Source organism: Kineococcus halophytocola, from assembly GCF_041276425.1.
In the GTDB taxonomy this organism is placed as follows: Bacteria; Actinomycetota; Actinomycetes; order Actinomycetales; family Kineococcaceae; genus Kineococcus; species Kineococcus halophytocola.
Window position 1 is genome coordinate 1 of record NZ_JBGFTU010000019.1, and the last position, 57,359, is coordinate 57,359.

At 74.2% G+C, this 57,359-nt stretch carries 52 protein-coding genes and 3 riboswitches (1 of these 55 running past the window's edge); of the genes, 31 read left to right on the top strand and 21 right to left on the bottom strand.

Translation table 11 applies throughout. The annotated features are described in order from the left end of the window. Positions 1 to 184: 184 nt before the first annotated feature. Genes AB2L27_RS15570 through AB2L27_RS15580 form a run of 3 tightly spaced genes read right to left on the bottom strand, consistent with a single transcriptional unit; the run spans position 185 to position 2,827 of the window. Complete coding sequence (locus AB2L27_RS15570; RefSeq protein ID WP_370442404.1) at positions 185 to 1,093, bottom strand: MetQ/NlpA family ABC transporter substrate-binding protein; 909 nt, start codon at positions 1,091 to 1,093, stop codon at positions 185 to 187. Beyond that, positions 1,083 to 1,826, bottom strand: a complete 744-nt coding sequence (locus tag AB2L27_RS15575) for a methionine ABC transporter permease (RefSeq protein ID WP_370442405.1) — start codon at positions 1,824 to 1,826, stop codon at positions 1,083 to 1,085. Before AB2L27_RS15575 ends, AB2L27_RS15570 begins: the two co-directional genes overlap by 11 nt. Continuing rightward, positions 1,823 to 2,827 (bottom strand): methionine ABC transporter ATP-binding protein, encoded by a 1,005-nt coding sequence (locus AB2L27_RS15580; RefSeq protein WP_370442406.1) that lies wholly within the window; start codon positions 2,825 to 2,827, stop codon positions 1,823 to 1,825. Before AB2L27_RS15580 ends, AB2L27_RS15575 begins: the two co-directional genes overlap by 4 nt. A 139-nt stretch (positions 2,828 to 2,966) precedes the next feature. Next, a riboswitch (SAM riboswitch) is annotated at positions 2,967 to 3,076 on the bottom strand. A gap of 178 nt (positions 3,077 to 3,254) precedes the next feature. Next, positions 3,255 to 3,336, top strand: a riboswitch (SAM riboswitch). Positions 3,337 to 3,346: 10 nt separating this feature from the next. On the opposite strand from AB2L27_RS15580, the gene sfnG reads away from it, so the two are divergent. Both sfnG and idi read left to right on the top strand, forming a co-directional pair. Continuing rightward, positions 3,347 to 4,492 carry a dimethylsulfone monooxygenase SfnG gene (gene sfnG, locus AB2L27_RS15585; RefSeq protein WP_370442407.1) on the top strand — a complete coding sequence of 382 codons (1,146 nt, stop codon included), beginning with the start codon at positions 3,347 to 3,349 and terminating at the stop codon, positions 4,490 to 4,492. A gap of 114 nt (positions 4,493 to 4,606) precedes the next feature. Beyond that, positions 4,607 to 5,137, top strand: a complete 531-nt coding sequence (gene idi / locus AB2L27_RS15590; RefSeq protein WP_370442408.1) for an isopentenyl-diphosphate Delta-isomerase — start codon at positions 4,607 to 4,609, stop codon at positions 5,135 to 5,137. 25 nt (positions 5,138 to 5,162) lie between these two features. Here idi and AB2L27_RS15595 read toward each other — a convergent pair whose 3' ends face one another. The 4 genes from AB2L27_RS15595 to AB2L27_RS15610 form a co-directional block, all read right to left on the bottom strand. Further along, entirely contained in the window at positions 5,163 to 8,882 is a 3,720-nt protein-coding gene (locus tag AB2L27_RS15595; RefSeq protein ID WP_370442409.1) for an AAA family ATPase, read from the bottom strand. An 11-nt stretch (positions 8,883 to 8,893) separates the two neighbouring features. Further along, positions 8,894 to 10,159 carry a metallophosphoesterase family protein gene (locus tag AB2L27_RS15600; RefSeq protein WP_370442410.1) on the bottom strand — a complete coding sequence of 422 codons (1,266 nt, stop codon included), beginning with the start codon at positions 10,157 to 10,159 and terminating at the stop codon, positions 8,894 to 8,896. 83 nt (positions 10,160 to 10,242) lie between these two features. Further along, positions 10,243 to 10,488, bottom strand: coding sequence for an acyl-CoA carboxylase subunit epsilon (locus AB2L27_RS15605; RefSeq protein ID WP_370442411.1), 246 nt, complete (start codon positions 10,486 to 10,488; stop codon positions 10,243 to 10,245). After that, a complete protein-coding gene (locus AB2L27_RS15610) occupies positions 10,485 to 12,107 on the bottom strand; it encodes an acyl-CoA carboxylase subunit beta (RefSeq protein WP_370442412.1) in 1,623 nt (540 codons plus the stop codon). The genes AB2L27_RS15605 and AB2L27_RS15610 overlap by 4 nt, the downstream gene beginning before the upstream one ends. A 108-nt stretch (positions 12,108 to 12,215) precedes the next feature. Here AB2L27_RS15610 and AB2L27_RS15615 point away from each other — a divergent pair, with 108 nt between their 5' ends. Further along, complete coding sequence (locus AB2L27_RS15615) at positions 12,216 to 13,430, top strand: NADP-dependent isocitrate dehydrogenase (protein WP_370442413.1); 1,215 nt, start codon at positions 12,216 to 12,218, stop codon at positions 13,428 to 13,430. A 56-nt stretch (positions 13,431 to 13,486) separates the two neighbouring features. Here AB2L27_RS15615 and ypfJ read toward each other — a convergent pair whose 3' ends face one another. Further along, a complete protein-coding gene (gene ypfJ, locus AB2L27_RS15620) occupies positions 13,487 to 14,389 on the bottom strand; it encodes a KPN_02809 family neutral zinc metallopeptidase (protein ID WP_370442414.1) in 903 nt (300 codons plus the stop codon). 104 nt (positions 14,390 to 14,493) lie between these two features. Here ypfJ and corA point away from each other — a divergent pair, with 104 nt between their 5' ends. Together corA and yidD are read left to right on the top strand one after the other, a co-directional pair. Continuing rightward, positions 14,494 to 15,621, top strand: coding sequence for a magnesium/cobalt transporter CorA (gene corA, locus AB2L27_RS15625; protein ID WP_370442415.1), 1,128 nt, complete (start codon positions 14,494 to 14,496; stop codon positions 15,619 to 15,621). 26 nt (positions 15,622 to 15,647) lie between these two features. Beyond that, positions 15,648 to 15,944, top strand: a complete 297-nt coding sequence (gene yidD, locus AB2L27_RS15630) for a membrane protein insertion efficiency factor YidD (RefSeq protein WP_370442416.1) — start codon at positions 15,648 to 15,650, stop codon at positions 15,942 to 15,944. A 122-nt stretch (positions 15,945 to 16,066) separates the two neighbouring features. Here yidD and purU read toward each other — a convergent pair whose 3' ends face one another. Next, positions 16,067 to 16,924, bottom strand: coding sequence for a formyltetrahydrofolate deformylase (gene purU / locus AB2L27_RS15635; RefSeq protein WP_370442417.1), 858 nt, complete (start codon positions 16,922 to 16,924; stop codon positions 16,067 to 16,069). 23 nt (positions 16,925 to 16,947) lie between these two features. Here purU and AB2L27_RS15640 point away from each other — a divergent pair, with 23 nt between their 5' ends. The 4 genes from AB2L27_RS15640 to AB2L27_RS15655 all read left to right on the top strand — a co-directional run bounded on the left by AB2L27_RS15640 (position 16,948) and on the right by AB2L27_RS15655 (position 21,348). After that, complete coding sequence (locus tag AB2L27_RS15640) at positions 16,948 to 18,081, top strand: isochorismate synthase (protein ID WP_370442418.1); 1,134 nt, start codon at positions 16,948 to 16,950, stop codon at positions 18,079 to 18,081. A gap of 56 nt (positions 18,082 to 18,137) precedes the next feature. Then, positions 18,138 to 18,242, top strand: a riboswitch (ZMP/ZTP riboswitch). Positions 18,243 to 18,274: 32 nt separating this feature from the next. Next, positions 18,275 to 19,582: a serine hydroxymethyltransferase gene (gene glyA, locus AB2L27_RS15645; RefSeq protein WP_370442419.1), complete on the top strand. Its 1,308-nt coding sequence runs from the start codon at positions 18,275 to 18,277 to the stop codon at positions 19,580 to 19,582. Beyond that, positions 19,579 to 20,466 carry a bifunctional methylenetetrahydrofolate dehydrogenase/methenyltetrahydrofolate cyclohydrolase gene (locus AB2L27_RS15650; protein WP_370442420.1) on the top strand — a complete coding sequence of 296 codons (888 nt, stop codon included), beginning with the start codon at positions 19,579 to 19,581 and terminating at the stop codon, positions 20,464 to 20,466. Before glyA ends, AB2L27_RS15650 begins: the two co-directional genes overlap by 4 nt. 51 nt (positions 20,467 to 20,517) lie before the next feature. Beyond that, positions 20,518 to 21,348 (top strand): exodeoxyribonuclease III, encoded by an 831-nt coding sequence (locus AB2L27_RS15655; protein ID WP_370442488.1) that lies wholly within the window; start codon positions 20,518 to 20,520, stop codon positions 21,346 to 21,348. 91 nt (positions 21,349 to 21,439) lie between these two features. Here AB2L27_RS15655 and AB2L27_RS15660 read toward each other — a convergent pair whose 3' ends face one another. Next, positions 21,440 to 22,783, bottom strand: coding sequence for a dihydrolipoyl dehydrogenase family protein (locus AB2L27_RS15660; protein ID WP_370442421.1), 1,344 nt, complete (start codon positions 22,781 to 22,783; stop codon positions 21,440 to 21,442). Between the two features lie 82 nt (positions 22,784 to 22,865). On the opposite strand from AB2L27_RS15660, the gene AB2L27_RS15665 reads away from it, so the two are divergent. From AB2L27_RS15665 to AB2L27_RS15690, 6 genes are read left to right on the top strand one after another with little or no spacing between them, the layout of a single operon-like run. After that, a complete protein-coding gene (locus AB2L27_RS15665) occupies positions 22,866 to 23,819 on the top strand; it encodes an ABC transporter ATP-binding protein (protein WP_370442422.1) in 954 nt (317 codons plus the stop codon). Further along, complete coding sequence (locus AB2L27_RS15670) at positions 23,816 to 24,694, top strand: hypothetical protein (RefSeq protein WP_370442423.1); 879 nt, start codon at positions 23,816 to 23,818, stop codon at positions 24,692 to 24,694. The genes AB2L27_RS15665 and AB2L27_RS15670 overlap by 4 nt, the downstream gene beginning before the upstream one ends. After that, positions 24,691 to 25,629: an ABC transporter ATP-binding protein gene (locus AB2L27_RS15675; RefSeq protein ID WP_370442424.1), complete on the top strand. Its 939-nt coding sequence runs from the start codon at positions 24,691 to 24,693 to the stop codon at positions 25,627 to 25,629. Before AB2L27_RS15670 ends, AB2L27_RS15675 begins: the two co-directional genes overlap by 4 nt. Positions 25,630 to 25,637: 8 nt before the next feature. Next, positions 25,638 to 26,366 carry an ABC transporter permease subunit gene (locus AB2L27_RS15680; RefSeq protein WP_370442425.1) on the top strand — a complete coding sequence of 243 codons (729 nt, stop codon included), beginning with the start codon at positions 25,638 to 25,640 and terminating at the stop codon, positions 26,364 to 26,366. A 23-nt stretch (positions 26,367 to 26,389) separates the two neighbouring features. After that, a complete protein-coding gene (locus AB2L27_RS15685; RefSeq protein ID WP_370442426.1) occupies positions 26,390 to 27,544 on the top strand; it encodes a sensor histidine kinase in 1,155 nt (384 codons plus the stop codon). Positions 27,545 to 27,570: 26 nt separating this feature from the next. Continuing rightward, a complete protein-coding gene (locus tag AB2L27_RS15690; protein WP_370442427.1) occupies positions 27,571 to 28,236 on the top strand; it encodes a response regulator in 666 nt (221 codons plus the stop codon). A 276-nt stretch (positions 28,237 to 28,512) separates the two neighbouring features. Here the strand turns inward: AB2L27_RS15690 and galK are convergent, their stop codons facing one another. From galK to AB2L27_RS15705, 3 genes are read right to left on the bottom strand one after another with little or no spacing between them, the layout of a single operon-like run. Further along, positions 28,513 to 29,742, bottom strand: coding sequence for a galactokinase (galK, locus tag AB2L27_RS15695; protein ID WP_370442428.1), 1,230 nt, complete (start codon positions 29,740 to 29,742; stop codon positions 28,513 to 28,515). Continuing rightward, on the bottom strand, positions 29,739 to 30,839 hold the full coding sequence (gene galT, locus AB2L27_RS15700) for a galactose-1-phosphate uridylyltransferase (RefSeq protein WP_370442489.1): 1,101 nt from the start codon (positions 30,837 to 30,839) through the stop codon (positions 29,739 to 29,741). The genes galK and galT overlap by 4 nt, the downstream gene beginning before the upstream one ends. A 41-nt stretch (positions 30,840 to 30,880) precedes the next feature. Further along, positions 30,881 to 31,690 (bottom strand): DeoR/GlpR family DNA-binding transcription regulator, encoded by an 810-nt coding sequence (locus AB2L27_RS15705; RefSeq protein ID WP_370442429.1) that lies wholly within the window; start codon positions 31,688 to 31,690, stop codon positions 30,881 to 30,883. 93 nt (positions 31,691 to 31,783) lie between these two features. Between AB2L27_RS15705 and trpS the strand changes: the two genes are divergently transcribed. The 6 genes from trpS (at position 31,784) to AB2L27_RS15735 (ending at position 37,218) form a co-directional block, all read left to right on the top strand. Continuing rightward, a complete protein-coding gene (gene trpS / locus AB2L27_RS15710; protein ID WP_370442430.1) occupies positions 31,784 to 32,842 on the top strand; it encodes a tryptophan--tRNA ligase in 1,059 nt (352 codons plus the stop codon). Beyond that, the gene (locus tag AB2L27_RS15715; RefSeq protein ID WP_370442431.1) at positions 32,839 to 33,375 is read left to right on the top strand and encodes a 2'-5' RNA ligase family protein; all 537 of its coding nucleotides are present in this window, start codon (positions 32,839 to 32,841) and stop codon (positions 33,373 to 33,375) included. Before trpS ends, AB2L27_RS15715 begins: the two co-directional genes overlap by 4 nt. Before the next feature lie 16 nt (positions 33,376 to 33,391). Continuing rightward, positions 33,392 to 34,477, top strand: coding sequence for a YihY/virulence factor BrkB family protein (locus AB2L27_RS15720; protein WP_370442432.1), 1,086 nt, complete (start codon positions 33,392 to 33,394; stop codon positions 34,475 to 34,477). A 41-nt stretch (positions 34,478 to 34,518) separates the two neighbouring features. Then, positions 34,519 to 34,746 (top strand): SCO4848 family membrane protein, encoded by a 228-nt coding sequence (locus AB2L27_RS15725; RefSeq protein ID WP_370442433.1) that lies wholly within the window; start codon positions 34,519 to 34,521, stop codon positions 34,744 to 34,746. Positions 34,747 to 34,890: 144 nt separating this feature from the next. After that, complete coding sequence (gene fdhA, locus AB2L27_RS15730) at positions 34,891 to 36,126, top strand: formaldehyde dehydrogenase, glutathione-independent (RefSeq protein WP_370442434.1); 1,236 nt, start codon at positions 34,891 to 34,893, stop codon at positions 36,124 to 36,126. A gap of 72 nt (positions 36,127 to 36,198) precedes the next feature. Beyond that, complete coding sequence (locus tag AB2L27_RS15735) at positions 36,199 to 37,218, top strand: TauD/TfdA family dioxygenase (RefSeq protein ID WP_370442435.1); 1,020 nt, start codon at positions 36,199 to 36,201, stop codon at positions 37,216 to 37,218. Between the two features lie 199 nt (positions 37,219 to 37,417). Here AB2L27_RS15735 and AB2L27_RS15740 read toward each other — a convergent pair whose 3' ends face one another. Further along, positions 37,418 to 39,073, bottom strand: coding sequence for an ABC1 kinase family protein (locus AB2L27_RS15740; protein ID WP_370442436.1), 1,656 nt, complete (start codon positions 39,071 to 39,073; stop codon positions 37,418 to 37,420). 57 nt (positions 39,074 to 39,130) lie between these two features. Further along, positions 39,131 to 39,745, bottom strand: coding sequence for a class I SAM-dependent methyltransferase (locus AB2L27_RS15745; RefSeq protein WP_370442437.1), 615 nt, complete (start codon positions 39,743 to 39,745; stop codon positions 39,131 to 39,133). 37 nt (positions 39,746 to 39,782) lie between these two features. Between AB2L27_RS15745 and AB2L27_RS15750 the strand changes: the two genes are divergently transcribed. Then, positions 39,783 to 40,181 carry a Uma2 family endonuclease gene (locus AB2L27_RS15750; RefSeq protein WP_370442438.1) on the top strand — a complete coding sequence of 133 codons (399 nt, stop codon included), beginning with the start codon at positions 39,783 to 39,785 and terminating at the stop codon, positions 40,179 to 40,181. A 68-nt stretch (positions 40,182 to 40,249) separates the two neighbouring features. Here the strand turns inward: AB2L27_RS15750 and AB2L27_RS15755 are convergent, their stop codons facing one another. Genes AB2L27_RS15755 through sdhC form a run of 4 tightly spaced genes read right to left on the bottom strand, consistent with a single transcriptional unit; the run spans position 40,250 to position 43,883 of the window. Further along, positions 40,250 to 41,095 (bottom strand): succinate dehydrogenase iron-sulfur subunit, encoded by an 846-nt coding sequence (locus tag AB2L27_RS15755; protein WP_370442439.1) that lies wholly within the window; start codon positions 41,093 to 41,095, stop codon positions 40,250 to 40,252. Next, entirely contained in the window at positions 41,095 to 42,927 is a 1,833-nt protein-coding gene (locus tag AB2L27_RS15760) for an FAD-binding protein (protein ID WP_370442440.1), read from the bottom strand. The genes AB2L27_RS15755 and AB2L27_RS15760 overlap by 1 nt, the downstream gene beginning before the upstream one ends. Before the next feature lie 28 nt (positions 42,928 to 42,955). Further along, on the bottom strand, positions 42,956 to 43,453 hold the full coding sequence (locus tag AB2L27_RS15765) for a succinate dehydrogenase hydrophobic membrane anchor subunit (protein WP_370442441.1): 498 nt from the start codon (positions 43,451 to 43,453) through the stop codon (positions 42,956 to 42,958). 13 nt (positions 43,454 to 43,466) lie between these two features. Further along, positions 43,467 to 43,883, bottom strand: a complete 417-nt coding sequence (gene sdhC, locus AB2L27_RS15770) for a succinate dehydrogenase, cytochrome b556 subunit (protein ID WP_367638629.1) — start codon at positions 43,881 to 43,883, stop codon at positions 43,467 to 43,469. 344 nt (positions 43,884 to 44,227) lie between these two features. On the opposite strand from sdhC, the gene AB2L27_RS15775 reads away from it, so the two are divergent. The 9 genes from AB2L27_RS15775 to AB2L27_RS15815 all read left to right on the top strand — a co-directional run bounded on the left by AB2L27_RS15775 (position 44,228) and on the right by AB2L27_RS15815 (position 56,331). Further along, entirely contained in the window at positions 44,228 to 45,424 is a 1,197-nt protein-coding gene (locus AB2L27_RS15775; RefSeq protein ID WP_370442442.1) for a mannose-1-phosphate guanylyltransferase, read from the top strand. A gap of 136 nt (positions 45,425 to 45,560) precedes the next feature. Next, complete coding sequence (locus AB2L27_RS15780) at positions 45,561 to 46,808, top strand: amidohydrolase (RefSeq protein ID WP_370442443.1); 1,248 nt, start codon at positions 45,561 to 45,563, stop codon at positions 46,806 to 46,808. A gap of 195 nt (positions 46,809 to 47,003) precedes the next feature. Continuing rightward, a complete protein-coding gene (locus tag AB2L27_RS15785; RefSeq protein ID WP_370442444.1) occupies positions 47,004 to 48,101 on the top strand; it encodes a BMP family lipoprotein in 1,098 nt (365 codons plus the stop codon). Between the two features lie 62 nt (positions 48,102 to 48,163). After that, positions 48,164 to 49,678: an ABC transporter ATP-binding protein gene (locus AB2L27_RS15790; protein WP_370442445.1), complete on the top strand. Its 1,515-nt coding sequence runs from the start codon at positions 48,164 to 48,166 to the stop codon at positions 49,676 to 49,678. Next, a complete protein-coding gene (locus tag AB2L27_RS15795; RefSeq protein ID WP_370442446.1) occupies positions 49,675 to 50,892 on the top strand; it encodes an ABC transporter permease in 1,218 nt (405 codons plus the stop codon). Before AB2L27_RS15790 ends, AB2L27_RS15795 begins: the two co-directional genes overlap by 4 nt. Then, positions 50,889 to 52,193: an ABC transporter permease gene (locus AB2L27_RS15800; RefSeq protein ID WP_370442447.1), complete on the top strand. Its 1,305-nt coding sequence runs from the start codon at positions 50,889 to 50,891 to the stop codon at positions 52,191 to 52,193. Before AB2L27_RS15795 ends, AB2L27_RS15800 begins: the two co-directional genes overlap by 4 nt. After that, positions 52,190 to 52,624, top strand: coding sequence for a cytidine deaminase (locus AB2L27_RS15805; protein ID WP_370442448.1), 435 nt, complete (start codon positions 52,190 to 52,192; stop codon positions 52,622 to 52,624). Before AB2L27_RS15800 ends, AB2L27_RS15805 begins: the two co-directional genes overlap by 4 nt. Continuing rightward, the gene (locus AB2L27_RS15810; RefSeq protein ID WP_370442449.1) at positions 52,621 to 53,904 is read left to right on the top strand and encodes a thymidine phosphorylase; all 1,284 of its coding nucleotides are present in this window, start codon (positions 52,621 to 52,623) and stop codon (positions 53,902 to 53,904) included. Before AB2L27_RS15805 ends, AB2L27_RS15810 begins: the two co-directional genes overlap by 4 nt. A gap of 117 nt (positions 53,905 to 54,021) precedes the next feature. After that, complete coding sequence (locus AB2L27_RS15815) at positions 54,022 to 56,331, top strand: putative bifunctional diguanylate cyclase/phosphodiesterase (protein ID WP_370442450.1); 2,310 nt, start codon at positions 54,022 to 54,024, stop codon at positions 56,329 to 56,331. On the opposite strand, the gene AB2L27_RS15820 is transcribed toward AB2L27_RS15815, so the two are convergent. Further along, positions 56,310 to 56,873: a GNAT family N-acetyltransferase gene (locus AB2L27_RS15820; RefSeq protein WP_370442451.1), complete on the bottom strand. Its 564-nt coding sequence runs from the start codon at positions 56,871 to 56,873 to the stop codon at positions 56,310 to 56,312. The two genes, AB2L27_RS15815 and AB2L27_RS15820, sit on opposite strands and share 22 nt — an antisense overlap. Positions 56,874 to 57,059: 186 nt before the next feature. Next, a protein-coding gene (locus AB2L27_RS15825) for a DMT family transporter (protein ID WP_370442452.1) crosses the window boundary here: on the bottom strand, positions 57,060 to 57,359 show its 3' portion. 21 nt of this gene lie beyond the right edge of the window; 300 of the gene's 321 nt are visible here — the last part of the coding sequence; the start codon falls outside the window, past its right edge; it ends in the stop codon at positions 57,060 to 57,062.

The following is a 57,359-nucleotide window of genomic DNA, read 5'->3' on the forward strand; positions in this document are numbered from 1 at the left end:
TGCTTGGGCAGCAGTGGCTCGATGAGCTCCCACTCCGCATTACTCAAGTCCGACGGGTAAGCCTCACGCTGCACGCCACTCACCCGAGCAGGATCCCACCCTCATACCCACATCTGAAACAGTCTCTGAGGACGGCCGGGCGCCCCCTCCGGGCCGGAGGGGGCGCCCGTGCCTCAGCGCGGGGTCAGCGCGCGTCGAGCGGGAGCAGGACGTCCTGCACCTCGGGGTCGGTGGCCAGGTACTCCTGCACCTTCGGGTCCTGGAACGTCGCCACGAGGGCCCGGATGTTCTCGGTGTCCTTCCAGCGCGAGCCGATCGTGAGCTGGCCGGCGAACTCGTCGGGGGCGGTCGGGGCGAAGATCTGCTGCTCGATCGGGATCTTCGCCGCCAGGTAGTACTCGGTGTAGCCGACGGCCGCGTCGAGGTCGGGCAGCGCGCGGGACTGCGCGCCGAAGTCCAGCAAGGTGAACTGCAGGTCCTTGGGGTTCTGGGCGATGTCGTCGACCGTCGCCGACCCGACGTCCGTGCCCGGCTTCAGGGTGATGAGCCCGGCCTCCTGCAGCACGAACAACCCCTGCGACTCGTTGGCGGGGTCGGAGTACAACGAGACGGTCCCGCCCTGCGGGATCTCCTGCGGAGTCTTCCACTTCGCCGACCACAGGCCGAAACCCCACCGGAACACCGGCGTCGCGGCCTCCTCGCGGAAGTCGGGGTTGGCCTGCAGGACCTGCCCGAGCCACAACCGGTGCTGGTAGATCGTGCCGGCCACCTCGCCGTCGCTCACGGCCCGGTTGATGGTGTTGGAGTCGGCCAGCGCCTTGAACGCGACCGTGATGCCGTGCTCGGGGGCGACCTCCTCCGCGACGTACTCGATGAGGGCCTGCTCCCGGGCGTTGCCCTCCGCGGTCGCGACGTACAGGGTCGCCCCGGCCTGCGTGTTCGCGGTGTCCTCCCCGCCCAGGCGGGGCACGACGATCGCGGCGGCGACGCCGAGCAGGACGACGGCCCCACCCGCCACGAACGGCCAGCGCCGTCGCGTGCGGAGTTCGAAACCGTGGTCGTCGGTGGCGGGTTCGCGGGTCTCAGCGGACACGGCTCGTCTCCTGCGTCGTGGTGGGGGTTCGGGTGGGGGTGGGGGTCGAGGTGGTGCGGGGGCGGCGACGGGTGCGCGGGTCGGCCGCGCGGGCGAGGGCGTCACCGGTGAGCTGGACGAGGGCGACGAGCGCGACGAGGACGACGATCGTGGCGATCATCACGGCGTGGTCGAAGCGCTGGTACCCGTAGGTGACCGCGACGTAGCCGATGCCGCCGGCGCCGATGGTCCCGGCGATCGCGGAGTACTCGATCATCGCGATGGTGTTGATGGTGAACCCGCCGATGATCGAGGGGGTGGCCTCGGCCAGCTGCACGGTCGTGATGACCTGCAGCGGTGAGGCTCCCGAGGCCTGGGCGACCGCCACGAGGTGCGGCGGCACCGACCGCAGGGAGTTCTCCACGATGCGCGCGAAGAACGCGGTGCCGGCCAGGACCATCGGGACCACGGCCGCGCGGATGCCGATGTTCGTGCCCGTGACGAACCGGGTGAACGGCACGAGCGCGGCCATGAGGACGAGGAACGGCAGCGAGCGGCCGGTGCTGACGACCCAGGACAGGACGGTGTGCGCGGGGCGGTTCTCCAGCAGCCCGCCGGGGGCGAGGTTGTGCACGAGGACGCCGATCGGCACCCCGAGCAGGACGACGATCGTCATGACGATGCCGACCATGAGCAGCGTGTCGAGGAGCGCGGGGGCGATGAGCGCGGGGATCTGCGCGAGCGGGGTGTTCACACGAGGTCCAGTTCCCGGGACGGGGCCGGCGCCTGCGCGTGCAGTCCCCGGCGGTCCAGCGCGGCGGTGAGGACGGCGGGGTCGACGCTTCCGGGGACCCCGACGGTGGCGTGCCCGACGGTGCGCCCGGCGACGGTCCCGACCGAGGCCCCGAGCAGGGACAGGTCCCGGCCGAGTTCGCGGGACGTGGCGGCCAGCCAGTCGGCGGGCACGTCGTCGCCGCGGTAGTGCACCTCCCAGACCGCCAGACCGCGCGCGTCCCCCACCCCGCGGCGGGGCAGCAGGGCCGCCCCGACGGGGGAGGCCGGGTCCCGCAGCACGTCCAGGAGCGGGGCCGCCTCGACGATGCGGCCGTGCTCCAGGCGGGCGACGGCGTCGGCCACGTCGACGACGGTGTCCATCTCGTGGGTGATGAACAGGATGGCCAGCCCGAGGTCGTCGCGCAGTTCCCGCAGCAGGCCGGTGATCGAGGCCGTGGCCTGCGGGTCCAGCCCCGAGGTGGCCTCGTCCGAGAGCAGGACGCCGGGGCGCAGGGCCAGGGCGCGGGCGATCCCGACGCGCTGGCGCTGCCCGCCGGACAGTTCGTGCGGGTAGCGGTCGGCGAGCCCGGCCAGCCCGACCCGTTCGAGCAGTTCACCCACCCGCCGCCGCCGGTCGCGCGTCACGACGCCGAGGTAGCGCAGGGGGAGTTCGACGTTCTGCGCGGCGGTGCGCCGCGTCTGCAGGCCGTCGGACTGGAAGATCGTCCCGATGCGGCGCCGCGCCTCGCGCAGCCGGTCCGCGCCCAGGCGGGTGAGGTCCTGGCCGCCCACGAGGACCGATCCCGACGTCGGGCGCGTCAGCAGCGTCACGCACTGCGCGAGCGTGCTCTTGCCCGCACCGCTGGGGCCCACGACGGCGGTGATGCTGCCGGCGGGGACGGTGAGGTCGAGGCGGTCCAGGACCGTCGTGGTGCGCGGGGGTTCCCCGTAGGTCTTGGTGAGGTGGCGCAGTTCGATCACGTCGTCTCCTGGGCGACAGGGCCGGCGGGGGCCGGGCAGGGGAGGTCGCGGGCCCGGCGCGACGCCGGGTCCGGTGGGGAGGGGGGAGCAGGGGTGCGCTCAGCGGGAGCGGCGACAGTCCATCGACACGGGAACTCCTGGTTCGTCCTTGTCCGCAACCCCTGCGGACCTGGTCCTCACCCGGAGCACCCCGTGACGGACCAGGGTTGCCGGCCAGCGAGCCGGGGCTTGACGCTGGCGCTCATGACCTGCAGGGACTCTGACAGCCGCCGGAGATCCCCGTCAAGCGTTTCCGCCACGTCCGCGGCCGGGGAGGGGGTGGGGAGGAGGTGGAAGGGGGTCTCCGACATCCGTTGCGGCACAACGTCGTACTGGTCCCGAAATGAGCCGGGCGCGTTCGCCCGGAGGAGGGGGTACGCTGCGGGGGATCCCATCCAGAGCGGCTGAGAGACCTGGCTCGACGACGCCGCAGCAACCCACGGGGGTGCTACCGCCAGGACCGATGGAGGACGCGCCGCGATGCCCCTGCACGAGCCCCTGAAGTTCGCCTACTGGGTCCCCAACGTCTCCGGCGGTCTCGTCGTCTCGACGATCGAGCAGCGCACGAGCCACGACCCGGCCTACAACGTCGAGGTGGCCCGGGCCGCCGAACGGGTCGGGTTCGAGTACGCGCTGACCCAGGTGCGCTACCTCGCCTCCTACGGCGCCGACGCCCAGCACGAGTCGACCTCGTTCTCCCTGGCCCTGCTGCTGGCCACCGAGCGGCTCAAGGTCATCGCCGCCGTCCACCCCTTCTTCTGGCACCCCGGTGTGCTCGCCAAGTTCGCCGCGACCACGCAGGAACTCACCCAGAACCGCCTCGCGCTGAACATCGTGTCCGGCTGGTTCAAGAACGAGGCGACACAACTCGGGGTCACCTGGCACGAGCACGACGACCGCTACCAGCAGTCCGAGGAGTTCATCGAGCTCCTGCGCGGGGTGTGGAGCCAGGACGGGTACAGCCAGTCCGGGGACTTCTTCAACGCCACCGACATCACCTTCCGCCCCCAGCCCACGGCGGCCCCCGAGCTGTTCCAGGGCGGGAACTCCACCGCCGCGCAGGCGATGGCCGGCCGGGTCAGCGACTGGTACTTCATGAACGGCAAGTCGCTGGCCGACGCCGCCCAGGGCGTGCGCGAGGTCTCCGCCCAGGCCGCCCAGCACGGCCGCACCGTCCGGTTCGGCCTCAACGGCTTCGCCCTCGTGCGCGAGACCCGCGAGGAGGCCGAGGCCGTGCTCGAGGAGATCATCGCCAAGGCCGACCGCACCAAGGTCGAGGGGTTCGGCGCGGCCGTGCAGGAGGCCGGCAACGCCACCGGTGACGGCAAGGGCATGTGGGCCGACAGCGAGTTCCGCGACCTCGTCCAGTACAACGACGGGTTCCGCACCGGCCTCGTCGGCACCCCCGAGGAGGTGGCGCGTCGCGTCCTGGCCTACCGGCTCGTCGGCGTCGACCTGCTGCTCCTCGGTTTCCTGCACGTCAAGGAGGAGGTCGAGGCGTTCGGCGAGCTGGTCATCCCGCGGGTGCGCGAGCTCGAGGCGCGCCTGGCGGCGGGGGAGGACCTCCAGCTCGGCGCCGAGCTCGACGAGGCCGTCGTCGCGGCCACCCAGCCCGTCCCGGCCTGACCCCGGCCCGACCCCGGCCTGACCCCGGCCCCGGTGCCCGCCCGGCCGGGCGGGCACCGGGCGTGTCGGCCTCCCGTGCTCGCCGCGGCTGCGGCGACGGCTTACGGTGCGGGGGTGACCCTCGCCCCGGCCGACCCCACCGTCGAACTGGTCGTCCTCCTCACCGAGGACGGCACGCCCTGCGGCACGGCGCCCAAGGCGGACGTGCACCACACGAGCACACCCCTGCACCTGGCGTTCTCGTGCTGGATCGTCGACGGGGCGGGACGGACGCTGCTGACCCGGCGCGCGGCGGTCAAGCGCACCTGGCCGGGGGTGTGGACGAACTCCTTCTGCGGCCACCCCGGCCCGGGGGAGGACCCCGCCGAGGCCGTGGCCCGGCGCTCGGTGCAGGAGCTGGGCGCCCCCGTGGCCGACGTCACCCCCCTGCTGCCGACGTTCCGCTACCGCGCGGTCATGGCCGACGGGACGGTGGAGAACGAGGTCTGCCCCGTCTTCAGGGCCCGCCTGGACGGCGAGCTGGCCCTGGACCCGGCGGAGGTGGACGCCGCCCGCTGGGTCGACCTGGACGTCCTGCGCGCCGAGGTCGCCGCCGACCCCGGGCCGTTCAGCCCGTGGATGCGCCTGCAGCTGCAGGAGTTCTGAGCGCCGCGCCGCACCCGGACGGACCTCAGCCCGTCTCCTCCAGGTCGTGCGCGGCCCGGTAGGCGCGGACCAGGTCCTCGCTCACCCGCCCGCGGTCGCCGACGGCGTGCCCCTGCTCCCGCGCCCACGCCCGCACGAGCTGCTGGTCGACACCGCCCCGGTCCCGCCGCCCGGAACCCCCGGCGGACCCGGTGGACCCGGTGGGCACCGCCGAGGGGGCCGGCAGCTGCGTGACGCTCACCGCGGCCCCCGCGGCCGCCAGCTCCCGGGCCTGACCGGCCACGTCCGCGTGGTGGGTCAGCAGCACGACCTGCACGTCCCGGGCCAGCTCGGCCAGCGCCTCCAGCGCCGCCCGGGTGCGGGTCTCGTCGAAGGTCATGAGCACGTCGTCCAGCACCACGGGCAACGGTCCCTGCCCCGAGGCCACGAGGGCGCGGTGCTGGTCGGCCACCGCCGCCAGCCGCAGCGCCAGGAAGACCTGGTCGGCCGTCCCCTCGCTCAGACCGGCCGCCCCCTCGAGCAGCTCCCCGTCGGCCCGGCGCACCGCCAGGCGCCGGTCCCCGCCGTCGTCGAGGGCGACCAGACCGGTCCAGCGGCCCCCCGTCAGGAGCGTCAGCACCTCCCCGGCCTCGGCCAGCAGCGGGTTGGCCCGGGTGGCGGAGAACTCCTCGAGCCGGCCGCGCAGGACCGTGCGCTGGACGTCCACCACGACGTAGCGCTCGGTGTCGGCCTGCAACCCGGCCAGCGCCTCCGCGCGCTGGGCGGCCAGCACGTTCGCGTCGACGCCGGAGGTCAGCCGCTCCACCTCCACCTCGGCCCGGGCCAGGTCCTGGTGGGCCCGGGCCCACACCTCGTGGGCCTCCTCGTCGGCCAGCGCCGCCGCCTCCTCGTCGGTGCGCAGGTCGGCGTCGGAGCGGGCGCCGGTCTGCTCCAGCAGCGCCGGCACGTCCTCGGCGCGGCCCACCTCGGCGGCGAGGGCCGCGGTCTCCTCGCGCTCGCGCTCCCGCAGGTCCAGCAGGTCCCGGCTGCGGCGGGCGCGCCCGGCCAGGGCGCCCGGGTCCTCGCCCTCGGCGGCCAGGGCGCCCAGCCGCGCCTGCGCCCGCTCGCAGCGGGCGCGTTCGGCCGCGGCGGCGGCGGCCACCTCCTGCGCCTGCCGGTCCAGCCCGGTCGCGGTCCGTTCGTCGGCGCGGCTGCGGCGCAACCGGTCCTCCAGCGCGGCCAGGGCCACCTCGACCTGGTCGGGGCGGTCGGCCCGGGCGGGGGTCCCCAGCCGGGCGGCGAGGTCGGCGACCTCGTCGGCGTGGGCGGCCACCCGGTCCTCCCGGTCCCGGGCGCGGTCCTGCTCGCGGCGGGCGACCTCGGCGGCCTCGGTCGCGGTCCGCAGGACCCGGGCGCGTTCGGCCCACCCGGCGGGCCCGAGGTCGGCGGGCAGACCGGCGGCCGCGACCGCGCTCCGGAAGGCCTCCTCGGCCCGGGCGGCGTCCCCCCGCAGGTCCTCGCAGCGCTGCGCGGCGAGCTGGGCGGCCCGCTCGTGCTCGGCGTCCAGGGCGCGGCGCACGGCGGCGGCCTCGGCGGTGGCGACGAGGGCGCGGGCGGTCTCCAGCCCCACGTCGAGACCGGCCTGCAGGTCGGCCGCAGGGAGGGCCTGCACGTCGGCGGGGCCGGCACACCGGGCGAGCACGACGGTGAGGGCGTCGAGCTGGGCCCGGACCTCCTCGCCGAGCTCGCGGGCCCGCCGGTCGTGGACCCCGACCGCGGCGCGTTCGGCGTCCAGCCGCTCCAGGGCGGCCAGCACGGGGGCGGGGGCCCCGTCGGGGACCCGCAGGCCGGCCGCGGTGAAGGCCGCGGCGTACGCCGCCTGCGCCGCCTCGGCCGCGCTCGCGGCGGTCCGCGCCTGCCCGGCGGCGGCCGCGGCGGCCGCGGCGGCCCGGTCGGCGGTGCGGCGCAGTTCCCGCAGGCGGGCGGTGGCCTCGGCGTGGTCGAGCAGTGCGTCCGCGGCGGCGTCGGCGGCGGCCACCGCCGCCAGCACCGCGGGACCGTCGACCGGGGTGCCGTCGGCCGGGGAACCGTCGGCCGGGGAACCGTTCCCGCGCAACGGTTCCAGCAGCTCGTCCCGGCGCGCGCGGGCGGTGCGCAGCGCCTCCTCGTCGACGCCGCCGGTGCCTTCCTGGGCCTGGGTGAGCTCGTCCGCCGCCATGCGGGCCGCCGCCGCGCACCGGTCGTGCTCGGCGGCGGCGCGGGCGTGCTCCTGGCGGGCCCGGACCAGGGTCTCGTGGGCGTCCCGGACGGCGGCGGGGTCCAGGGCGGGGGGTGCCTCCAGCGCCGCGTCGGGGTCCAGCGCCCCGGCCGCGACGGCCTCCGCGCGGGCGGCCGCCCACCGCTCGTCGCGCGCGGCCAGCGCGGCGCGCCGTTCCCGGGCCGCCGACCCGTCCCGGCCGGCGGCGGTCACCACCGCCCGCAGGGCCGCGACGTCCTCCTCCGCGATCTCCTGCTGCGGGTCGCGCCCGGCCGTGGCCGCCCGGGCCCGGTCGAGCTCCTGGGCCGCGCGCGCGGCCTCGGCCGCCACCTCGGTGTGCGCCGCGGCCAGCCCGGACAGGTCGGCGGCCCGGTCGGCGGGGACCTGCAGGCGGGCGAGCAGGTCGGGGACGACCTCGGCGACGGGCCCCTCGGGCACCGGTCCCAGGGTGGCCAGCGCCTGCCGGGCGCCGTGCCAAGCCTCCTCGGCGCTCGTGCGCGCGCGCAGCGCCTCGGCGGCGTCCTGCGCGCGGGCCTGGCGGGCCCCGGCGAGGGCGTCGATCTGGGCCCCGGCCGCCAGGACGTCGGCCTCGACCGTGCAGCGCGTGCGCTCGTCCTCCAGGGCCGCGGCGCGGTCGGTGAGCTCCGCCAGGGCGGCCCGGGCCGCGGCCAGGTCGGCGGCCGCCGCGTCGTGGTCGGCCACCTCGGCCGGCCCGAGGGCCCCGCCGAGCCCGGCCAGGTCGGCGGTGGCGGCCGCGACCTGCTCGCGGGTGCGCAGCAGGGCCCGGGCCCGCGGTGTCAGCCGCAGCCGCAGGGTCACCTCCTCGTGCCGGGCGCGCACGTTCCGCAGCCGCTCCTGGGCGCGGTCGGCCTCCTCCCGCGCGGTCCCGGCGGCGGCCCGGGCCGCCTCCACCAGCCCCGCGCGGGTCGCGGTGCCCGCGAGCTGCTCGTCGAGGGACTGGACGAGGGCGACGCCGTCCTTGACCGCCGAGCGCCCCCGCGGGCGCCACAGCCGGTCGGCCTCGGCCTCCAGCGCGGCCAGCAGGTCCTGCGCCCCGCTGCCGTGGTGGGCGCTGAAGACCAGAGCGGCCAGGTCCCCGTCGCCCCGCAGCACCTGCCGCCCGCCGGCGCGCAGCTGCTCGTGGTCCAGGCCCAGCCGGCTCGTCCAGGTCCCCCGGTCCCAGCCGTCCTGGGCCCAGGGGGCGGTGACCGGCTCGTCCCCGCGCAGCAGGCCCCGCGAGGACCGGACCAGCTCGTGCCCGTCGGCGCTGTCGGAACCGTCGGTGCCGTCGGAGCTGTGGGGGCCGGGCTGCCACCGGGCCCCCACCCGCAGGCGGGCCCGGGCGTGGACGAAGGCGTAGCGCGGGCTCCTCTCGAAGCCCCACAGAAGGTCGCCGACGGCGGCCAGCAGGGTCGACTTGCCGGACTCGTTGGGCCCCAGGACGACCGTGAGACCCGCCCCGAGCTCGACCGCCGCGTCCTCGAAGGCGCCGTAGGGCGCGAGGGTCACCGCGCGCAGCATCAGCGGCCCCCCAGCCGGGTCGAGAGGTCGTCGGCGGCCTGGCGCGCGAGCTCGCCCACCACCCGCGGGTCGCCCAGGTCGAGCAGCCCGGCGTCGGACAGCAGCCGCCCGACCTCCCCGCGCACCCCGCGCACCCCGCGCAGCGCCTGGGCCTGCACCGGGTCCCGGGCCAGGGCGTCGGCGGCGGCGCGGACCGCCGCGACCAGCTCCGGGTCGTCCCCGCCCCCGGCGCGGGGGGCCCGGGTCTGCGACCGGACCCTCTCCAGGACGACCCCCGCGGCCTCGGCGGCCTGCTCGGCCTCCTGGCGCAGGCGCTCGGCGTCGGCCAGGTCCGCCGCAGCGGCGGTCGGGCCGGTCAGCACCGCCCGGACCACCAGGGGACGGTCCCCGGCCTCGCGGCGCGTGTGCAGCATCCGCTCCCGCAGCGACCCCATGACCTCGGCGACGTCGGCGGCGCCGGTGACGTCGACCTCCAGGGACTCCCAGCGGGCCACGTCCAGGGCGTGGAAGGTCAGCCGGGCCTGCTCGCCGGGCACCAGGTCGACGACGTAGGCGCCCTTGGCCCCGGTCTCGCGGGGGTGCCGGCCCTGCAGGTTGCCCGAGTAGGCGACCGTGGTCGGGCCGGTGGCCAGGACCTCCCGCGCGTGCACGTGCCCGAGGGCGACGTACTCGTACCCCAGCGCGGTCAGGTCGGCGATCGAGCAGGGTGCGTACCGCTCGTGCTCGCCGCCGCTACGGCTGCCGTCGACGGTGGCGTGCAGCAGACCCACGTTGACCAGGTCCGGCACGCGGCGGGGGTAGCCCGCGGCGAGGTTGGAGGACACCGCCCGGGTCCGGTACCCCTGGCCGTGCACGGCCAGCCCCAGGTGCTCGTCCACCACCGTGCCGGGGGAGTCCACCCCGAACCGGTGCGCGTTGCCCGGCAGGGTGAGGGAGTGGGTGATCTGGCTCTCCGCGTCGTGGTTGCCCGACACGATGAACACCCTGATCCCCGAGTCGGCCAGGCGCTGGACCTGCCGGGTGAAGAACCGCCCCGTGGCGTAGTCGTGCCAGGTGCCGTCGTACAGGTCCCCGGCCAGCAGCAGCGCGTCGGCCCGCTGCGCCTCGCACAGCGCCACCAGGGCCTCCAGCGCCCCCCGGGTGGCGGCGCGCAGGGTGGCGGCGACGGCGTCGTCGCCGAGCCGGCGCAGACCGCGCAACGGGGAGTCCAGGTGCACGTCCGCGGCGTGGACGACGCGGACGGCGTTCGCGGCTCGATCGGTCACCACGGGTGGTCCCAGCCGCACGTCACGTCGCCGAGTCTAGGCAGACCGGGGGGTGCCGGGTGGGTGGCCGGGGGCGCAGCCCGTCAGCGGGGCAGGCCGCTCGCGCGCCAGGACCCCTGGCCGGGGGCGGGGGGCAGGCCGAGCGCGTGCCGCCGGTCGGCCCACCGCGACCGCGGGGCGGGCACGTCGGGCACCTGCGGGGCGCGGCTGCGCAACCGGGAGGTCAGGACGACCGTGAGGGCGGCCAGCTCCTCCGGCGCGGGGTTGCCGCGTTCGATGCGCAGCGCCGCCAGCAGCTCGCCCAGCCCGGCCTCGTCCCCGGTGCTCACAGCGGGATGTTCCCGTGCTTCTTGGCGGGCAGCGAGGCCCGCTTCGTCGCCAGCGCCCGCAGCGCCCGGGCCACCTGCACCCGGGTCTGGCTCGGGGCGATGACCGCGTCGACGAACCCGCGCTCGGCCGCCACGTACGGGTTCGCCAGCTGCAGCTCGTAGTCCTCCACGAGGTCGCGGCGGCGGGCCTCGACGTCCTCGCCGTTCTCGGCGGCGGCCTTCAACGCCCCGCGCTGCAGGATGTTCACCGCACCCTGCGCGCCCATGACGGCGATCTGCGCGCTGGGCCAGGCCAGGCACACGTCCGCGCCCATCTCCTTGCTGCCCATGACGATGTAGGCCCCGCCGTAGGCCTTGCGGGTGATGACCGTGACCAGCGGGACGGTCGCCTCGGCGTAGGCGTACAGCAGCTTGGCCCCGCGGCGGATGATGCCGTTCCACTCCTGGTCGGTGCCGGGCAGGAACCCCGGCACGTCCACGAACGTCAGGACCGGCACGTTGAACGCGTCGCACAGGCGCACGAAGCGCGCCGCCTTCTCCGAGGCGTCGATGTCCAGGGTCCCGGCCAGCTGCTGCGGCTGGTTGGCCACGACCCCCACCGGGCGGCCCTCGACGCGGCCGAAACCGGTCAGGACGTTCGGCGCGAACAGCTCGTGGACCTGCAGGAAGACCTCGTCGTCCAGGACGGCGCCCACGACGGCGGCCATGTCGTACGGCTGGTTCGCCGAGTCCGGGACGATCGTGTCCAGCACCAGGTCGTCCTCGTCGACGACCAGGTCGCGCTCGTCCTCGGCCGGCAGCAGCGGCGCCTCGGACAGGTTGTTCGAGGGCAGGAACGACAGCAGCTCCCGGACGTACTCGATGGCGTCGTCCTCGCTCTCGGCCAGGTGGTGGGCCACCCCGGAGCGGGTGGCGTGGGTGCGCCCGCCGCCGAGCTCCTCGAAGCCGACGTCCTCCCCGGTGACCGTCCGGATGACGTCCGGGCCCGTGACGAACATGTGCGAGGTCTCCTCGACCATGACGGTGATGTCGGTCAGGGCGGGGGAGTAGACCGCCCCGCCGGCCGAGGGCCCCAGGATGAGGGAGATCTGCGGCACGACGCCGGAGGCGTGCACGTTGCGGCGGAAGATGCGCGCGTACTGCACCAGGGAGGCCACCCCCTCCTGGATGCGCGCCCCGCCGCCGTCGTTGATGCCGATGACCGGGCAGCCGGTGGTGGCCGCGAAGTCCTGCAGCTCGGCGATCTTGGCGCCGTGCTCCTCCCCGAGGGACCCGCCGAAGGCCGTGAAGTCCTGGGCGTAGACGCACACCGGGCGCCCGTCGACCGTGGCGTAGCCGGTGACGACGCCGTCGCCGTCGACGTGCTTGGCGGCCATCCCGAAGGCCGTGGCGCGCGAGCGCACCAGACCGCCGCGCTCGACGAAGGAGTCCTCGTCGACCAGGGCCGCGATGCGCTCGCGGGCCGTCTTCTTCCCTCGCGGGTGCTGCTTGGCCCCGGCGCGCTCGTCGGCGGCCGCGACGGCCGTCTCGGTCCGAGCGTGCAGTCCGGCGAGCTGCCCGGCCGTGGTCCGCGGGTCGAGCTGCTCGTCGGTCGGCTGCGGGGTCTCGAGACTGCTCACGGAGCCGCAGCGTACGTGACAACCGGCACCCCGCGGTGAAGGCTGTACCCGACGGGAGCGGTAGCTTGACGTCGAGAGAACGCCCAGTGAGTCGGAGGAGACAGCACAGTGGCCAAGATCAAGGTTCAGGGTCCGGTCGTCGAGCTCGACGGCGACGAGATGACCCGGATCATCTGGCAGTTCATCAAGGACCGCCTGGTCCACCCGTACCTCGACGTCGACCTGGAGTACTACGACCTGGGCGTCGAGCACCGCGACGCCACCGACGACCAGGTGACGATCGACGCGGCGCACGCGATCCAGAAGGCCGGCGTCGGCGTCAAGTGCGCCACCATCACGCCCGACGAGGCCCGGGTGGAGGAGTTCGGCCTGAAGAAGATGTGGCGGTCCCCGAACGGGACGATCCGCAACATCCTCGGCGGCGTGATCTTCCGCGAGCCGATCATCATCAGCAACATCCCGCGCCTGGTGCCGGGCTGGACCAAGCCGATCATCGTCGGCCGCCACGCCTACGGCGACCAGTACCGCGCGACGGACTTCCGGTTCCCCGGCGAGGGGACGCTGACCGTCACCTTCACCCCGAAGGACGGCGGCGAGCCGATCGAGCACGAGGTCTTCCAGGCCCCCGGCGCCGGGGTCTCGCTGTCGATGTACAACCTCGACAGCTCCATCGTCGACTTCGCCCGCGCGTCGCTGAACTACGGCCTGGCGCGCAACTACCCGGTGTACCTGTCCACGAAGAACACGATCCTCAAGGCCTACGACGGCCGGTTCAAGGACATCTTCGAGGAGGTCTACCAGAGCGAGTTCAAGGACAAGTTCGCGCAGGCCGGGATCACCTACGAGCACCGCCTCATCGACGACATGGTCGCCGCGTCCCTGAAGTGGGAGGGCGGCTACGTCTGGGCCTGCAAGAACTACGACGGCGACGTGCAGTCCGACACCGTGGCCCAGGGCTTCGGCTCGCTCGGCCTCATGACGTCCGTGCTGTCCACCCCGGACGGTTCGGTCGTGGAGGCGGAGGCCGCGCACGGCACCGTGACCCGCCACTACCGCCAGCACCAGCAGGGCAAGCCGACCTCGACGAACCCCATCGCGTCGATCTACGCGTGGACCCGGGGTCTGGCCCACCGCGGCAAGCTGGACTCCACCCCCGAGGTCACCGGTTTCGCCGAGACCCTCGAGGACGTCGTCATCAAGACCGTCGAGAGCGGCAAGATGACCAAGGACCTCGCGCTGCTCGTCGGGCCGGACCAGGCCTGGCAGACCACCGAGGAGTTCCTCGGCACGCTCGACGAGAACCTCGCCGCCCGCCTGGGCTGAGGTCTTACGGAGGGGCCGTCGCCGGTGGCGACGGCCCCTCCGTCGTGTGCGGGTGGCTACAGGGACTGCGCCGCGAACGTGTCGCACCGGCGCGGGTCACCCGTGCGCAACCCCTGGGTGAACCACCGCTGCCGCTGCTCCGAGGTCCCGTGGGAGTAGCTGTCCGGGTCGGTGCTGCCGTCCCCGAGGGTCGTCTGGATGAAGTCGTCGCCGATGCGGGCCGCGGCGTCCAGGGCGCGGTCGACGTCGTCCTGGGTGAGTTCGGCGATGAGCGGGGCGCCGGAGTCGTCCGGCACGGTCGTCGCGTGGTTCGCCCACGCGCCGGCGTAGCAGTCGGCCTGCAGCTCCAGCCGCACGCTGCCGCTGGCCGGGCCCGTCTCGCCCGGTCGCACCTGGTCGGTCGTGCCGAGCAGGTGCTGGACGTGGTGGCCGTACTCGTGGGCGACGACGTAGGCGTCGACGAACGTGCCGCCCTCGGCCCCGAACCGCTGCTGCAGCTCGTCGAAGAACGACAGGTCCAGGTAGACCTGCTGGTCGGCGGGGCAGTAGAACGGCCCCGTCCCCGAGGACGCCGCGCCGCACCCGGTCTGCGTGGCCCCGGAGAAGTAGACGGTCCGCGTCGGCACGTACGCGCCGCCCAGGACCCCGTCCCAGTAGTCCTGGATCGACTCGATGTCGGCCACGACGGCGCACTCGCGGCGGGCGTTCGCGTCGGCGCCCGTCCGGCACTCCCGGGCGAGCTGGCCGTCGTCGATCGTCTGGCCCGACCCGAGCTGCTCGAACCCCGACCCCGCCTGTTGCGTGGGGTCGCTGCCGCCGAGGACCTGGAACAGGACGAGGACCAGGACCCCCACGAGCCCGAGCCCCCCGCCGCCGATCGCGACCCCCCGCCCGCCCCCGCCGCGCCGGCGGTCCTCCACGCCGCTCGCGTCCAGACTGGCGTCGTCCCGGTACCTCACGGGGCACAGCCTGGCCGCCGGGACGGGGGAGCGCCAGCGGACGGGCAGACTGGGAGGGCGCACCGAGCGCCGCCCCCACCACCGGAACCCAGGGAGGTCCCCCCGTGCCCCGACGTCGTCTGCCGCTGCCGTCGATGGGACGCCGCGGCATGGTCCCCTCGCGCGACCTGGCCCAGGACGGGGCGATCCCGGCCGCGGCGACGGGCCGCGGCAGCAGCCTCGTCGACAGCGGCGTCTACGAGGACGGGCACCGGGTGCACTCGCCCGGTGACCTCGTCGGCACCGTCGCCTCGCTGCGCGAACGCGCCGGACGGGTGGCCTGGATGGGGCTCTACCGCCCCGCCGAGCAGGAGCTGGGTTCCCTGGCCGCCGAGTTCGACCTGCACCCGCTGGCCGTGGAGGACGCCGTCCTGGCCCACCAGCGGCCCAAGCTGGAACGGTACGGGTCGACGTTGTTCGTCGTGCTGCGCGCGGCCCGCTACGTCGACGAGTCCGAGGAGGTGGAGTTCGGCGAGCTGCACCTGTTCATCGGCGCCGACTTCGTCCTCACGGTCCGGCACGCGGAGTCCCCCGGCCTGGCCGAGGTGCGCAGGCGCATGGAAGCCGACCCCGACCTGCTGCGGCGGGGACCGGAGGCGATCCTCTACGCGGTCCTGGACGCCGTGGTCGACGGGTACGGGCCGGTCCTGAAGGGCCTGGAGGACGACATCGACGAGATCGAGGCGCAGGTCTTCACCGGCGACCCGACCGTCTCGCGGCGCATCTACGAACTGTCCCAGGAGGTCGTCGACTTCCAGCGGGCCGTCACACCGCTCACCGGGATCCTCACCGGGCTCACCGGCGGGTTCCAGAAGTACCGCGTCGACGAGGAGCTGCAACGGCACCTGCGCGACGTCGCCGACCACGTGACGGTGGCCGTGGAGCGCATCGAGAACTACCGCAACCAGTTGCGCGACATCCTCACCGTCAACGCGACCCTCGTCGCGCAGCGGCAGAACGAGGAGATGCAGGCCATGACCGAGGCCAGCTTCGCCCAGAGCGAGGAGGTCAAGAAGATCTCCTCCTGGGCCGCGATCCTCTTCGCGCCCAGCCTCGTCGGCGGCGTGTACGGCATGAACTTCGACCACATGCCGGAACTGGCGTGGGCGTTCGGCTACCCGCTCGCGCTGCTGCTCATGCTCGGGCTCAGCGTGACGCTGTACGTCATCTTCAAGCGCCGCGGGTGGCTGTGAGGTCGGCTCGTGCCTAGCGTGAGGTGATGAGGACTCCCGCCGCCCGTGTCGTCGAGGCCGCCATCGCCGGGTACCAGCGCCGGCTCTCCCCGCGCAAGGGGTGGTCGTGCGCGCACCGCCTCGCCCACGGCGGGGACTCCTGCTCGGGCGTCGTGCGGGGGGAGGTGCACCGGCGCGGCGTCGTCAGGGCCGTCCTGCCGAGTGCGGTGCGGTTCCTGGCCTGCTACCGCGCGGCGGTGCTGCTGTCCCCGTTGCAGGTGCAGGGGTTCTGCTGCCTGGGCGGCATCCCCATCCCGTTCCGCTTCGGCGGACGCCGCCCCTGACGACCACCCCGACACCGGCCCTCCGGGGACGGGTCGTTGACGCGACACGCCGGTAGGTTCGTCGCGATGCGTCAACGACCCTGAAGGGGCCGGGCGGAGCGTGACGTGCGGTGAGCGCCGGGTCAGCGGAAGACGACGGTGCGGTTCCCGTCGAGCAGGACGCGCTGCTCGGCGTGCCAGCGCACGGCGCGGGCCAGGGTGCGCGCCTCCACGTCCTGCCCCAGCCGCACGAGCTCGGCCGCCGTCGCGCGGTGGTCGACGCGCTCGATCTCCTGCTCGATGATCGGCCCCTCGTCGAGGTCGCCCGTCACGTAGTGCGCCGTCGCCCCGATGATCTTCACCCCGCGCGCGTGCGCCTGGTGGTAGGGCTTCGCGCCCTTGAAGCTGGGCAGGAACGAGTGGTGGATGTTGATGGCGCGCCCGGACAGGCTGCGGCACAGGTCGTCCGAGAGCACCTGCATGTACCGGGCCAGCACGACGAGCTCGGCGCCGTGTTCCTCGACGAGCTCCAGCAGCCGCGTCTCGGCCGCGGCCTTGGACGCCGCGTCGCCCGTCGTGACGGGCACGTGGACGAAGGGGATGCCGTAGAAGCCCGCCAGCGGTGCGAGGTCGGTGTGGTTGGACACCACGGCGCGGATGTCGACGGGCAGGTGCCCGGAGCGGTGCCGGAAGAGCAGGTCGTTGAGGCAGTGGCCCTGCTTGGAGCACATGACGAGCGTCGGCAGCCGGTCGTCGGCGGCCGACAGCGTCCAGGACAGGTCGAAGCGGTGGGCCACGACCTCCAGGGTGGCGCGCAGCGCCTCCTCGCTCGCGGCCGCGTCGAAGGCCACCCGCATGGTGAACAGCCCCGTGTCCGGGTCGCCGTACTGCTGGCTCTCGGTGATGTTCGCGTCGAGCGCGACGAGGGCTCCCGTCACGCCGTGCACGATGCCGGGACGGTCGGGGCAGGACAGGGTCAGGACCCTCGGGCGCGTGCTCACACGGGGAAGCCTAGGGTGATCGCGTGGCAGAACCCGAAGCGGTGGCACAGGCGGTGCGTGCGGGGGCCACGGTGTTCTCCGGGGAGAAGTCGACCCTCGTGCAGACCGGCCCGCGCCCCCTCGTCCCCGGCGGCTCCGGCCTGGAGCAGCTGCGCCGCACCACCGCCGCCCTGGAGGACGCCGAGGACGGGGTCATCGCGGCCGGTGCGGTGCCCTTCGACCTGACGGCCCCCGGGGCGCTGCGGCTGGGCCGGGCCGAGACGACCCCCGGCCCCCTGCCGCTGCCCCTGGCCGGGGCCGCCCGCCGCGCCACGGTCGCGCGCAGCCGCCCGGTGCCGGCCCCGGCGGGGTACGCCGAGGCCGTCCGCGCGGCCCTGACCCGCATCCGCGCCGGTGACGTGCAGAAGGTCGTGCTGGCCCGCGCGCTGGAGCTGGAGGCCGTCGAGGACTGGTCCGTGCCGGACCTGCTGGCCGCGCTCGTGGGCCGCAACCCCGCCGCGACCGCGCTGGCCGTCCCCCTGGACGACCCGGACCGGCCCGGGGGCCGGTGGCTGGTGGGGGCGAGCCCGGAGCTGCTGCTGCGCCGCCGCGGGCCCAGCGTCCTGCTGCGGCCGCTGGCCGGGTCCATCCCGCGCTCGCCCGAACCGGACGAGGACATGCGGCGGGCCGACGCCCTCATGGCCTCCGACAAGGACCGCCGCGAGCACCGCTTCGTCGTCGAGGCCGTCGTGGAGGCGCTGTCGCCGTTCTGCCGCAAGGTCAACGCGCCCGAACCGGAGCTGGTGGCCACCCCCGCGGTGTGGCACCTGGCCACGCGCATCACGGCCCTGCTCAACGACACCGAGACCACCTCGGTGGACCTCGTCGCCGCGCTGCACCCGACGCCGGCCGTCGGCGGCTCGCCCCGCCGCGCGGCCCTGGACGTCATCCGCGAGGTCGAGGGCCTGGACCGCGGCTGCTACGCCGGGGCCGTCGGCTGGCAGGACGTCCACGGCGACGGGGAGTGGGTGGTGGCCGTGCGGTGCGCGCAGGTGCAGGGCCGCACCCTGCGCATCTTCGCCGGCGCCGGGATCGTCGAGGGGTCCGACCCCGCCGCCGAGGTGGTCGAGACCGCCGCGAAGATGCGCACCGTCCTGGACGCGGCCATCGCGCGCTGACGGCTCGGGCGCACCGGAGCGCGGGTGTGGCCGCGCGAGGCGTCCCTGGGCTACCGTGGCGGCGCCGCGACTGGCGTCGAGGTGGGTCACCACCGGGGAGCGGCAACGGGCCTGCCCGCTGGGGTCCGCCGTTCACGGGGTCGTCCGCCTGGGCTCCGCGTCGCCACCACCGCCCGCCGCACGAGGAGCGACCGTGACCGACGTCCAGTCCACCCCCAGCACCGGCACGTCCGGTGTGACCGACCGTCCCCTCGCCGAGGTGGACCCCGAGATCGCCGCCGTCCTGGACGCCGAGCTCGGCCGCCAGCGCGACACCCTGGAGATGATCGCGAGCGAGAACTTCGCCCCGCGCTCGGTCCTGGAGGCCCAGGGGTCGGTCCTGACGAACAAGTACGCCGAGGGCTACCCCGGCAAGCGCTACTACGGCGGCTGCGAGCACGTCGACGTGGCCGAGGAGCTGGCCCGCACCCGCGCCACGGAGCTGTTCGGCGCCGAGCACGCCAACGTCCAGCCGCACTCGGGCGCCAGCGCGAACGCGGCGGCCATGCACGCCTTCATCCGCGGCGGCGACGGCATCCTGGGGCTGGAGCTGGCCCACGGCGGCCACCTCACCCACGGCATGAAGATCAACTTCTCCGGGCGCATGTACGACGTGTCGTCCTACGGCGTGGACCCGCAGACCTTCCGCGTCGACATGGACGTCGTGCGCGCCACCGCGCTGCAGGCCCGCCCCAAGCTCATCATCGCCGGCTGGTCGGCCTACCCCCGCCAGCTCGACTTCGCCGCGTTCCGCGAGATCGCCGACGAGGTCGGCGCGCACCTCATGGTCGACATGGCCCACTTCGCCGGGCTCGTCGCCGCCGGTCTGCACCCCTCGCCCGTCCCGCACGCCCACGTCGTCACCTCCACGGTGCACAAGACGCTCGCCGGGCCGCGCTCGGGCCTGATCCTCACCCGCGAGGAGTTCGCCAAGAAGGTCGACTCGGCGGTGTTCCCGGGTCAGCAGGGCGGCCCGCTCATGCACGTCGTGGCCGCCAAGGCCGTCGCGTTCAAGGTCGCCGGCTCGGAGGAGTTCGCCGAGCGCCAGCGCCGCACCCTGGAGGGCGCGCAGATCGTCGCCGAGCGCCTCACCGCGCCCGACGTCGCGCAGGCCGGCGTGTCCGTCCTCACCGGCGGCACCGACGTCCACCTCGTCCTGGTCGACCTGCGCGACAGCGCGCTGGACGGCAAGCAGGCCGAGGACCGGCTGCACGAGGTCGGCATCACGGTGAACCGCAACGCCGTCCCGTTCGACCCGCGCCCGCCGATGGTGACCTCCGGCCTGCGGATCGGCACCCCGGCCCTGGCCACGCGCGGTTTCGGCGCGGCCGAGTTCACCGAGGTCGCCGACGTCATCGCCGCCGCCCTCAAGCCGGAGTTCGACGCCGACGCCCTGCGCGCGCGCGTCGCCAAGCTCACCGCCGAGTTCCCGCTGTACCCGTCCAACCGGGGTGTCCTGTGAGCGCGGTCGTCCTCGACGGGCGGGCCGCCGCGGCGGCGATCAAGGCCGACCTCGCCGAGCGGGTGGCCGTCCTGCGGGCCCGGGGCGTCGTCCCGGGCCTGGGCACGGTGCTCGTCGGTGACGACCCCGGGTCGGCCAGCTACGTCGGCGGCAAGCACCGCGACTGCGCCGAGGTCGGGATCGCCTCGATCCGCGTCGAGCTGCCGGCCACCGCGACGCAGGCCGAGATCGAGTCCGAGATCGCCCAGCTCAACGCCGACCCCGCCTGCACCGGGTTCATCGTCCAGCTCCCGCTGCCGGCGGGCATCGACGCCAACCGCGTGCTGGAGGCCGTCGATCCGGACAAGGACGCCGACGGGCTGCACCCGACGAACCTGGGCCGGCTCGTGCTGCGGGTGCGCGAGGAGATCACGTCCCCGCTGCCGTGCACCCCGCGCGGGGTCATCGACCTGCTGCAGCGCCACGACGTGCCCCTCGACGGGGCCGAGGTCGTCGTCCTGGGGCGCGGGGTCACGGTGGGCCGGCCGATCGGGCTGCTGCTGACCCGGCGGCACCCCAACGCGACGGTCACGTTGTGCCACACCGGCACGAAGGACCTGGACGAGCACCTGAAGCGGGCCGACGTCATCGTCGCGGCCGCGGGGGTCGCCGGGCTGGTGACGCGGGAGAACGTGAAGCCGGGCGCCGCGGTGCTCGACGTCGGCGTCTCGCGGGTGTTCGACGAGGCCAGCGGGAAGAACAAGCTGACCGGTGACGTCGCGCTCGACGTGGCCGAGGTCGCGGGGTTCATGGCCCCCAACCCCGGCGGGGTCGGTCCCATGACCCGCGCGCTGCTGCTGACGAACGTCGTGGAGTCCGCCGAACGCGCCGCCGGCCTGCGCTGAGACGCCACCCGACCTCCCGGGTCCGGGAGGTCGGGTAGCGTCCCGCGCGTGGTGACGAAGACCGAGACGAACGAGAAGCTGACCGTCGCGACCGTCAACGTCAACGGCGTGCGCGCCGCCGTGCGCCGCGGGATGCAGCCCTGGCTGGACGGCCGCGACCCCGACGTCCTGCTGCTGCAGGAGGTTCGCGCCCCCGACGCCGAACTGCGCAAGGCGCTGCCCGGGTTCGAGCACGTCGCGCACACCGAGGCCGCCGCCAAGGGCCGGGCCGGGGTGGCCGTCGCGGCGAAGGCGGAGTTCTCCGCCGTGCGGATCGGGTTCGCCCACGACCGGCACTTCGAGACCTCCGGCCGGTGGGTGGAGGTCGACGTCGACACGGTGCTCGGGCCGATGACGTTCGTCAGCGCCTACGTGCACTCCGGGGAGGTCGGCACCCCGCAGCAGGACGACAAGTACCGGTTCCTGGACGCGATGGACGTGCGCCTGGCCGAACTCGGGAAGGCCGCGGCCGACACCGGCCGCGAAGCGCTCGTCGCCGGTGACCTCAACATCGGGCACACGCAGCGCGACATCAAGAACTGGAAGGGCAACCGCGGCAAGGCCGGTTTCCTGGAGGACGAGCGCGCCCACTTCGACCACTGGTTCGACGAGCTCGGCTGGGTCGACACCCAGCGCCGCGTCGCCGGTGACGTCGACGGCCCCTTCGCCTGGTGGTCCTGGCGCGGGCAGGCGTTCGACCGGGACACCGGCTGGCGCATCGACTACCAGCTCGCGACCCCCGGGCTCGCGCAGCGGTTGCGGACGGTCGAGACCGACCGCGCCCCCAGCTACGCCGAGCGGTTCTCCGACCACGCACCCGTCGTGGCGGTCTACGGAGCCTGACGGGTCAACCGCCGCCCGGCTCGACCGGTACGTCCCGACCCGTTCGCGACGTCCGGGAGGGTCGGGACGTACCGGTCGCGCCCGAGGACGGTCAGGGTGCAGACGCCCCGTGCAGTTCCTCCAGCGCCGGGAAGATCGCCTCCGACCACGTCGGGAACGCCCGCACGTGGTGCCACAGCAGGTCCACGTCCAGGTGGGCGCGGACGGCCAGGGCGAGCTCGGCGCCCCAGGAGTCGGCGTCGGGGCCGACGCACGCCGCACCGACCAGCACCCCGGCCTCGTCGACGAACAGTTCGACGGCGCCGGTGACCCCGCGGCGGCGGGACAGCTGGACCAGGTCCGCGCGCTCGACCTCGCCGACCTCGAACCGGGCCGAGCGGGCACCGGAGGTGGCCCCGACGGAGAACACGGTCGGGTCGGTGAACACGGCGCGGGGGATCGCGGAGTAGTCCGCGTCCCGGCCGCGGCCCAGCAGTTCCCCCACGACGGTGCGGGCCTGGTGGTTGGCGGTGTGGGTGTAGTCGGAGATCCCCGTGACGTCGCCCACGGCGAACAGGCCCCCGACCGGGCCGTCGTCGCCGACGACGTGGCAGCGGGCGTCGGTGCGCAGCGCCCCGGCGTCGGTCAGCCAGTCGTCGGCGAACCCGAACCCGTCGGTGACGGGCTCCCTGCCGGTGGCGAGCAGCAGCCGGTCGAACCCCAGCACGGCCCCGGACTCCAGGCGCAGCCCGCCGTCGACGACCTCGGCCGCCGGGTCCCCGGTGCGCACGTCCACCCCGTCGGCGGTCAGGGCCTGCGCCAGCACGTCACCGACCCAGGACGGCTCGCGCGAGAGCAGGTGCGGCCCGCGCTGCACGAGCGTCACCTCGCTGCCCAGCCCGCGGTAGGCCTGCGCCAGCTCGACCGCCACGGGCCCGCCGCCGAGGACGACGAGGCGGTCCGGCAGCTCCTGCGCGGCCAGCGCCTCCTCCGACGTCCACGTCGCGGCGCCGTCGAGACCGGGCAGCGGCGGGCGGACCGGCGTGCTGCCGGTGCCGACGACGACGTGCGCGGCCTCCACGGTGCGCCGCCCGCCGCCGTGCAGGTCGACGTCCACCGTGCCGACGGGGGAGCCGGGGGCGATGCGCGTCGCGCTGCCGCGGACCACCTCGACCCCGTCCCCGGTGAGCTCCGCGGCGGCCCCGGAGTCGTCGCGGTGGGAGGCGGCCTCGTCGCGCACGGCGCGGGCGGCGACCCAGGACAGTTCGGCGCGCGCGGACAGCAGGAGGGACTTGGCGGGCACGCAGGCCAGGAACGGGCAGAACCCCCCGACGTGGCCGCGCTCGACGAGGACGACGCTGCGACCGGCCTGCGCGAGCTGCTGGGCGACCATCTTCCCGCCCGACCCGGACCCCACCACGACGACGTCGACCGCTGCTCCGGGAGGTGTGGCCACCCCCCGATCGTTCCCGAAGGACGGACGCGCCGCGCGTCGAAGGAGGGACGCTGCCGGCCCCCGGGAGTGCTCTGATGGGCGGGTGGATGGTCCTGAGGGGTTGAGAGCGCCGGTCCTGGAGTGCGTCGACGTCGGCAAGCGCTTCGGTGCGGTGCAGGCGCTGGACGGCCTGACGATGTCGCTGGGGGCGGGCGCGACGGGGTTGCTCGGGGCCAACGGCGCGGGCAAGTCGACGTTGCTGCGCACCGCGCTGGGCCTGACCCGGCCCGACCGCGGCAGCGTGCGCATCCTCGGCCTGGACACCGTGCGCGAACGCTCCGAGGTGCGCCGCCGGGTGGGTTTCATGCCCGAGCACCCGTGCCTGCCCAACGACATGTCCGCCCAGGACGTCTGCGTCTCCCTGGCCCGGATGCGCGGGCTCGGCCGCCGGGACGCGGTGCGCCGCACCAGCGAGGTGCTGTTCGCGGTGGGGCTGGAGGAGGAACGCCGCCGCCCCGTCGGCAGCTACTCCCTGGGCATGCAGCAGCGGACGAAACTCGCCCAGGCCCTCGTCCACGGCCCCGACGTCGTCCTGCTCGACGAACCCACCTCCGGGCTGGACCCGGCCGGCCGGGAGGAGATGCTCGCGATCGTGCGCCGGTTGTCCACCGAACTCGGCATCCGCGTCGTGGCCAGTTCCCACGTCCTGGACGACATCGAACGCACCTGCGACGAGGTCGTCGTCCTGCGCTCGGGAACCCTGGCCGCGCAACGCCCGGTCCTCGTCGGTCACGACCCGTCGGGCCCGGCCGAACTGCGCGTCTCCGGCGACGTCGGGTCGTTCGCCGCGGCGCTGGAACCCCGGGTCGCCCCGTTCGGGGTGTCCCTGGCGCCCACGGCCACCGGCGACATCGGGCTCAGTTCCAGCCCCGACGCGGCCCTGGACGCCGTGCGCGACCTGGCGGCCGACCTCGGCGTGGGGGTGGAACGGCTCGCCCCGGCCGCGCGCGGCCTGGAGGACGTGGTGGTCGACGCGATGGCGGGAGGGACCCGGTGACCGAGGTGGACCCGCGGCAGAGCCCCCGCGCTGTGCTGCACGACATCCGCTACTCCCGCTTCGCCGGCCGGTTGCAGCCCCGGCGCTCGGCCGTCGGGTCGTTCGTGGCCAGCGGGATCCGCCGTCCCCTGGGGCTGCGGCGCAGCGCCGGGGCCAAGGTCTGGCCGTTCCTGCTGCTGGCCGCGGCCTACCTGCCGGCGCTGGCGGTCGTGGCCGTCCCGCTGCTCGTGCCGGCGGTGCAGGTGCAGCCGACGGACCTCATCGGCTACCCGCAACTGCTGACGACGAACTCGGTGGTGCTGCTCGCGTTCGTCGCGACGTCGATCCCCTCGATGCTCACCCGGGACCGGCGCGACCGGGTCCTGTCGCTGTACTTCGCCACCGCGCTGTCGTGGGTCGAGTACGTCGTGGGGGTCGTGCTCGCCGCGGTCGCGCTGCTGGCCCTCATCGTGCTGGGGCCGATGCTCGTCCTGTTCGTCGGGTCCATCGCGACCGCGGACGCGCCGGGAACGTGGTTCGCCGACAACGCCGGCGACCTGCCGCGCATCGTGGGGGCCGCCGCGCTGGTCGTCCTGTTCCACACGAGCCTGGGCCTGGCCATCGGTGCGCTGACGTCCAAGCGGGTGTTCGCCGTCGGCGGGTACCTCGCGGTCGTCCTCGTCGGCCCGACCCTGACCGGGGTCGTCGCGGCCGTCACCGGGGCGGACTGGCCGCTGTCGCTGGACCCCGCCAGCGGGCCGATCCGGCTCGCGACGACGTTCATCGGCGGCGGCCTCGGAGACCCGGGCGTCCTGGCCTGGGTGGTGTGGGTGGTCGTCGTCGTCGGGGGTTTCGGCGTGCTCGCCGGCCGCTACGCGAAGGGGGGCGACGCGTGAGCGCCGTCGAGCTGGCCGGGGTCAGCAAGTGGTTCACCGACACCGTGGCGCTCTCGGACGTCAGCTTCACCCTGGAGGCCGGGGTGACGGGTCTGCTGGGCCACAACGGGGCCGGGAAGTCCACGGCCCTGCAACTGCTGGCCGGGGCCACCCGCCCCAGCCAGGGCACGGTCCGGGTCCTCGGGCTGGACCCGCACGCCGACCCGGCCGTGCACCGGGGCCTGGGGATCGTCGCCGACGGGGAGGCGACGTGGGCGCACGCCACCGCCCGCACCCAGGTCGAGTTCCTCGCCCGCCAGCGCGGGGTCGCCGACCACCGCCGCGCCGCGGCCACCGTCCTGGACCGGGTCGGGCTGACCCAGGCCGCCGACCGCCGCGTCGGCGGGTTCTCCAAGGGCATGCGGCAGCGGGTCAAGCTCGCCCAGGCCCTCGTGCACGACCCGCAGGTGCTGCTGCTGGACGAACCGCTCAACGGCCTGGACCCGGCCCAGCGGCGCGCCGACGTGGACCTGCTCGCCGCCCTGGGCCGGGAGGGCCGCACCGTCCTGGTGAGTTCGCACGTCCTGTCCGAGGTCGAGCGGATGGCGCAACGGGTCCTCGTCGTCGTCAACGGCCGGCTCGTCGCCGAGGGGGAACCGGCCGGCATCCGCGACCTGCTCGTCGACCGCCCGCGCACCGTGCGGCTGGAGGGCGAGCGCGTGCTGGAACTGGCCGGGACGCTGCTGGCCGAGGGCCTGGTGGAGTCGGTGCGGCGCGAGGGCGGCGGCCGGCCCGGGGTCCTCGTCGAGGCGCCCCGCGCCGTCGCGCTGGCCGAGGCCGTGCCCCGGCTGGCGCGGGAGTGCTCCACGACGCTGCGGCGCGTCGAGGGTGTCGGGGAGGACCTGGAGAGCGTGTTCGCCCACCTGGTGCGGGCGGCGAGGGGAGCCGGTAGATGAGCACGTCGATGAGCACCACCCTGTACGGGTTCTCCTTGCGGGGCATCCTGCTGCGCGGCCGGACGGCGGGGTTCGCGGCGCTGCCGCTGGCCGTGGCCGCCGTCGTCGCCGTGGTCATCGCCATCACGAGCGTGCCCAACCGGTACGGCGTGCAGAACACCTTCACCGGCAACCTGCTCACCGGGCTCGTCGTGCCCATCGTCGCCCTCGTCCTGGCCATCGGGGCCTTCGGCGACGAGCGCGACGCCCGCACGCTGCCGCTGCTGCGGGCCGTGGCCCGGCCCCGCTGGCACACCGTGCTCGCGCGGTTCGCCGCGGCCTGGACCGCCACGGTCGTCGTGGTGCTGCCCGCCGCGGTCGCGTGCGCGGTGCTGGGGATCTCGGTGAACCAGCCCGCGGGCCGGGTCGTCGGCGGCGTCGCCCTCGCCACGGTCCTCACCGCCGGGGCCTACTGCGCCGTGTTCGTGCTGCTGTCGCTGCTGACCCGCCGCGGGCTGCTGGCGGGTCTCGCCTACGTCGTGCTCTGGGAGACGTTCCTCGCGGGCCTGGCCCCGGCGCTGCGCGGGTTGTCGATCGGCGCCTACGGCCGCCGGGTCGCCTCGTACGCGATCCCCGGGGACGTCCCCCTGGGCACGGTGTCCTCCCTCGGGGTTCCCGGGGCGACCGCGGTGCTGGTCGGGATCACGGTCGTCGCGGTGGCGCTGTCGGCGGTCCGGTTGCAGCGCATGGACGTCTGACCCGCTCGCCCGGGGTTCCCGTCGTGCTGGAGCGCGTGCGCCGCGGGTGGCGGGCGACCACCGTGCCGTTGCGCCTCGTCGAACTGCTCGTCGCGCTGGTCCTGCTGCCGTCGCCCTGGGGGCGGCGGGCACTGCCCTGGTGGCCGGTGCTCCTGGTCGTCGCGGCCGCCTGGGTGGCCTGGACGGTCCTGGACCCGCTGTCGATGCGCCGCCCGGGCGCGCTCGCCGGACGACGGCGGGTCGTGGTGGTCGCGCTCCTGGCCGTCGTCGCGTGCGGCGCCGCGTTCGTCGCCGCCCGCGCCGAGGTCGGCTGGGTGTTCGCGCTCGCCGTCGTCGCCGCGCTCGCGGCCGGTCGGGACACCGGGATCGCCGGTGGGCTGACGGTGTTCCTCGCGGGGACGGCCGGCGTGCAGGTCGGTCTGCTCGTCGCGGACGTCACGTCGTGGTCGGCCGTCCTCGGGTACCCCGCCGGGTTGCTCTCGGCCGTCCTGGGCGGCGTGCTGCGCGCCACCCGCCGCGAGCGCGAGGAGCAGTCCCGCCGGTTGCTCACCGAGCAGGCCCGCGGGGCGGCCCTGGCCGAGCGCACCCGCATCGCCCGGGAGGTCCACGACGTGCTGGCCCACTCCCTCGGCGGGCTCGCGATCCAGCTCGAGGTGGCCGACGCGCTGCTGTCGGGTGACGGTGACCTCGACGCCGGCGCGCGGGCGGCCGTGCTGCACCGCGTCCGGACCGCCCACGACCTCGCCACCGCCGGGCTGGAGGACACCCGCCGGGCGGTGCACGCGCTGCGCGTGGACGCCCCGCCGCTGCCGGACGCCCTCGCCACCCTGGCGGCGGGGGCGGGGGAGAACGGGACCGAGGTGAGCCTGCGCGTGCAGGGGCGTCCCCGGCCGCTGGGGGCCGGGGAGGTGGCGCTGCTGCGCACCGCGCAGGAGGCGGTCGTCAACGCGGGCAAGCACGCTCCCGGCTCACCCGTCGCCGTCGAGCTGACCTACGACGAGACCGGCACCGAGCTCGTCGTCACCGACACCGGGGCCCGCCGGACCGGCACGCTGCGCACGGTCGACGGCGGGTACGGGCTGGCCGGGCTGCGCGAACGCCTCGAACTGGCCGGGGGCTCGCTCGCCGCCGGACCGCACGGGTCGGGCTGGCGCGTCACCGCCCGGGTGCCGGCGTGAGCGGGCCGGTGCGCCAGGATCGGTGCGTGACCGCCCCGGACGTCCTGCGCGTGCTCGTGGCCGACGACCAGACCATCGTCCGCGACGGGCTCGTCGCGCTGCTCGGCCTCCTGCCGGAGTTCGAGGTCGTCGGCACCGCCGGGGACGGGGCGCAGGCCGTCGCGCGCGTGGCGGAACTGGCCCCCGACGTCGTCCTCATGGACCTCGGGATGCCCGGCGTCGACGGCGTCGAGGCCACCCGGCGGCTGGCCGCCGAGCACCCGGACACGGCCGTCGTCGTCCTCACCACCTACGCCGACGACGCCTCGATCCTCGGTGCGCTGCAGGCCGGTGCGCGCGGCTACCTCACCAAGAGCGCCGGGCGGGCCGACATCGCCCGCGCGCTGCAGGGGGCGGTCGCACGCCAGGTCGTGCTCGACGCCGACGTGCAGGCCCGGCTGCTGCGGGCCGCGGGCACCCCGGTGCCCCCGCCACCGGTCGAGCTGCCCGACGGCCTCACCGAGCGCGAGGCCGAGGTGCTGCGCCTCATCGCCGCCGGGCGCTCGAACCAGGAGGTCGCGCGCGAGCTCGTCGTGTCCGTCGCGACCGTCAAGACGCACGTCAACCACCTGTTCGCCAAGACCGGCTCGCGCGACCGCGCGCAGGCCGTGGCCTACGCGCACGCGCACGGGCTGGTGCCACGGTCCGGGTGAACGCCCCCTGCGGGGACAGGTCCGGGGTCAGCACCAGCCGCCACGCGGGCGGGTCCGGGGGGTGCGGGCCGGGGTCGACGGCGTGGGTCCGCAGCCACCGCCGCGACCGCGCCTGCTCGGCCCGCCACAGCGCCCGGTGCGCCCGCCACGTCGCGGCGAGCACCGCCGCCGAGGCGGCCGTCCCGAGCGCCGCCCACACCAGTCCCCACACCACCCGTGCAGGCTGGCGGGGCCCGGCCTCGCCCGGGTGAACCCGTCGTGAACGGGGCCGGGCGCTCAGAGGTCGCGGGCGGCGCCCTCGGCGGGCAGGGCGGACAGGAAGCGCGGCGCGCGCAGCCCGCGCCCGGCGAACGCCGCGGCGACAGCCGCCGCGGCCTCCTCGACGCGCCCGGCGGCCACGAGGGCGATCGCCGACCCGCCGAACCCGCCACCGGTCATCCGGGCCCCCAGCGCGCCGTGCGCCCGCGCGGTGTCGACCGTGAGGTCGAGCTCGGTGCACGAGACCTCGTAGTCCTCGCGCAGGGAGTCGTGCGAGGCGTCGAGCAGCGGCCCGACCTCGTCCGTGCGCCCGGCCCGCAGCAGCTCGGCGGTGCGCCGGACCCGGTCGATCTCGGTGACGGCGTGCCGGACCCGGCGGACCAGCACCTCCCCGTCGGGCTCGGCGCCCAGGCGCGCCAGCGCGGCGTCCAGGCCGGCGGGGTCCACGGCACGCAGGTTCGCCACGCCGAGCAGGTCCGCGGCGCGCTCGACGTCGGCGCGGCGCGCGCCGTACTCCCCACCGGCGTGGGAGTGCGCGGCGCGGGTGTCCACCACGAGCAGCGCGAGCCCGGCCCCGGCGAGGTCGAGCGCGACCTGCGTCACCGAGTCGTCGTCGGTGTCGAGCAGGATCGCCCCGCCCTGGCGGCAGCGCAGCGACGCGGCCTGGTCCATGCCGCCGGTGTTCGCGCCCGCGACGACGTTCTCGGCGAGCTGGCAGGCGCTCGCGAGCCCGGCGCGGCCGGTGTCGTCCAGGGGGAGGTCGACGAGTTCTCCGAGCGCCACGGCGACGGCGCACTCCAGCGCCGCCGACGAGGACAGCCCCGACCCGTAGGGGACGTGACCGTCGACGAGGGCGTCGAAACCGCCCGTGAGGGCCAGGCCCTCGAACCCGTTCTGCAGCAGCGCCCACGGCACCCCGGCCACGTAGGCGGCCCAGCCCGCGGGGGACCCGGCGCCGACCTCGGCGAGCGGGACCTGCACCTCGCCCGAACCCTCCTGCAGCGACCGCACCCGCACGAGGCCGTCGGTGCGCGGGCGCAGCGCGACGAACGTGCGGTGCGGCAGGGCCAGCGGCAGGCACAACCCGCCGGTGTAGTCGACGTGCTCACCGATGAGGTTCACCCGGCCCGGGGCCGACCACACGCCCTCGGGGTCGGTGCCGTACGCGGTGCGGAACTCACCGGCCAGCGCCTGCGCGGTCCGCGCGCGGTCGGGGGCGGGGAAGAACTCGGGGCCGGGGGTGCTCATCGGGAAACCTCGCGCAGTCGGGCCGCCACCTTCTCCGGTGTCGTGTCGTTGATCCAGGCCGCCATCGCCGATTCCGACCCGGCGAGGAACTTCACCTTCCCCGGGCCCCGCAGGACGGAGAACACCTGCAGGTGCAGGCGGAACTCCTCCCGTCCCTCGCGGACGGGGGCCTGGAACCAGCCGGCGATGTAGGGCAGCGGGTGCTCGTCGGGGTAGTAGCGGTCCAGGCGGCCCAGCAGGTCGAGGTAGGCGCCGACGAGGTCGGCGCGCTCGGCGTCGGTGAGGGCGGGCAGGTCCGGGACGTCGCGGTGGGGGGCGAGGTGGACCTCGACGGGCCAGCGCGCGGCGGCCGGGACGTAGGCGGTGAAGTGCTCGGTCTCGAGCACGACGCGGTGCCCGGCGCGGCGTTCGGCGTCCAGGACGTCGCGGAACAGGTTGCGGCCCGTGGCCTCCCGGTGTTCGCGGGCCCGGCGCAGCATGGTCCGCGTCTTCGGTGTCACGTACGGGTAGCCGTAGATCTGCCCGTGCGGGTGCGGCAGCGTCACGCCGATCTCGGCGCCGCGGTTCTCGAACACGAACACCTGCTCGACGCCCTCGGTGGCCCCGATCGCCTCGGTGCGGTCGATCCACGCCTCCAGCACGGTCCGGGCGCGGTGCGGGTCGAGCGTGGCGAACGAGCCGTGGGTGTCGGAGGTGAAGCAGACGACCTCGCAGCGCCCGGCCGCGGGACGGGTCGGCCACAGCTCCTCGCCGTCGAGGAACCCGGCCTGCCCACCGATGCGGTTCGAGAACGACGGGAACCGGTTCTCGAACGCGACGACGTCGTAGCTGGAGTCCGCGATCTCGGTGGGGAAACCCCCGGGCACGGTCGGGGCCAGCGGGTCCTGGTCCGGCGGCGGCATGAGGGTGCGGTCGTTGCGGTGGGAGGCCATCGCGATCCAGTCGCCCGTCAGCGGGTCGAACCGGACCTGCGACCCGCCGCGCACGGTCTCCTCCGCCGGCGGCAGCGGCCGGTGGTCGACGGCGTCGCGGACGCGCCCGCCGGACAGCCAGGGTTCGGTGTCGTCGAAGTGGACGAGTTCGCGGCCGTCGGCCATCCGGGTCGAGGTCTTGCGGAACGGGTGCTTCGAGGGTTCGGTCACAGGTGGTCCTCCGGGTCCTGCGGTGGGCTGGTGGTGGCGACGACGAGGTCGCCGACGTGCTCGGCCAGGACGGTGCGGTCCTCGGGGGCCAGGCCGTCGTCGGTGACGAGGACGTCGACGGCGTCCAGCGGGGCGAAGGAGGCCAGGCCGACCACGCCGAGCTTGGAGGCGTCGGCCACGACGACGACGCGGGCCGCGCAGGCCATGAGCGCCCGGTTCGTCTCGGCCTCCAGCAGGTTCGGCGTCGTCAGACCCGCCCGCGGGTCCAGGCCGTGCACGCCGAGGAACAGGACGTCGACGTGCAGGCCGGCGAGCCCGGCGTGTGCGACGGGACCGACGAGCGCGTCGGAGGGGGTGCGGACCCCGCCGGTGAGCACGACGGTGCGTCCGGACCCGGGCTCGTGCAGCACGTCGGCCACGCGGGGGGAGTTCGTCACCACGGTCAGCTCCGGGACCGAGCGCAGCTGCGCGGCGACGGCGGCGGTCGTCGTCCCGGCCGACAGCGCCACGGAGGCCCCGGCGTCGGCGAAGCGCAGCGCCGCCCGGGCCACGGCCTCCTTGGCCGCGGTGCGCAGCGTCGACTTGGCGGCGAAACCGGGTTCCTCGCTGGAGCGCCCGAGCGCGGCGGCACCGCCGTGGACGCGGGCGAGGAGCCCCTGGCGGGACAGCTCGGCGATGTCGCGGCGGACGGTCATCTCCGAGACCCCGAGCCGGTCGACGAGGTCGGCGACGCGGGCGCCGCCGTGGACGCGGACGGCGTCCAGGATCAGCTCCTGCCGCTGGTGGGCGAGCACGGTCCCGAGCATGACCACATCCGGACCCAGAGTCAACCAGAAACGAACAGAACCGCACAGAGGGTGGCGGGCCGGGGTGTGCCCGGCGACTGGCAGGATGGAGTCATGGCGGACGGGACCACCGGGACGACGACAGGGGCGGGCGCAGGGGCGGGGGCGGGGACGCGACCCCGGCTGCTGTCCGGCATGCAGCCCACGTCCGGTTCGCTGCACCTGGGCAACTACCTCGGCGCCCTCACGCAGTGGGTGGCCCTGCAGGACACCCACGAGGCCCTCTACTGCGTCGTGGACCTGCACGCCCTGACGGTCTCCCCGGACCCGGCCGAGCTGCGCGAGCGCACCCGCCGGACCGCCGCGCAGTACGTCGCCGCGGGCATCGACCCCGAGCGCTCGGCCCTGTTCGTCCAGAGCCACGTCCCCGCCCACGCCCAGCTCGCCTGGGTGCTGTCGTGCCTCACCGGCTTCGGCGAGGCCGGCCGGATGACGCAGTTCAAGGACAAGTCGGCCAGGCAGGGCTCGGAGTCCACGACCGTCGGGCTGTTCACCTACCCCGTCCTCATGGCCGCCGACATCCTGCTCTACCAGGCCGCCGAGGTCCCGGTGGGGGAGGACCAGCGCCAGCACCTGGAGCTGACCCGCAACCTCGCCCAGCGCTTCAACTCCCGCTTCGGGCAGACCTTCACCGTGCCCGAGCCGTTCATCCCGAAGGAGACGGCGAAGATCCACGACCTGCAGGACCCGACGGCGAAGATGAGCAAGTCCTCCTCCTCGCCGAACGGCCTCGTCGACGTCATGGACGACCCGAAGGTGACCGCGAAGAAGATCCGCTCGGCCGTCACCGACACCGGCCGCGAGGTGCGCTTCGACCCGGTGGAGAAGGCGGGGGTGTCCAACCTGCTGTCCATCCACTCGGCGCTGTCGGGCCGCTCGATCGCCCAGCTCGAGGCCGACTTCGACGGCCGCGGGTACGGGGACCTCAAGAAGGAGCTGGCCGAGGTCGTCACCGACGCCCTCGCCCCCGTCCGCACCCGCACCCTGGAGCTCATGGCCGACCCCGGCGCCCTGGACGAGCTGCTCGCCCGCGGCGCCGAGCGCGCGAACGAGATCGCCGAGCAGACGCTCGCCACGGTGCACGACCGGGTCGGACTGGTCCGGCGCCGGTGAGCGGGGAACCCTCCGAGCCGCTCCGGACCATCGGCGTCTCCGTCCCCGTCCCGGACCCGCACGCCGCCGAGCTGACGGCGTGGCGGGACGAGTTCGGCGACCCCCTCGCCCACGCGATCCCGCCGCACATCACGTTGCTGCCGCCGTTCCCGCTGGCCCCCGGTGCCCTGCCCGCCGCCCGCGACCACCTCGAGGCGGTGGCCGCCGCCGGGGCCCCCTTCGACGTCCACCTGCGCGGCACCGCGACGTTCCGCCCGGTCTCACCGGTCGTGTTCGTCCAGCTCGCCCGGGGCATCTCCGAGTGCGAGCTGCTGCAGGCCGCCATCCGGACGGGTCCGCTGGCCGCCGAGATCACCTTCCCGTACCACCCGCACGTCACCGTCGCCCACGACGTCGAGGACGCCGCGCTGGACCGCGCCGAACTCGTGTTGCGCGACTGGGAGGCGACCTTCACCGTGAAGGGGTTCAGCCTCTACGAGCACGGCGCCGACGGCGTCTGGCGGCCACGGGAGGACTTCACCTTCCAGCAGTGAGAGGGGAGCCCTCGCAGTGAGTGGCGCCGTCGAGCAGGCCAAGAGCGCGGTCGGCACCGTCCAGCGGTCGATGCCGCTGCGCGCGTACAAGCGGTACGGCCAGGCGAGGGGGAACGTCCTGGCCGGCGGGATCGCCTACTTCGCCTTCTTCTCCCTCATCCCGGCGGTGACGGTGTCGCTGACCGTGCTGGGCCTGGTGATGAACGGTGTCCCGGAGGTCCGGGACTGGGTCGTGCGCAACCTCGTCGACGGCATCAACCAGTACGCGCCCGGGCTGGTGAACCAGGGGCAGCGGCCCGCCGGTCCGGCGGGGGAGAACGCTCAGGGGATCTACGTCGACGAGTTCCTCGGCGGGTCCCAGCTCACCTTCACCCTCATCGTCTCCCTGGCCACCGGGCTGTTCACCGGCCTGGGCTGGGTCGACGGTCTGCGTCAGGGGGTGCGGGCGGTGTTCGGTGAGGACACCGACGCCGGGAACTTCCTCCTCGTCCGGCTGCGCGACCTCCTCGGCATGGTGATCATCGGCTTCGGCGTCCTCCTCTCGGCCGTCGCGCTGGTCGCCACGAACGCGGCGGGGGACTTCGTGCTCGACCTGCTCGGCTTCGAGCCGTCCACGTGGTCGTCGTGGACCCTGCGGGTCCTGGGGATCGTCGTCTCCCTGGCCATCGACACCGCGACCTTCCTGGCCGTCTTCCGGTTCCTGCCGGGGGCGGACGTGCCGGTGCGCGACCTCATCCAGGGAGCCGTGCTCGGGGGCATCGGCATCGGACTGCTCAAGCAGTTCGGCACGACGATCGCCCGGCGCAGCGCCGACGGCAACCCGGTCCTGGGCTCCGCCGTCACCCTCGTCGTGCTGCTGGTCCTCATGAACCTCATCGCCCGCCTGGCCCTGCTGGCCGCGGCGTGGGCGGCGACCCGGGCCGAGGAGCACGGGTCCCTGAACCCCGACCTCATGGCACAGGCGCGGCTGACGGTGCCGCTGGGGCCGGAGGCGCCCGACGGCTTCGCGGTCCCCGAGCGCCGGCGGCGGGCCCCGTTCGTCTCGGGGCTGGTGGTCGGGGCGGTCTCGGCGGCCGCGCTGCGGCGGGTGGGCCGCCGCTGACGTGCGGGTGGCAGGATCGGTCTCGTGGTGACCCCGTGGTGATGTCGAAGCCGGTCAGCTGGTTCCTCGTGGCGTTCGGTGTGTGGAGCTGGTTCATCTGGCCCAACTTCCTGCGCAACATCTGGTCCGACCCCCGCTCGTTCGACGACGGGCCGCAGGCCTTCTTCCTCGTCCACCTCGTCCTCGTGGTGGTCAGCCTGGTCTTCGGCACCGCCATCGCGGTCATCGGTGTCCGGGGGGTGCGCGGGGCCCGGCGGCGCTCCCGCTGAGGCGCTCCGCGGCGCCGTTGCGGGTCCCGTCCGGGCCGTGTGCGGGACGGGGGAGATCCACACTTGCGCCGAGGCACCGTGGGCGGTTGGGTGGGGGTCACCGCGCCGGCGCCGGAGCCGGCGCCGCGAGAGGGAGCTGCGTCCGTGACCACGACCGACACGTCCCACGGCAACCGTGCCGTCGCTTACCTCGGCCCCAGCCAGGTCGAGGTGCAGACCATCGACTACCCCACCTTCGAGCTGAAGGACGGACCCGGGGTCAACCCCGCCAACGTCGGCCGCAAGGTCGAGCACGGCGTCATCCTCAAGCTGGTCGCCACCAACATCTGCGGTTCGGACCAGCACATGGTCCGCGGCCGCACCACGGCCCCGCCGAACCTGGTGCTGGGTCACGAGATCACCGGCGAGATCGTCGAGGTCGGCCGGGACGTGGAGTTCCTGAAGGTCGGCGACCTCGTGTCGGTGCCCTTCAACATCGCCTGCGGCCGCTGCCGGAACTGCAAGGAGCGCAAGACCGGCATCTGCCTGAACGTCAACCCCGACCGCCCCGGGTCCGCCTACGGGTACGTCGACATGGGTGGCTGGGTCGGTGGGCAGGCCGAGTACGTCCTCGTGCCGTACGCGGACTTCAACTGCCTGAAGTTCCCGGACAAGGACCAGGCGATGGAGAAGATCCTCGACCTGACCATGCTGTCGGACATCTTCCCGACGGGTTTCCACGGCGCGGTGACGGCGGGCGTGGGCGTCGGGTCCACGGTCTACGTCGCCGGGGCCGGTCCGGTCGGGCTCGCCGCGGCCGTCGGGGCGCAGCTGCTGGGGGCGGCCGTGGTCATCGTCGGTGACCTCAACGCCGAGCGGCTCGAGCGCGCCCGCAGCTTCGGCTGCGAGACGGTCGACGTGTCCAAGGGCGACCCGCGCGACCAGGTCGAGCAGATCCTCGGCGTACCCGAGGTGGACTGCGGCATCGACGCGGTCGGGTTCGAGGCCCGCGGGCACGGGTCCGGGTCGGCGACCGAGGCCCCGGCGACGGTGCTGAACTCGCTCATGGAACTGACCACGGCCGGTGGCGCGCTGGGCATCCCGGGCCTGTACGTGACCGGCGACCCCGGCGGGGTCGACGAGGCCGCCAAGAAGGGGTCGCTGTCGCTGGACCTGGGGACCGGGTGGGCGAAGTCGCTGTCCTTCACCACGGGGCAGTGCCCGGTGATGAAGTACCACCGCGGGCTGATGATGGCGATCCTGCACGACAGGGTGCAGATCGCCAAGGCCGTGGGTGCGACGCCGATCTCGCTGGACGAGGCGCCGGACGCCTACGCCAAGTTCGACGCCGGGGCGCCGCAGAAGTTCGTCATCGACCCCCACGGCATGATCAAGCGCTAACAATCTGTCCAGAACCAGTGCTGTGAACTAGGCAGACTGCCCATCGTCGACGCGCTACGGTGAGACTCCGCAGTGCGTCGACGATGGGAGCTGCTCGTGTCCTCGGTGTTCCTCGACTCCTCGGCCGCCGTGCCGACCGTCCGTGAGCTGGCCGCCCCCGAACGGGCCGCGCTGGCCGCCCTGGGGGCCCGCCTCACCGCCGACCCCGTCACGCAGGCCGACGACTTCGGCCGCCAGGCCCGGGTGCTGGCGCGGGAACTGCCCGCCGAGGTGGCCGAGACGCTGTGGGCCTTCGAGGAGCGCGGATCGGACTCCGGCGTCCTCGTCCTGCGCGGTCTGGAGGTGGGCGACCTGCCCCCCACCCCGCCGGACAACACCGGCGGTCTCGGGGGCCGGACCCTGCTCGCCCGGCAGCAGGCCGTCGTCAGCCACGCCCTGGGGCACATGGTCGGCTACGCCGCCGAGGGCCACGGGCACCTGCTGCAGGACATGGTCCCCAACGCCAGGCTCGCCGCGACCCAGCAGTCGCAGGGTTCCCGGGTCGAGCTGGAGGCCCACACCGAGCAGTGCTTCTCCGACCTGCGCCCGGACTACGTCGTCCTCGGGTGCCTGCGCGGGGACGCCGACGCCGCCACCTACGCCTTCCGCGCCCTGGACCTGCTGCGACACGTCGACCCCACCGACGTCCTGGAACTGTTCCGGCCGTTGTGGACGACCCTCGTGGACGAGTCCTTCGCCGACTTCCTCGACACCCGCGAGGTCCGCGGCCCGTTCTCCATGCTGTCCGGCGACGTCGACGACCCCACGATGCTCGTCGACCAGGACCTCATGCACGGCATCACCCGGCACGCCCAGGCCCTGCTGGAGCGGGTGCTGGAGATCTACGTCGCCCACCGCCACGCCGTCGTGCTCCAGCCCGGTGACGTGCTGCTGCTGGACAACCTGCGCGCCATGCACGGCCGGTCCCCGTTCGCCCCCCGCTTCGACGGGACCGACCGGTTCATCAGCCGCGGGTTCGTCGTCCGCGACCTGCGCCGCTCGCGCTTCGCCCGCCCCGGCGGCGGGCGGGTCGTGCAGGCCAGCTTCTCCTGACGCCCGGCCCCGCTCCCGGGCGCCTCGCTGCGCTCGGGGTGGGGCCTCGTTGCCTCCCCGAGGTCGATCATCGACCGCGGGGAGGCAACGAGGTCTTCCGGTGTCCGCGGGGAGGCAACGGGGCGTCCTGGTGGCCGCGGGGAGGCAACGGGGCGTCCTGGTGGCCGCGGGGAGGCAACGGGGCGTTCCCGGGGGAGGGTCAGCGGCGGCGGCGGTGGCCGCGGGCGGTCCAGCCGAGGTAGCCCGTCAGCGCGCCGAGGGCGGCGACCCCGACGGCGGCGACCTTCGTCTCGTACGGCTTCAACCGTTCCGGGTCGGTCGAGCCGAGCGTGGCCAGGGCCTCGATGCCGGCGGAGACGACCAGGCCCACGACGAGACGGTTGCCGATCCGCTCCAGGCGCGCCACGAGGGGGTCCAGCTCGTCGGTGCGCAGCGAGACGGAGATGCCGTCGCGGTCCAGGACGTCGAGCACCCGCCCGAGCTGACCGGGCAGCTCCACCCCGAGCTGGGCCACGTCCAGCCCGGCCTGCCGCACCCGCTTGGCGAGCACGATCGGGTCGAAGTGCCGCGCGACCAGCCGCCGGGCGTAGGGGCCGAGGATGCGGCCGAGGCGGAACTCCGGGTCCAGGCTCGCCCCGAGCCCCTCGGTCATGACGATCATCTTCATGACGAGCGCCAGGTTGCGGGGCAGGGCCAGGTGGTGCCGGCGCAGGATCTCCAGCACGTCGCGGACGATGTCACCGACCTTGATGCGTCCCAGCGGCAGACCCTCGTACGTGCGCAGCAGGTGCGCGCAGTCGGCCGTCAGGCGCACCCGGTCCACGCGGTGCTCGGTGACGCCGATCGTCGCGAACGCCGCCGCGATCCGGGCGGGGTCGCGACGGTCGAACGCGGCCAGCAGCATCGCCAGGTGCTCGCGAGAACGCTCGTCGACCTCCCCGACCATCCCGTAGTCGAGCAGCCCGATGCGGCCCGAGGGCTCGATGAGGAAGTTGCCCGGGTGCGGGTCGGCGTGGAAGAACCCGTGCTCGAAGACCATGTCGGCCAGCAGGCGGGTCGCGCGCGCGGCCAGGGCGGACCGGTCGATCCCGTGCTCGGCGAGCCCGGCCTCGTCGCTGATCTTCACCCCGTGCAGCCGTTCCAGCGTGATGACCCGCGACGTCGTCGTCTCCCAGTACACGGTGGGGACCCGGATGTCGGGGTCACCGTGGAAGTTGCGGGCGAACCGTTCGGCGTTGTGCCCCTCGGACAGGTAGTCCAGCTCGGCCCGCAGGGTGTCCGCGAAGTCCGTCGCCAGGCCCACGACGTCGTAGTCGGCCGCCACCGACCAGCGGCGCGAGGCCTGCACGGCCAGGGTGCGCAGGATCTCCAGGTCCCCCTCGACCTCCTCGACGACCCCGGGGCGGCGGACCTTCACGACGACCTGCGTGCCGTCCTCGCGCACCGCGGTGTGGGCCTGCCCGATCGAGGCGCTGGCCAGGGGCTCGCGGTTGAAGTGGACGAACAGCTCCTCGGGGTCGGCGCCCAGCTCCTCCTGCACGGCGCTGCGCACGACCTCCCACGGCACCGGGCTCGCGCTGTCCTGCAGCTTCTCCAGCTCGCGCTGGAAGGTGGGGGACAGCAGGTCCGGGCGGGTGGACAGGATCTGGCCGATCTTCACCGCCGTCGGGCCGAGCTCCTCCATGACCAGGCGCACGTGCTCGGCGCGGGTGTGCCGCTCGCGCTCGCGGGGGCGGCCGAACACGTCCCAGTCGGTGCGCACCCACCGTTCGAGCCCGAGGGCGTCGATGAAGTACCCCAGACCGTGCCGGGACAGGATCCGGCTGATCTGCAGGTAACGGTCCTGGTGGCGCACGCTGTCTCCCTGCGGGTTGGCCTGTCGGCACTCTACGCAGCGCCGTGCGCCGCGACGTCAGGGGCGGGTGAGGCGGTGCACGCTCACGGCTGCCGGCCCCTCGTGCGGCACGGGCCGCACCGACCACGTGCGGGCGGCACCGTCGAGGAACTCCGGGGTGGGCAGCCGGCCGGGGTCCGCGACGAGCGCCCGGCCCCCCGGGGCCACGAGCGCGGGCAGGGCCGCGAGGATCGGGGCGACGTTGCGGCGCTCGTAGAGGACGTCGGCCGCGAGCACGACGTCGAACGGCGGGGCCAGGGGAGCGGGGTCGTCCGTCCAGCTCCACCGCTGCGCCCGCACGCTCGCGCCGTTGCGGACGGCGTTCTCCCGCAGCAGGTCCACGGAGTCCGGCGCCCAGTCCGCGGCCGTCACGTCGTGCCCGGCCAGCGCCGCGCACAGCGACGGGACCCCCAGCCCGGCACCGAGCTCCAGCACCCGCAGCGGCCCGCCGGAGAGCTCCCCGGGCAGCACGTCGGCCAGGACGAGGGCGCTGGGCCACAGCTCGGCCCAGTAGGGGACGAACTCGTCGTGGGCGAAGGCCTCCTCGGTGAACAGCGCCTCGAGGTCGCGGGGCATCTTGAGCGAGAGGTGGCGGCCGGCCACCTGCACGTCGCGGTCGACGAGGTCCAGCACCTGTGGATCGTACCGGCCGGCCCGACGCCGATCGGCGATGCTGGCCACGACCGGGGAGGTGGCCACGGCTGCGGAGATGAGCGGCGACGCGGTGAGCGTCCTGCACCGCGAGTGGGTGTTCGAGGAGCTGCTCGCCCTGCCCGACGACGGGTACCGCTGCGAGATCCTGGACGGACAGCTCACCGTGACGCCGTCGCCCTCGGTCCTGCACCAGGACGTGATCGACGACCTGCGCACCGTGCTCCTCGCACGGGTGCCCGAGGAGTGGCGGCTGAAGACCGGCGTCGGGGTGCGGATGCCCCGGCTGGGGCCGGAGCGCTTCGTCGTCCCGGACCTGCTGGGGGTGTCCGGACCGCGACCGGAGCGGTCCGACGAGCCGGAGGCCGTCCGCCTCGTCGATCCGGCGGCCAGGACCCTCACCGCCGAACCCCGCTGACCCGTCGTCGGCTCGGAACGACGGAGGGCCCGACCGCACGTGCGGTCGGGCCCTCCGTCAGCCGTGGGTCAGAGCTTGCGCGAGATGAGCGCCTGCTTGACCTCGGCGATGGCCTTCGTCACCTGGATGCCGCGCGGGCACGCCTCGGAGCAGTTGAAGGTCGTGCGGCAGCGCCACACGCCCTCCTTGTCGTTGAGGATCTCCAGGCGCAGGTCCGAGCCGACGTCGCGGCTGTCGAAGATGAACCGGTGCGCGTTGACGATCGCGGCCGGGCCGAAGTACTGCCCGTCGTTCCAGAACACCGGGCAGCTCGACGTGCACGCGGCGCACAGGATGCACTTGGTGGTGTCGTCGAAGCGCTCGCGGTCGGCCTGGGACTGCACGCGCTCGCGCGTCGGTTCGGCGCCCTTGGTGATGAGGAACGGCATGACCTCGCGGTAGGCCGCGAAGAACGGCTCCATGTCGACGATGAGGTCCTTCTCGACGGGCAGGCCCTTGATGGGTTCCACGACGATCGGCTTCTTGATGTCGAGGTCCTTCAGGAGCGTCTTGCACGCCAGCCGGTTGCGGCCGTTGATGCGCATGGCGTCGGACCCGCAGACCCCGTGGGCGCAGGAACGGCGGAACGAGAGCCGGCCGTCCTGCTCCCACTTCACCTTGTGCAGGGCGTCGAGCACGCGGTCGGTGCCGTGCATCGTCAGCTCGTAGGACTCCCAGTGCGGCTCGGAGTCCTGCTCCGGGTCGTACCGGCGCACCTTGAGCGTGATGGTGAACGACGGGATCTCGCCGGTCCCGCCGGTGCCCTGGCCCTCGCCCGCCGACGGGCGGCCCTGACCGCTGTGGGCGGTCTCGGCCGATTTGGCCGACGCGGCCTCCGCGTTCGTCTCCCGCGGGCTCGTCTCGAACGTCGACATCAGTACTTGCGCTCCATCGGCTGGTAGCGGGTCTGGACGACGGGCTTGAAGTCCAGGCGCGTCGTGTACGACCCGTCGGCGGCGTGCTCGCGGTACACCATCGTGTGCCGCATGTAGTTCACGTCGTCGCGGTTGGGGTAGTCCTCGCGGAAGTGCCCACCACGGGACTCCTTGCGCTCCAGCGCACCCAGGCACATGGACTCGGCCAGGTCGAGCAGGAACCCGAGCTCCAGGCCCTCGAGCAAGTCGAGGTTGAACCGCTTGCCCTTGTCCTGCACCGAGGCGCGGGCGTAGCGCTCCTTGAGCCGGTCGATGTCGGTGAGCGCCTGCTTCAGCGTCGCCTCGGTGCGGAACACCTGGGCGTTGGCGTCCATCGTGTCCTGCAGCTCGCGGCGGATGTCGGAGACGCGTTCGCCCTGGGGGCGGTCGCGCAGGTCGGCCATCCAGTTCACGACGTGCTGCTCGGACCCCTCGGGCACGGCGATCCACTCGGCCTTCGTCGCGTACTCGGCCGCGGCGATGCCCGCACGGCGGCCGAACACGTTGATGTCGAGCAGCGAGTTCGTGCCGAGGCGGTTCGAGCCGTGGACCGAGACGCACGCGACCTCACCGGCCGCGTACAGGCCCGGCACGACGCGGGTGTTGTCCTGCAGGACCTCGGTGTCGATGTTCGTCGGCACCCCGCCCATCGCGTAGTGCGCGGTCGGGTACACCGGGACCGGCTCGGTGTAGGGCTCGACGCCGAGGTACGTGCGGGCGAACTCGGTGATGTCGGGCAGCTTGGCGTCGATGTGCGCGGGTTCCAGGTGGGTCAGGTCGAGCAGGACGTAGTCCTTGTTCGGCCCGGCACCGCGGCCCTCGCGCACCTCGTTGGCCATCGAGCGGGCGACGATGTCGCGCGGCGCGAGGTCCTTGATGGTGGGGGCGTAGCGCTCCATGAACCGCTCGCCGTCGGCGTTGCGCAGGATGCCGCCCTCACCGCGCGCGGCCTCGGACAGCAGGATCCCCAGGCCCGCGAGGCCGGTCGGGTGGAACTGGTAGAACTCCATGTCCTCCAGGGGCAGGCCGCGCCGGTAGGCGAGGGCCATGCCGTCCCCGGTGAGGGTGTGGGCGTTCGACGTCGTCTTGTAGACCTTGCCGGCGCCGCCGGTGGCCAGGACGACGGACTTGGCCTGGAAGATGTGGATCTCGCCGGTGGCGAGCTCGTAGGCCACGACGCCCGCGATGCGCTGGTCGCCGGGGGTGCCGATGGACGGCGGGGTCTTCAGGCCGGGCTGGTCGGCCGCGCCCTCGATCTCGGTGCCCGTCTTGGCCTCCGACGTCGGGACCAGGAGCAGGTCGAGCACGTAGAACTCGTTGAAGAACTCCACCTCGTGCTTCACGCACTGCTGGTACAGCGTCTGCAGGATCATGTGACCCGTGCGGTCGGCGGCGAAGCAGCTGCGGCGCACCGGGGACTTGCCGTGGTCGCGGGTGTGCCCGCCGAACCGGCGCTGGTCGATCTTGCCCTCGGGGGTGCGGTTGAACGGCAGCCCCATCTTCTCCAGGTCCAGGACCGCGTCGATGGCCTCCTTGCACATCACCTCGGCGGCGTCCTGGTCGACGAGGTAGTCACCGCCCTTGACGGTGTCGAAGGTGTGCCACTCCCAGTTGTCCTCCTCGACGTTGGCCAGCGCGGCGCACATGCCGCCCTGGGCCGCACCGGTGTGCGAGCGCGTCGGGTAGAGCTTGGTGAGCACCGCGGTGCGGGCGCGCTGGCCGGACTCCAGGGCCGCGCGCATCCCGGCGCCGCCGGCCCCGACGATGACGACGTCGAACTGGTGGGTCTGCATGGTGTGGTCTCCCGCCTCGTCGATCCGGTCAGTTCGTGATGCTGGGGACGTTCGCGCTGCCGGCCCGGCAGATCTCCAGGGTGGAGTTCGGGTCGGCGCAGGGGTCGAACGTGAAGATGACGAGGGTGCCGACGACGAGGACGATGACCGTCGCGACGTAGAGCGCCATCTTGAGCCAGAAGCGGGTCGCGTCCCGCTCGGCGTAGTCGTTGATGACGGTGCGCACGCCGTTGGTGCCGTGCAGCTGGGCGAGCCACAGCATCAGCAGATCCCACGTCTGCCAGAACGGGCTGGCCCACTTGCCGGCGACGAAGCTCCAGTCGATCTGGTGGATCCCCTCGCCCGTCATGAGGTTGACGAACAGGTGCCCGAAGACCAGGACGATGAGGAGCAGGCCGGACATGCGCATGAACAGCCAGCCGTAGAGCTCCCAGTTGGTCCGGGTCGGCTTGTTGCGCTTGTACGGCGAACGCGGGGTTTCCAGGGCCGGGGCGTAGCTGCCGCCGGGGGTCTGATCGGTGCTCACGGCGCGTCGCCCCTCAGTGCGTGAAGACGTTGGTCAGGTGACGGACGAGGAAGGGCACCATGAGGACGACCCACAGGCCGACGACGCCCCAGAACAGCTTGCGCTGGTGCTTGGTCCCGCCGGACCAGAAGTCGACGAGGATGATCCGGACGCCGTTGAGCGCGTGGAAGACCACGGCACCGACGAGACCGGCCTCGCCCAGACCCATGACGGGGTTCTTGTACTGCCCGATGACGCCGTTGTAGACCTCGGGCGACACGCGCACCGTGGCGGTGTCCAGGACGTGCACGAAGAGGAAGAAGAAGATCAGCACCCCGGAGATGCGGTGCATGACCCACGACCACATGCCCTCGCGGCCGCGGTACAGCGTGCCGGCTGGTCGTCCGGTCTTCGACTTCCCGACGGGCGCGCCCTGTCCGGGTGGGGTCAGGCTCGTGGCCACCGACGTCCTCCTCGAGTGCTCCGCGACGCCGGGTCCACCCGGGCTCCGGCGCTCAGGCGGCGGCGTCGTCACCACTGTAGGCGCGCGGGCAGGGGGGAGCGGCCCCACGGCCGTGGTCGTGTGGCTTTTGTGATGAAGGACTCACGGTGGTGCGTTCGGAACTGAGGTGCAGATCACGCAGGTCAGGCTCACCTACCTTGGAGCACGCGGACGGCCCGGCGCAACCGGCGGCACCGGGTCGGAGCAACGGGCCCGCGCCCCCTGCTCCGTCCGGGCGACCGCACCCGGACGACCCGCCGTCACGGCGCGTGCCCACCGGTAGGTTCCGGGTCATGACTGACGGGGGACAGCTCAGCAGCAGCACCGGACCGGGGTCGTGGGCCTCCTCCACGCCCTGGTCGGTCGACGACCTCGAGGACGCCCAGATCGACCTGTCCGACTTCCACGCCGTCGTGCCCGCCGGGGGAGCCGGCACCCGGTTGTGGCCGCTGTCGCGCAGCGACCGCCCCAAGTTCCTCCTGGACCTGACCGGTCGCGGTCGCACGCTCCTGCAGCAGACGTGGGACCGGCTGCTGCCGCTGGCCGACGCCGACCGCCTGCTCGTGGTGACCGGCCGCTCGCACGCCGACGCCGTCGCCGAGCAGCTCCCGGACCTGCCCGAGGCGAACATCCTGCGCGAGCCCGCCCGCCGCGACTCCGCCGCCGCGATCGGCCTGGCCGCCGCCGTCCTGGTGCGCCGCAACCCCGACGCCGTCCTCGGCTCCTTCGCCGCCGACCACGTCATCTCCGGGCGCGACGACTTCGAGAGCTCGGTGGAGGAGGCCGTCGTCACCGCCCGCCGCGGCTTCGTCGTCACCATCGGCATCGCCCCGTCCCACCCGGCCACCGGCTTCGGCTACATCCGCCTGGGCAAGCGGCTGCGGCTGCAGGGCGCGCCGAACGCGCGCCGCGTCGTGCAGTTCAAGGAGAAGCCCGACGCCCGCACCGCCTCGGCCTACCTCTCGACGGGGGACTACCGCTGGAACGGCGGGATGTTCGTCACCCGCGCCGACGTCCTGCTCGACCTGCTCGCCACGCACGCCCCGGCCCTGCACGCCGGCCTGCAGCGCATCGCCGACGCCTGGGACACCCCGCAGCGCGAGGCCGTCCTGGAGGAGCAGTGGACCTCGCTGCCGGCCATCGCCATCGACCACGCCGTCGCCGAGCCGGCCGCCGAGGAGGGCCGCGTCGCCGTCGTGCCCGCGACCTTCGGCTGGGACGACGTCGGGGACTTCTCCTCCCTGGCCGAGCTGCTGCCCGCCGACGTCGACCAGCCGAAGGTGCTCGGCGACCCCGACCTCGTCATCACCGAGAGCGTCGCAGGCGGGCTCGTGGTGCCCGGCACGGACCGCGTCGTCGCCCTCCTCGGTGTCGACGACCTCGTCGTCGTCGACACCCCCGACGCGCTCATGGTCACGACGCGGGCGCGGGCCCAGGAGGTCAAGAAGCTCGTCGAGCGGGCGCTGGAGGCCGGGCTCGACGTCGTCTGACCCGCCCGCCGGGGAGGGGTCGTTGACGCGGAGCGCCGAACCTACCGGTGCTCCGCGTCAACGACACCCCACCGAGCCGCCCCCGGAGTCGGGTGAGGTCGGCGGTGGGCGGGCGGCGCGGGTACCGTCGGACGACGTGACGAGCGACACGAGCAGCCCGCGGACCACGACCGGCCCCGGCGGGCTCGGCGAGCGCGTCGCCGACCTCGTCGTCGCCCACGAGCCCACCGCCAGGTCCCTGCGCCGCGAGCTGCACGCCCACCCCGAGCTCGCCCGCGCCGAGCACCGCGCCACGGCCCGGATCGCCGACCTGCTCACCGCCGCGGGCGTCGAGGTCAAGCTGCTCCCGGGCACGGGTCTCATCGCCGACCTCGGGCCCGAGTCCCCGCGCGAGCGCACGCTCGCCCTGCGCGCCGACCTCGACGCCCTGCGCACCCCGGAGTCGACGGGGCTGCCCTACGCCTCGACCGTCCCGGGGGTCGCGCACGCCTGCGGCCACGACGTCCACACCGCCTCGGTCCTGGGCGCCGGTCTCGTCCTGGCCGACCTGGCCCGCACGGGCGACCTGCCGCACCGCGTGCGGCTGCTGTTCCAGCCGGCCGAGGAGGTCATGCCCGGCGGGGCGCTGGACGTCGTGGGTGCCGGTGCGGTGGAGGACGTGGCCGCGATCTACGGCCTGCACTGCGACCCCAGCCTGGACGTCGGCACCGTGGGCCTGAAGGCCGGGCCCATCACGTCGGCCTCCGACCACGTCACCGTCCGGCTGCGGGGGACGGGGGGCCACACGTCCCGGCCGCACCTGGCCGGTGACCTCGTGTTCGCCCTCGGCCAGGTCATCACGCAGCTGCCCGCCGTCCTGGCCCGCCGCGTCGACCCCCGCGCCGGGGTCAACCTCACGTGGGGCGCCGTGCACGCCGGGGACGCCGCCAACGCCGTGCCCGCCGACGGCTTCGCCGCGGGCACGCTGCGCTGCATGGAGACCGCGGCCTGGCAGCACGCCGGGGAGCTGGTCGAGGCCGTCGTGGCCGACCTCGTGCGCCCCTACGCCGTGCGCGCCGAGGTCGACCTCGTGCGGGGGGTGCCGCCGGTCGACAACGACATCCACGCCACGGCGGCCCTGGACGCCGCCGCCCGGGCGGTGCTGGGGGAGTCCGGCGTCCTGCCGACGCGGCAGTCCCTGGGCGGGGAGGACTTCGCCTGGTACCTGCACCACGTGCCCGGGGCCATGGTGCGGCTGGGCACGCGCACCCCCGGCGGGCCCACGTACGACCTGCACCGCGGCGACTTCGCCCCCGACGAGGGGGCGCTGGCCGTGGGGATGGGGGTGCTGGCGCTCACCGCGCTCTCCCCGCGCGCGCTGCCGCAGGCGTGGGGGGTGTCCTGAGCCGGTCCCGCACCGACGGTGATCCGTTCCGGCACCCGGGTGAGGTGACCGGCGCGAAGGTCTCGATCTGGACAACGTGACCGCTCGACGGCACGGACCGCGGGTTTTCGCGCACTACGATGACCGCGCGTTCGCACCTGCCCGAGGTGGGGCCGACGCCACGATGCGATCCACCCCGACCTGGAGGACCTCACCATGACTTCGATCCACCGCCTCGCCCCGGTGGCAGCTGTCGGCGTCGCCGCCCTGCTGCTCGCCTCCTGCGGCGACCGGCCGACCGACACGCAGGGGTCCTCCGGCGGCTCCGAGGGCGGGTCCGGCGACGCGTTCAAGGCCTGCATGGTGCTGGACACCGGCGGCGTCGACGACCGCTCGTTCAACCAGTCCTCCTACGCCGGCTTCGAGGCCGCCAAGGAGGAGAACCCGAACATCGACATCTCCTACATCGCCTCCAACAGCGACGCCGACTACGTCCCGAACCTGCAGGCCGAGGTCGGCAAGGGCTGCGGCACCATCGTCGCCGTCGGTGGGCTCATGTCCGACGCGGTGAAGGAGGTCGCGGAGCAGAACCCCGACCAGGACTTCGCCGAGATCGACTCCGCGCCCGTGGCCGACAACGTCTACGGCTTCGAGTACAACACCGTCGAGGGCGGCTTCCTCGGCGGGTACCTGGCGGCCGGGATGACCGAGACCGGGACCGTCGGCACCTGGGGCGGGCTGAACATCCCGCCGGTGACGATCTACATGGACGGCTTCTGGGAGGGCGTCCAGTACTACAACCAGCAGAAGGGCACGAACGTCAGGGTCATCGGCTGGGACGAGAACAACCCCAGCGGCGGCACCTTCTCGAACTCCTTCACCGACCAGGCGGCCGGCCGGTCGATCACCGAGACCCTGGCCTCCCAGGGTGCCGACATCGTCATGCCGGTGGCCGGGCAGTCCGGCCTGGGCGCGGGGGCAGCGGCCCAGGCCGCCGGTGGTTCGCTGAACCTCGTCTGGGTCGACACCGACGGCTGCGTCAGCGCCGCGGACTACTGCGACTACTTCATCTCCTCGGTGACGAAGAACCTCACCGACGCCGTGAAGGAGTACGTCCTCGACGCCGCCGAGGGGAACGTCCCCACGGGTGCCTACGTCGGCACGCTGGAGAACGACGGCACCGGCCTGGCACCGTTCAACCAGTGGGACGACCGGGTCCCGGCCGAGCTGAAGACCGAGCTCGACACGGTCAAGCAGGGCATCGTCGACGGCTCGATCGAGATCACCTCGCCCAACGCGATCAAGGCCGGCTGACCGCCCGGCCGCACGACAGCCCAGGACCGACGGACGACGGCGACGAGGGGAACGACCCGCAGGTGCAACTGGAACTCAAGGGCATCACGAAGCGCTTCGGGCCCCTCGTCGCCAACGACTCCATCGACCTCGTCGTCCGCGAGGGCGAGATCCACGCCCTCCTGGGCGAGAACGGCGCCGGCAAGAGCACGCTGATGAACGTGCTCTACGGCCTGTACACCCCCGACGAGGGGCAGATCCTCGTCGACGGTGAACCCGTGGAGTTCTCCTCCCCGGGGGACGCGATGGCCGCCGGGATCGGCATGGTGCACCAGCACTTCATGCTGGTCCCGACGTTCACCGCCACCGAGAACATCGTCCTGGGGGCCGAACTCACCTCCGGCGGCGGGTTCCTGGACCGTCGCCGGGCCCGGCAGCGCGTGGAGGAGACGTCGCAGCGGTTCGGCCTGGCCATCCCGGCCGACACCCTCGTCGCCGACCTCGCCGTCGGCGTCCAGCAGCGCGTGGAGATCGTCAAGGCGCTGCTGCGCGACGCCAGGGTCCTCGTCCTGGACGAGCCGACGGCGGTGCTCACCCCCGCCGAGACCGACGACCTCATGCGCGTCATGCGCGAACTGGCCGACGCCGGGACGTCGATCGTCTTCATCACCCACAAGCTGCGCGAGGTCAAGGCCGTCGCCGACCGCATCACCGTCATCCGTCGCGGCAAGGTCGTGGGGGAGGCCTCCCCGCAGGCCTCGCCCGAGGAGCTGGCCGCCCTCATGGTCGGGCGCGACGTCCGGTTGCGGGTGGAGAAGGCGGACGCCGAACCCGGTGCAGCCGTCCTGCAGATGGCCGGCGTGCGGGTCGTGGACCCCTCCGGTGCCGTCCTGCTGGACGACGTCGACCTGCAGGTGCGGGCCGGCGAGGTCCTGGCCGTCGCCGGGGTCGACGGCAACGGCCAGACCGAGCTCACCCGCAGCATCGTCGGCCTGCAACCCGTCGACGCCGGCACCGTGACGGTCTCCGGCACCGACGTCACGGGACGGCCCATCGCCGAGGTGCTGGCCCTCGGGGTCGGGTACGTCCCCGAGGACCGGCTGCACGACGGCCTCGTGGGGTCGTTCAGCATCGCCGAGAACCTCGTGCTCGACCTCGTGGACTCACCCGCCTTCGCCAGCGGCCCGTCGGTCAACCGGGAGGCCGTGCGGCGCAACGCCGCCGAGCGCATCGCCGAGTTCGACATCCGCACCCCCTCCGCGCAGGCGGCCGCCTCGACGCTGTCGGGCGGCAACCAGCAGAAGGTCGTGCTGGCCCGGGAGATGACGCGCTCGCTCGACCTGCTCGTCGTCGCCCAGCCCACCCGCGGTGTCGACGTCGGCAGCCAGGAGTTCGTGCACCAGCGGATCGTGGCCGAACGCGACCGCGGTGCGGCCGTGCTGCTGGTGTCCACCGAGCTCGACGAGGTGCGGGCGCTGGCCGACCGCATCGTCGTGATGTACCGCGGCCGGATCGCCGGTGAGGTCGGCCCGGACGCGACGCAGGAAGAACTCGGCCTGCTCATGGCGGGCGCCACCCCCGGGAAGGACGACGCGTGAGTTCCCCCTCGCTGGAGAAGGACCGCCAGGAGGCCGCGCCGCGGCGCCGCCGCCTCTACTGGGGCGGCAGCTGGCTGGTGACGGTGTTCGCCGTCGTGGGCGCGCTGCTCGTCGGCGCGGTGCTCATCGTCATCGGCGACCAGCCGTCCCGGCAGAGCGCTGGGTACTTCTTCTCCTACCCGCAGGACTTCCTGCTCAACGTCTGGTACTCCGTGCGCGACGCCTACCTGGCGCTGCTGCAGGGGGCCGTCTACAACCCGAACTTCACCGGGACCGCCGCGCTGCGGCCGATCTCGGAGACGCTCGTCAACGCCACGCCGCTCATCCTCGCCGGGCTCGCCGTCGCGCTGTCGTTCCGGGTCGGGTTGTTCAACATCGGCGCCCAGGGGCAGATCATCGTCGGCGCGATCGCGGCCGCCTGGGTGGGTTTCGCGATCGACCTGCCCGTCGTGCTGCACCTGCTCGCCGCGCTGGTGGCCGGGGTCGCCGGCGGGGTCGTGTGGGGCGGGGTCGTCGGCCTGCTGAAGGCCCGCACCGGGGCCCACGAGGTCATCACGACGATCATGCTGAACTACGTCGCGATCAACCTGCTGACCTTCCTGCTGAGCGTGCGCGGTTTCCAGCGCGCCCCCTACACGCAGGCCATCTCCGAGCAGGTCGACGGTTCCGCCGTCCTGCCCAAGCTGCTCGGGTCCTCGCTGCGGGTGAACCTCGGCCTGGTCCTGGCGGTCCTGGCCGCCGTCGCGGTCTGGTGGCTGTTCGAGCGGTCCCGCCTCGGGTTCCGGCTGCGCGCCGTGGGCGCCAACCCCGACGCGGCCCGCACCGCCGGGATGGGCGTGGGCCGGTTGCAGGTCGTCTCGATGGCCCTCGCCGGCGGTCTGGCCGGTCTGGCCGGGGCCACCCAGGTCCTCGGCGTCACCGGCAGCGTGACCGGCAGCGTCGCGGGGAACATCGGGTTCGACGCCATCACCGTCGCCCTGCTCGGGCGCAACAACCCCTACGGCGTCATCGCGGCCGGGCTGCTCTTCGGCGGCCTGCGCGCGGGCGCGGTGCAGATGCAGTCCGTGACGGGTGTCCCCGTCGACCTCGTCGGGGTGCTGCAGGCCCTCGTCGTCCTGTTCATCGCGGCTCCCGCGCTCGTGCGGGCCGTGTTCCGGTTGCGCGCCGGCGGTCCCGCCGTCGGTGCGGAGTTGTCGGGAGGGTGGTCCCGGTGAGCGGGTCGGCCAACGCCCAGGTCCCCGCGGCCGTCGTCGACCCCGCGCGCGTGGAGCGACCCGTCGGCCTGCGCAAGCGGGTCGTGACCGGTGCCCTGCTCGTCGTCGTCGGTCTGGTCACCGTCCTGGGCTGGGGCCTGGGCTCCGGCGCCTCCGACGCCACGTTCCGCTTCGGCGGCGGGTCCTCGGTCACGCTGCCGGACCTGACCCTGCCCGGCACGGTCACCCCCGTCGTGCTCGGCGTGGTGGTCGTGCTGCTCGGGGTGTTCCAGATGGCCCGCGGGTTCCGCGCCCGGCGCAGCCCGGTCGTCATCGCCGTGACCCTGGCCTGCTTCGTCCTGGCGTTCCTGTGCTGGGTCATGAGCGGGGCGGACGCGCAGTCGATGGACCTGGTCCGGCTGCTGCAGCAGACGGTGTTCCTGGCGACCCCGCTGATCCTCGGCGCCCTCGCCGGGGTGCTCGGCGAGCGCAGCGGCGTCGTCAACGTCGCCATCGAGGGGCAGATGCTCACCGGCGCCTTCGCCGGTGCGCTCGTGGGGTCGATGGCCGGCACCCTCGGGGCCGGGGTCGTCGGCGCGGTCCTGGCCGGAGCCGTCGTCGGGTGGCTGCTGGCGGTGTTCGCGATCCGCTACCGGGTGAACCAGGTGATCCTGGGGGTCGTCCTGAACGCCGCGGCCCTCGGCTTCACGGGATGGGCGTACAAGGCGCTCATGCAGACCGACACCCAGCGGTACAACTCGCCCGGCGTGCTCTCGCCGATCCGGATCCCCGTGCTCGCCGACATCCCCGTCGTCGGCCCGCTGCTGTTCCAGGCGAACGTCCTCGTCTACGTCATGTACGTGGTGATCGTCGTCCTGCAGGTCGTCCTGTTCCGCACGAAGTGGGGTCTGCGCACGCGGGCCGTGGGCGAGCACCCCAAGGCGGCGGCGACCGTCGGCATCGACGTGCTGCGCGTCCGGTACGTCAACGTCGTCGTCGCCGGGGGGATCGCCGGGCTGGCCGGGGCGTACCTGTCGATCGGCACCATCGGGCCGTTCACCGAGAACATGTCGGCGGGCAAGGGGTTCATCGCGCTGGCCGCCGTCATCTTCGGGCGGTGGAGCCCGCGCGGGGCCGTCGGGGCCTCGCTGCTGTTCGGGTTCTTCGCGGCGCTGCAGACGCTCGTCGGCATCCTGCAGGGCCCGGCCGCGGTCCCCTCCAGCTTCCTGGCGATGCTGCCCTACCTGGCGACGATCCTGGCGGTGGCCGGTTTCGTCGGCCGCGTCCGGCCGCCGGCCGCGAGCGGGGAGGCGTACCCGTGACGGACGGACCCGACGTCGACTGGGCGGGGCTGCGCGCCGCCGCCCGGGCCGCGCTGACCCACTCCTACGCGCCGTACTCCACCTTCCCCGTCGGGGCGGCCGCGCTCGTCGACGACGGTCGCCTGGTCGCCGGCGCGAACGTCGAGAACGCCTCCTACGGCGTCACGCTGTGCGCCGAGTGCACCCTCGTCGGGCAGTTGCAGATGAGCGGCGGCGGGCGGCTGGTCGCGTTCGCCTGCGTCGACGCGGCCGGGAACGTCCTCATGCCGTGCGGGCGCTGCCGCCAGCTCCTGTTCGAGTTCGGCGGACCGGACCTGCTGGTGGACTCCCCGCGCGGCGTCGTGCCCATGACCCAGGTGCTGCCCGACGCGTTCGGGCCGCACGACCTGACCGACCCCGCCCGCAAACCTCCTGGAGAGGCCGTCCCGTGAGCCAGCAGTTCGCCGCCGTCGACGTCATCCGCACCAAGCGCGACCGGGGGGAGCTCTCGGACGCGCAGATCGACTGGGTGATCGACGCCTACACCCGCGGCGAGGTCGCCGAGGAGCAGATGTCGTCGCTGGCGATGGCGGTCCTGCTCAACGGGATGACGCGGCGGGAGGTCTCGCGCTGGACCGCCGCGATGATCGCCTCCGGCGCCCGGCTGGACTTCACCGACCTGCCCCGGCCCAGCGTCGACAAGCACTCCACCGGCGGGGTGGGGGACAAGGTGACGCTGCCGCTGGCCCCGCTCGTGGCGGCCTGCGGGGCGGCCGTCCCGCAGCTGTCCGGCCGCGGGCTCGGTCACACCGGCGGCACGCTCGACAAGCTGGAGGCCATCCCGGGCTGGCGCGCGTCGCTGACGCTGCCGGAGATCCGCGCCCAGCTCACCGACCTCGGCGCCGTCGTCTGCGCCGCCACCGGCGACCTCGCCCCGGCCGACCGGAAGCTCTACGCGCTGCGCGACGTGACCGGCACGGTCGAGGCCATCCCGCTCATCGCCAGCTCGATCATGAGCAAGAAGATCGCCGAGGGCACCAGCGCGCTCGTGCTCGACGTCAAGACCGGGTCGGGCGCGTTCATGACGGAGCTGGAGCAGTCGCTCGAGCTGGCCCGGACGATGGTCGACCTCGGCACCGACGCCGGCGTGAGGACGGTCGCCGTCGTCACCGACATGTCGACCCCGCTGGGCCGCACCGCGGGCAACGCCCTGGAGGTGCGCGAGTCCGTCGAGGTCCTCGCCGGCGGCGGTCCGGCCGACCTCGTCGAGATCACGCTGGTGCTGGCGCGGGAGATGCTCGCCGCGGTGGGCCTGGACGCCGTCGACCCGGCCGACGCCCTCGCCGACGGCCGGGCGATGGACGCCTGGCGGCGGATGATCGCCGCCCAGGGCGGGGACCCGGACGCCCCGCTGCCGGTGGCCCGGCACACCCACGAGGTGCTCGCCCCCGCCGACGGGTTCCTCGACGTCGACGCGATGGCCGTGGGGGTCGCCGCGTGGCGGCTCGGCGCGGGCCGGTCCCGGCGCGAGGAGGCCGTGCAGGCCGGGGCGGGCGTGGAGCTGCACGCGGTGCGCGGGGACGCCGTCCGCGCGGGCCAGCCGGTGATGACGCTGCACACCGACACCCCCGAGCGCTTCGAGTGGGCGCTGCAGGCGCTCGACGGCGGGTTCCCCGTGAGCGCCGAACCGCCCGCCGCGCGGCCCCTGGTGCATCAGCGCGTGACGGCCTGACGTTCCTCCGTCACCCTGGGAGCCGGGCGGGGCGTGCAGGGTCCCCCCGGGACGGACCCTCCGTGATCAAGGAGCGGCCGGCGGGAACCGATGACCAGGGGGGTGAGAGGAGTCCACGTGGTCCAGCCAGAGGTGTCCGCGCCGCGCCGCCTGCGCCGGTGGCACGCCGAGGTCCTGGCCGCCGTCGTCCTGGTCGTCGTCTACCTCCTGCCGCTGCCGGACGCCGTGCGGTCGGCGGGGGTTGGTGTGCTCGGGGTCGCCGCGGTCGTCGTCGCGGCGGCCGCCGTCCGTCGCCGCCGGCCCGGACCGGCGTGGAGCTGGTCGTTCGTGCCGGTGTGCGCGGGGCTGTTCCTCCTGGGCTCGGCGCTGCGGCCGTGGGCCGACGGCCGTCCCGGCCTGGCCGCCTTCGCCCCGGACCCCTTCTCCCTCGTCGGGTACGTGCTGCTGGTCGTGGCCCTGGCGCGGATGGCCCGCGCGCTCGGGGGGTTGCGCCGCGAGGTGGTCTTCGACGTCCTCGTCGCGAGCCTGGCCGGTGCCGCCGCCGCGGTGCAGTTCCTCGTGCTGCCGGTGCTGGACCTGCCCGGGCGCACGGTCCTCGGCTCGGTCCTGGCCGGGCTCTACCCGCTGTTCGACGTCGTCCTGGTGGTCCTGGCCCTCGACCTCATCATGAGCGCCCCGGGGGTCGTGGCGCACCGCTGGTTGTGCGGGGCCGTCGCGTGCCTGCTCGCCGGGGACGTCGGGTACGCCGTCCTGGGGCGGCAGGGGCACTACGTCGCGCCCACCGCCTTCGACGCCCCCTTCCTCCTGGCCTACTTCCTGCTGGTCGTCACCGTCCTGCGCCTGCCGCGGCCGGGGGAGGCCCCCGCACCGCCCGCCCCGACGTTCGACGCGTGGTCGGCCCCGCGGCTCGTCGTGCTGTGCGTGTCGCTGCTGGGGGCCGCCTACCTGGCGAGCGTGCGCACCGACCAGGGGCTCGTGGGGCAGGCCGCCGCGTTCACGCTGCTGTGCGTGATGATCGGTCTCGTCCTGGCCCGGGCCGTGGCCGCCGTCAACGGGCACGCCGCCGCCAAGGCCGTGCTGGAGCACCGCGCCACCCACGACGCCCTCACCGACCTGCCCGGACGCGACGAGTTCGAGCGGCGGGTCCAGGCCCTGCCGGCGGCGCGGACCCCGGGCCCCGACGGCGATCACGACGGCGCCGCCGGCCGCTACGTGCTCTTCGTCGACCTCGACGGCTTCAAGCGCGTCAACGACACCCACGGGCACGTCGCCGGCGACCTGCTGCTGCGCGAGGTGGCCTCCCGGTTGCGCTCGGCGGCCCCCGGGGAGGCGGTGACGGCCCGGCTGGCCGGTGACGAGTTCGTCCTGGCCGTCCCCGGCCCGGCCGCGAGCGCCGTGCGGTGCGCCACGGACCTGCTGGAGGCGCTGCGCCGACCGGTGCGGTTGCCGGTGGGTGAGGTCGTCGTCTCGGCCTCGGTGGGCATCGCCGCCGTCGGTGTGTCCCTGGCCGTGGCGCTGCGCGAGGCGGACCTGGCGATGTACCGGGCGAAGTCGCAGGGCCGCAACCGGCACGTGCTGTGGGACGACGCGCTGCGGCGGGCCATCGGGGACGACGTGGAGTTCGAGCTGGACCTGCGCTGCGCCGTCGCGGAACGGTCCCTGGAGGTGCACTACCAGGCCATCGTCTCGCTGGCCACGGGTGTCCCCCGCGGGGTGGAGGCGCTGCTGCGCTGGGACCACCCGCTGCACGGGCCGATCTCCCCGGCCGTGTTCGTGCCCGTCCTGGAGGAGACCGGCCTGGTGGTGGAGGTCGGGCGGTGGGTCCTGCAGACGGCGCTGGCCGACCTCGCGTCCTGGCGGCGCGACGGGGTCGTCGGGGACGACTTCCTCGTCTCGGTCAACGTCTCCCCGCGCCAGCTGCTCGACCCCGGTTTCCCCGACACCGTGCGCGAGGCGCTGGCCGCGCACGGCCGGGGCGGGGACGCGCTGCTGCTGGAGATCACCGAGTCCTCGATGCTGGAGGAGGACGACCGTACCCTGGACCTGCTGGACCGGTTGCGCCGCCTGGGGGTGGGGCTGGCCGTGGACGACTTCGGGACCGGGTACTCCGCGCTGAGCTACCTGCGCAGCTTCCCCGTGACCCGGGTGAAGGTCGACCGCAGCTTCGTCTCGGGGCTGGGTCGCGACGGCACCGACGCGGCCGTCGTGCGGGCGGTCGTGGCGGTCAGCGAGGCGCTGGGGCTGGCGGTGACCGCCGAGGGCGTGGAGACCGAGGAGCAGCGCGCGGTGCTGGCCGGTCTGGGCGTCGGGCACGGGCAGGGGTGGTTGTGGCACCGGGCCCAGTCCGCGGGGGAGGCCGCCCGGTACCTGCGGGACGCCGGGGCGCGGAACCACCGGCGCGAGGTTCAGGCCGACGCGAAGTCGTAGGCCCAGTACGTCTGCTCGTCGAGCCGTTCCCCGGTCGTCTCGTGGCCGAAGGAGTTCACGATCCGGCCGATGAGCCGGGGCAGGGCCAGCTGCTCGTCGTTGTAGCGGCAGATGTCCAGGCTGGCCACGCCGCGCTGGTCGTGCACGACCCGGCACATGGCCTCCACGAGGGTCACGAACACGCCGCTGCTGCGGTAGGCGGGGTGCACCCCGACGCAGCCGATGTACCAGATGGTTCCCTCGGCGAACTGCCGGGGCCAGCGGTGGGCGTAGTAGTCCTCGGACAACTGGTACACGGTGGACAGGTCGTTGGAGAACGTCGCGAAACCGCAGAGGACGCCGAGGTCGGCGTCCCGCACGACGTACTTGACCACCCGCTCGTCGGCGCAGACCTCGTCGAACTCCTCGCGGGTCATGAGGTGCTGCTGCACGGCCCGCCGGGCCAGTCCCGCGAACGCGAGTTCGTAGACCTTCCAGGCCTGTTCGAGGTCGTCACCGGACAACCGGGACGTCGTCTCCAGGACGGTGCTCGCGCGGGGCATGTCGTCTCCTCCGAGTGGGGTGGGATGACGGGATCCTGCCAGGACGAGTTCACGGTACGTGACGAGAAATGATCTTGACCACTCTTCCGGCGCACCGAGTTTCCCCCGGACAGACGGTCCGGGAACCCGGTGTTCCGGTGGCCGGAAGATCGGTCGCGGGTTCTCCTCCGGGCAGAACCCCGCGGGTCAGCGCGCGCCCAGTTCCACCAGGAGCACCCCGGCGGCGATGAGGGCCAGCCCCAGGACCGTGGTGCGCGTCAGCGGGTCGCCGAACACCGCGCGCGCCACCAGCGCGGTCAGGGCGATCCCGACCGCGGACCACACCCCGTACGCCACGCCGACGGCCATCCCCGCCCGCAGCGCGAGGGACAGGAACCCGAACGAGACGAGGTACCCGGCCGCCACGACCGGCAGCCAACGACGCCGGCGACCACCGTCCGACATCCGCAGCACGGCGGTCGCGGCGACCTCGAACAGCACCGCGCC

What these genes read in the sequence shown, in the direction of transcription:
- sfnG (WP_370442407.1), top strand. Translation starts at nt 3,347, where the DNA reads ATGCCCCTGCACGAGCCCCTGAAGTTCGCCTACTGGGTCCCCAACGTC.
- yidD (WP_370442416.1), top strand. Translation starts at nt 15,648, where the DNA reads ATGAGGACTCCCGCCGCCCGTGTCGTCGAGGCCGCCATCGCCGGGTAC.
- AB2L27_RS15680 (WP_370442425.1), top strand. Translation starts at nt 25,638, where the DNA reads ATGAGCACCACCCTGTACGGGTTCTCCTTGCGGGGCATCCTGCTGCGC.
- galK (WP_370442428.1), bottom strand. Translation starts at nt 29,742, where the DNA reads ATGAGCACCCCCGGCCCCGAGTTCTTCCCCGCCCCCGACCGCGCGCGG.
- galT (WP_370442489.1), bottom strand. Translation starts at nt 30,839, where the DNA reads ATGGCCGACGGCCGCGAACTCGTCCACTTCGACGACACCGAACCCTGG.
- AB2L27_RS15705 (WP_370442429.1), bottom strand. Translation starts at nt 31,690, where the DNA reads ATGCTCGGGACCGTGCTCGCCCACCAGCGGCAGGAGCTGATCCTGGAC.
- trpS (WP_370442430.1), top strand. Translation starts at nt 31,784, where the DNA reads ATGGCGGACGGGACCACCGGGACGACGACAGGGGCGGGCGCAGGGGCG.
- AB2L27_RS15725 (WP_370442433.1), top strand. Translation starts at nt 34,519, where the DNA reads ATGTCGAAGCCGGTCAGCTGGTTCCTCGTGGCGTTCGGTGTGTGGAGC.
- AB2L27_RS15750 (WP_370442438.1), top strand. Translation starts at nt 39,783, where the DNA reads ATGCTGGCCACGACCGGGGAGGTGGCCACGGCTGCGGAGATGAGCGGC.
- AB2L27_RS15755 (WP_370442439.1), bottom strand. Translation starts at nt 41,095, where the DNA reads ATGTCGACGTTCGAGACGAGCCCGCGGGAGACGAACGCGGAGGCCGCG.
- AB2L27_RS15760 (WP_370442440.1), bottom strand. Translation starts at nt 42,927, where the DNA reads ATGCAGACCCACCAGTTCGACGTCGTCATCGTCGGGGCCGGCGGCGCC.
- AB2L27_RS15775 (WP_370442442.1), top strand. Translation starts at nt 44,228, where the DNA reads ATGACTGACGGGGGACAGCTCAGCAGCAGCACCGGACCGGGGTCGTGG.
- AB2L27_RS15785 (WP_370442444.1), top strand. Translation starts at nt 47,004, where the DNA reads ATGACTTCGATCCACCGCCTCGCCCCGGTGGCAGCTGTCGGCGTCGCC.
- AB2L27_RS15820 (WP_370442451.1), bottom strand. Translation starts at nt 56,873, where the DNA reads ATGCCCCGCGCGAGCACCGTCCTGGAGACGACGTCCCGGTTGTCCGGT.